This window comes from Micromonospora sp. NPDC049662, assembly GCF_040675055.1.
GTDB lineage: Bacteria > Actinomycetota > Actinomycetes > Mycobacteriales > Micromonosporaceae > Micromonospora.
This window is the reverse complement of record NZ_JBFAOC010000013.1, coordinates 115,343-161,936: the sequence shown is the minus strand read 5'-3', so window position 1 is coordinate 161,936 and position 46,594 is coordinate 115,343. Positions and strand designations below refer to the sequence as shown.

At 70.2% G+C, this 46,594-nt stretch carries 41 protein-coding genes (1 of these 41 only partly in view); 8 read left to right on the top strand and 33 right to left on the bottom strand.

The window, feature by feature from the left end; translation table 11 throughout:
- Positions 1-142: 142 nt before the first annotated feature.
- The 3 genes from AB0J36_RS13485 to AB0J36_RS13475 form a co-directional block, all read right to left on the bottom strand.
- Positions 143-664 carry a DUF4188 domain-containing protein gene (locus AB0J36_RS13485; protein WP_357124906.1) on the bottom strand — a complete coding sequence of 174 codons (522 nt, stop codon included), beginning with the start codon at positions 662-664 and terminating at the stop codon, positions 143-145.
- 60 nt (positions 665-724) lie between these two features.
- Positions 725-1,909, bottom strand: coding sequence for an MFS transporter (locus AB0J36_RS13480; protein WP_357124910.1), 1,185 nt, complete (start codon positions 1,907-1,909; stop codon positions 725-727).
- Positions 1,910-2,168: 259 nt separating this feature from the next.
- A complete protein-coding gene (locus tag AB0J36_RS13475) occupies positions 2,169-2,966 on the bottom strand; it encodes an alpha/beta hydrolase (RefSeq protein ID WP_357124913.1) in 798 nt (265 codons plus the stop codon).
- Positions 2,967-3,109: 143 nt separating this feature from the next.
- On the opposite strand from AB0J36_RS13475, the gene AB0J36_RS13470 reads away from it, so the two are divergent.
- Positions 3,110-3,346: a 2TM domain-containing protein gene (locus tag AB0J36_RS13470; protein ID WP_357392453.1), complete on the top strand. Its 237-nt coding sequence runs from the start codon at positions 3,110-3,112 to the stop codon at positions 3,344-3,346.
- A gap of 355 nt (positions 3,347-3,701) precedes the next feature.
- Here AB0J36_RS13470 and AB0J36_RS13465 read toward each other — a convergent pair whose 3' ends face one another.
- The 10 genes from AB0J36_RS13465 to AB0J36_RS13420 form a co-directional block, all read right to left on the bottom strand.
- Positions 3,702-4,157, bottom strand: coding sequence for an alpha/beta fold hydrolase (locus AB0J36_RS13465; RefSeq protein WP_357392454.1), 456 nt, complete (start codon positions 4,155-4,157; stop codon positions 3,702-3,704).
- Positions 4,100-4,666 carry a DM13 domain-containing protein gene (locus tag AB0J36_RS13460; protein WP_357124921.1) on the bottom strand — a complete coding sequence of 189 codons (567 nt, stop codon included), beginning with the start codon at positions 4,664-4,666 and terminating at the stop codon, positions 4,100-4,102. The genes AB0J36_RS13465 and AB0J36_RS13460 overlap by 58 nt, the downstream gene beginning before the upstream one ends.
- Before the next feature lie 206 nt (positions 4,667-4,872).
- A complete protein-coding gene (locus AB0J36_RS13455) occupies positions 4,873-5,580 on the bottom strand; it encodes an SDR family oxidoreductase (protein ID WP_357124924.1) in 708 nt (235 codons plus the stop codon).
- 216 nt (positions 5,581-5,796) lie between these two features.
- A complete protein-coding gene (locus AB0J36_RS13450) occupies positions 5,797-6,228 on the bottom strand; it encodes an MFS transporter (protein WP_357392455.1) in 432 nt (143 codons plus the stop codon).
- The gene (locus AB0J36_RS13445) at positions 6,126-6,992 is read right to left on the bottom strand and encodes an MFS transporter (protein WP_357392456.1); all 867 of its coding nucleotides are present in this window, start codon (positions 6,990-6,992) and stop codon (positions 6,126-6,128) included. The genes AB0J36_RS13450 and AB0J36_RS13445 overlap by 103 nt, the downstream gene beginning before the upstream one ends.
- A gap of 201 nt (positions 6,993-7,193) precedes the next feature.
- Positions 7,194-8,447 (bottom strand): MFS transporter, encoded by a 1,254-nt coding sequence (locus tag AB0J36_RS13440; RefSeq protein WP_363660551.1) that lies wholly within the window; start codon positions 8,445-8,447, stop codon positions 7,194-7,196.
- Between the two features lie 272 nt (positions 8,448-8,719).
- Entirely contained in the window at positions 8,720-9,208 is a 489-nt protein-coding gene (locus AB0J36_RS13435; RefSeq protein ID WP_357392458.1) for a hypothetical protein, read from the bottom strand.
- 126 nt (positions 9,209-9,334) lie between these two features.
- Positions 9,335-9,847, bottom strand: coding sequence for a hypothetical protein (locus AB0J36_RS13430; protein ID WP_357124936.1), 513 nt, complete (start codon positions 9,845-9,847; stop codon positions 9,335-9,337).
- Positions 9,837-11,636, bottom strand: a complete 1,800-nt coding sequence (locus tag AB0J36_RS13425; RefSeq protein WP_363660550.1) for a RyR domain-containing protein — start codon at positions 11,634-11,636, stop codon at positions 9,837-9,839. The genes AB0J36_RS13430 and AB0J36_RS13425 overlap by 11 nt, the downstream gene beginning before the upstream one ends.
- A gap of 78 nt (positions 11,637-11,714) precedes the next feature.
- Complete coding sequence (locus AB0J36_RS13420) at positions 11,715-15,929, bottom strand: HEAT repeat domain-containing protein (protein ID WP_363660549.1); 4,215 nt, start codon at positions 15,927-15,929, stop codon at positions 11,715-11,717.
- 295 nt (positions 15,930-16,224) lie between these two features.
- Between AB0J36_RS13420 and AB0J36_RS13415 the strand changes: the two genes are divergently transcribed.
- The gene (locus tag AB0J36_RS13415; RefSeq protein ID WP_355047830.1) at positions 16,225-17,181 is read left to right on the top strand and encodes an SCO2521 family protein; all 957 of its coding nucleotides are present in this window, start codon (positions 16,225-16,227) and stop codon (positions 17,179-17,181) included.
- Between the two features lie 6 nt (positions 17,182-17,187).
- Here the strand turns inward: AB0J36_RS13415 and AB0J36_RS13410 are convergent, their stop codons facing one another.
- From AB0J36_RS13410 to AB0J36_RS13390, 5 genes are all read right to left on the bottom strand, one after another.
- Positions 17,188-18,144, bottom strand: a complete 957-nt coding sequence (locus tag AB0J36_RS13410; protein ID WP_363660548.1) for an SCO2522 family protein — start codon at positions 18,142-18,144, stop codon at positions 17,188-17,190.
- Between the two features lie 5 nt (positions 18,145-18,149).
- Positions 18,150-19,079 (bottom strand): SCO2523 family variant P-loop protein, encoded by a 930-nt coding sequence (locus AB0J36_RS13405; RefSeq protein ID WP_355047832.1) that lies wholly within the window; start codon positions 19,077-19,079, stop codon positions 18,150-18,152.
- Positions 19,080-20,915, bottom strand: coding sequence for an SCO2524 family protein (locus tag AB0J36_RS13400; RefSeq protein ID WP_355047833.1), 1,836 nt, complete (start codon positions 20,913-20,915; stop codon positions 19,080-19,082).
- 235 nt (positions 20,916-21,150) lie between these two features.
- Positions 21,151-21,942, bottom strand: a complete 792-nt coding sequence (locus AB0J36_RS13395; RefSeq protein WP_357392462.1) for an SCO2525 family SAM-dependent methyltransferase — start codon at positions 21,940-21,942, stop codon at positions 21,151-21,153.
- Positions 21,943-22,144: 202 nt separating this feature from the next.
- A complete protein-coding gene (locus AB0J36_RS13390) occupies positions 22,145-22,360 on the bottom strand; it encodes a DUF4253 domain-containing protein (RefSeq protein ID WP_363660547.1) in 216 nt (71 codons plus the stop codon).
- A gap of 244 nt (positions 22,361-22,604) precedes the next feature.
- On the opposite strand from AB0J36_RS13390, the gene AB0J36_RS13385 reads away from it, so the two are divergent.
- Entirely contained in the window at positions 22,605-23,786 is a 1,182-nt protein-coding gene (locus AB0J36_RS13385; RefSeq protein WP_363660546.1) for an FUSC family protein, read from the top strand.
- A gap of 204 nt (positions 23,787-23,990) precedes the next feature.
- On the opposite strand, the gene AB0J36_RS13380 is transcribed toward AB0J36_RS13385, so the two are convergent.
- The 4 genes from AB0J36_RS13380 to AB0J36_RS13365 form a co-directional block, all read right to left on the bottom strand.
- Complete coding sequence (locus tag AB0J36_RS13380) at positions 23,991-24,620, bottom strand: TMEM175 family protein (protein WP_363660545.1); 630 nt, start codon at positions 24,618-24,620, stop codon at positions 23,991-23,993.
- Positions 24,621-24,770: 150 nt separating this feature from the next.
- Positions 24,771-25,946 carry a zinc-dependent alcohol dehydrogenase gene (locus tag AB0J36_RS13375; protein WP_363660544.1) on the bottom strand — a complete coding sequence of 392 codons (1,176 nt, stop codon included), beginning with the start codon at positions 25,944-25,946 and terminating at the stop codon, positions 24,771-24,773.
- Positions 25,943-26,893: an SRPBCC family protein gene (locus AB0J36_RS13370; protein WP_363660543.1), complete on the bottom strand. Its 951-nt coding sequence runs from the start codon at positions 26,891-26,893 to the stop codon at positions 25,943-25,945. Before AB0J36_RS13370 ends, AB0J36_RS13375 begins: the two co-directional genes overlap by 4 nt.
- Before the next feature lie 378 nt (positions 26,894-27,271).
- Positions 27,272-27,853 (bottom strand): type 1 glutamine amidotransferase domain-containing protein, encoded by a 582-nt coding sequence (locus tag AB0J36_RS13365; RefSeq protein WP_363660542.1) that lies wholly within the window; start codon positions 27,851-27,853, stop codon positions 27,272-27,274.
- Positions 27,854-28,078: 225 nt separating this feature from the next.
- Between AB0J36_RS13365 and AB0J36_RS13360 the strand changes: the two genes are divergently transcribed.
- A complete protein-coding gene (locus tag AB0J36_RS13360; protein ID WP_363660541.1) occupies positions 28,079-28,921 on the top strand; it encodes an aldo/keto reductase in 843 nt (280 codons plus the stop codon).
- Between the two features lie 28 nt (positions 28,922-28,949).
- Here AB0J36_RS13360 and AB0J36_RS13355 read toward each other — a convergent pair whose 3' ends face one another.
- The 3 genes from AB0J36_RS13355 to AB0J36_RS13345 all read right to left on the bottom strand — a co-directional run bounded on the left by AB0J36_RS13355 (position 28,950) and on the right by AB0J36_RS13345 (position 32,165).
- Positions 28,950-30,080: a hypothetical protein gene (locus tag AB0J36_RS13355; protein WP_357392470.1), complete on the bottom strand. Its 1,131-nt coding sequence runs from the start codon at positions 30,078-30,080 to the stop codon at positions 28,950-28,952.
- A 274-nt stretch (positions 30,081-30,354) separates the two neighbouring features.
- Entirely contained in the window at positions 30,355-31,017 is a 663-nt protein-coding gene (locus tag AB0J36_RS13350) for a response regulator transcription factor (RefSeq protein WP_363660540.1), read from the bottom strand.
- A complete protein-coding gene (locus AB0J36_RS13345; protein ID WP_363660539.1) occupies positions 31,005-32,165 on the bottom strand; it encodes a histidine kinase in 1,161 nt (386 codons plus the stop codon). The genes AB0J36_RS13350 and AB0J36_RS13345 overlap by 13 nt, the downstream gene beginning before the upstream one ends.
- A gap of 131 nt (positions 32,166-32,296) precedes the next feature.
- Between AB0J36_RS13345 and AB0J36_RS13340 the strand changes: the two genes are divergently transcribed.
- The 4 genes from AB0J36_RS13340 to AB0J36_RS13325 all read left to right on the top strand — a co-directional run bounded on the left by AB0J36_RS13340 (position 32,297) and on the right by AB0J36_RS13325 (position 36,066).
- Positions 32,297-32,698 carry a DUF6069 family protein gene (locus AB0J36_RS13340; protein ID WP_363660538.1) on the top strand — a complete coding sequence of 134 codons (402 nt, stop codon included), beginning with the start codon at positions 32,297-32,299 and terminating at the stop codon, positions 32,696-32,698.
- Positions 32,695-33,159 (top strand): hypothetical protein, encoded by a 465-nt coding sequence (locus AB0J36_RS13335; RefSeq protein WP_357124971.1) that lies wholly within the window; start codon positions 32,695-32,697, stop codon positions 33,157-33,159. The genes AB0J36_RS13340 and AB0J36_RS13335 overlap by 4 nt, the downstream gene beginning before the upstream one ends.
- A gap of 148 nt (positions 33,160-33,307) precedes the next feature.
- Positions 33,308-34,861 (top strand): cellulose binding domain-containing protein, encoded by a 1,554-nt coding sequence (locus AB0J36_RS13330; RefSeq protein ID WP_363660537.1) that lies wholly within the window; start codon positions 33,308-33,310, stop codon positions 34,859-34,861.
- 182 nt (positions 34,862-35,043) lie between these two features.
- A complete protein-coding gene (locus AB0J36_RS13325) occupies positions 35,044-36,066 on the top strand; it encodes a hypothetical protein (RefSeq protein WP_363660536.1) in 1,023 nt (340 codons plus the stop codon).
- Between the two features lie 71 nt (positions 36,067-36,137).
- Here the strand turns inward: AB0J36_RS13325 and AB0J36_RS13320 are convergent, their stop codons facing one another.
- From AB0J36_RS13320 to AB0J36_RS13285, 8 genes are all read right to left on the bottom strand, one after another.
- Entirely contained in the window at positions 36,138-36,713 is a 576-nt protein-coding gene (locus tag AB0J36_RS13320) for a hypothetical protein (protein ID WP_363660535.1), read from the bottom strand.
- A gap of 82 nt (positions 36,714-36,795) precedes the next feature.
- Positions 36,796-37,719: an AEC family transporter gene (locus tag AB0J36_RS13315; RefSeq protein WP_363660534.1), complete on the bottom strand. Its 924-nt coding sequence runs from the start codon at positions 37,717-37,719 to the stop codon at positions 36,796-36,798.
- 7 nt (positions 37,720-37,726) lie between these two features.
- Positions 37,727-40,798, bottom strand: a complete 3,072-nt coding sequence (locus tag AB0J36_RS13310) for a hypothetical protein (protein ID WP_363660533.1) — start codon at positions 40,796-40,798, stop codon at positions 37,727-37,729.
- A 69-nt stretch (positions 40,799-40,867) separates the two neighbouring features.
- Positions 40,868-42,118 (bottom strand): iron-containing alcohol dehydrogenase, encoded by a 1,251-nt coding sequence (locus AB0J36_RS13305; RefSeq protein WP_363660532.1) that lies wholly within the window; start codon positions 42,116-42,118, stop codon positions 40,868-40,870.
- A gap of 63 nt (positions 42,119-42,181) precedes the next feature.
- On the bottom strand, positions 42,182-43,642 hold the full coding sequence (locus AB0J36_RS13300) for an NAD-dependent succinate-semialdehyde dehydrogenase (RefSeq protein ID WP_363660531.1): 1,461 nt from the start codon (positions 43,640-43,642) through the stop codon (positions 42,182-42,184).
- Positions 43,643-43,769: 127 nt separating this feature from the next.
- Positions 43,770-44,846, bottom strand: coding sequence for an ABC transporter ATP-binding protein (locus AB0J36_RS13295; protein ID WP_357392477.1), 1,077 nt, complete (start codon positions 44,844-44,846; stop codon positions 43,770-43,772).
- Complete coding sequence (locus AB0J36_RS13290; RefSeq protein WP_357124998.1) at positions 44,846-45,913, bottom strand: ABC transporter ATP-binding protein; 1,068 nt, start codon at positions 45,911-45,913, stop codon at positions 44,846-44,848. Before AB0J36_RS13290 ends, AB0J36_RS13295 begins: the two co-directional genes overlap by 1 nt.
- Positions 45,913-46,594, bottom strand: partial view of a carbohydrate ABC transporter permease gene (locus AB0J36_RS13285; protein ID WP_357173911.1) — the 3' portion only. The gene runs 230 nt beyond the window's last position; the window shows 682 of its 912 coding nt (coding positions 231-912); its start codon lies off the right edge, out of view; it ends in the stop codon at positions 45,913-45,915. Before AB0J36_RS13285 ends, AB0J36_RS13290 begins: the two co-directional genes overlap by 1 nt.

Below are 46,594 nucleotides of genomic sequence, written 5' to 3'. Positions count from 1 at the left end.
CGGGGGGTGCGCCCCCGCCCCGCGCTTCTCCGCGCCCCGCCCCCCCCCCCCCCCCGCCGGGGGCGCCCCCCCGCCCCTGGCCCACGGCAACACCGCGACGGGTCGATCGCCGAGGTGACGATCGATTGCGGAACGGTGTTGCCTACTGACCGGATCCCGCTGTGTAGAGCTCGTCTTCGCTGATGACCGGTGCGGCGTTGTCCTCGGGGCGTCCGACGCGTGCGGCCGAACTGAAGAGGGGACCGCGTGCGGGGTGTACGGGAGCGAAGGCGGCAAAGCCCTGCTCCTTCGGGATGTCGTCGTAGACCGCCTCCATCCCGCCACGGAGTAGGTAGGTCTCGTGCCAGAAGCCCGTACCGCCGCTGTCGCGCAGGAAGTTGCGCCACCAGATCCGGTGTGGTTCCGAACGGGCCCAGGACAACAGGGAGGGCAGGTCCCGCCAGTATTGCCGAATGCCGACGTGCATCGGGAACAGCGACCACAGCAGGGGCTCATGCCGAAGGAGACCCTCGGGGTTGTCGCTGGCGGATCGGCCGATCTGCGGGCCGTAACCCATCAGCGTCCGCAGGCCAAAGAGCCGGTTGACGCGCATGCCCAGATAGACGACCACCAGGTCCGGGTAGGGCGACAGGTCGACAGTTTGCCGATTCACACTCGTGTTCATCGTGAATCTCCTCGTTCTGAGTTCTAGTGGGCGGGGGCGAGGGCTGTTCGTCGTTGACGATCAGCCCGCGATGAAGCGCGCCGTCATCCATGGAGCTGGCCTGCGTCGGGCGACGGTCGTGACGTACAGGACCAGGCCGGTGGTGGTGAGGACGAAGCCGGCCCAGACGGTGGACAGGGTGCCCCAACCGGCGTCAAGGGTGATCGCGCCGCCGATCGCGCCGAGAGAGTTGGCCAGGTTGAGAGCGGCCAGGTTGAGGGCACCCATCAGCGTCGGGGCGTCGGGGCCGAAGCTGGTCAGCCGTACTTGGATGCTGGGGATCGCGTACATCATGGTCGCGCCGACGCCGAACAGGCACGGCAGCAGAACCTCGAGGCTGCTGCCGGCGACGCCGATCAGCACGAGGAGTGCCAGAGCGCCGCCGTAGCCCCAGGTCAGACCGCGATCTGCCGAGCGGTCGGCGACGCGGCCGCCGAGATGGTTGCCGACCGCCATGCCGAGGCCGAAGACGGCCAGTGCGAGCGGAATGACTGAGGCGTCCCGCCCTACGGCGTCGGTGACGAATGGGCCGATGAACGTGTAAACGGCAAAGATGCTGGAGATGCCGAGCGCCGCGACGACGACCATCAGCCATACGTTCGGTCGACGCAACGCCCGCAACTCGCTGGCGACCGAACTGCCGCGCAGTTCGTCGGTGCGCGGCAGCCAGGCAACGAGGGCGGCGCCAGCGAGCAGACCCACGGCGACAACGGTCCAGTACATGACACGCCAGCCCGCGTTCTGACCAATGAGAGTGCCCAGGGGGGACCCGGCGATGGTGGCGATGGTCAGGCCTCCCATCACGGTGGCGAATGCCCTGCCGCCCCTTCCCGGTCCGTAGACGTAGGCGGCGACCACAGCTCCCGCGCCGAAGAACGCACCCTGCACGCTCCCGGCGATGAATCGGAAGATGACGAGTGACGTGATGTCAGGAGCCAGCGCGGAGAGCCCGTTGCCGACCAGGAACAGTCCGATCAGGCCGATCAGTAGTCGGCGCCTGTTCGTTCGTGCGGCGAGCAGGATGATCGTCGGAGAACCGATCACCACTCCGAGGGCGTACGCGGTGATCGCATACGTCGCCACCGGAATAGACACGTCCAGGTCGGACGCGAAGAGCTGGATGATGCCGTTGCTACCGAACTCGCCGGTACCGATCGCGAAGGTGCCCAGCGCCAGCGCCAGCAACGTCAGCTTCGGATGTCTCACGGGTGGTGTGGTCGAGGCGCGCCGGTTCTCCGCGGCGGCACACTGACCCTCAAATGCCTGCTGGTGCATCGCGTTCCTCCGCAGATTCACTCGTGTGAGCGGGGTTCGGGCACGCCCGTAGGCCGGTGGTCGACGCAGATCCGGGGAAATACCGAGGTGACCTTCCCGTCGCGCCTGACCAGGGCCCCGAGCTGGTGGACTACCCCCAGCCCGGCCCTGGCCGGTCGAGGGCCGGCCTCCAGCCCTCTCTTGCGCCTCGTCAGCGCGCGGCGCGCTTGATGAGTTCGGCCGCGGCGAAGGGCTGCGAGATCATGGCGACGTGCGACGCGTTGACCTCCCGGACCTGCGCGCCGGCCCGCTCTGCCATGAACCGCTGCGCCTCGGCAGGCAGCACCTGGTCGTTGCGGGCAACGAGGTACCAGGAAGGAATGTTCTTCCAGGCCGGTACGCCCGACGGCTCCCCGAGAGTGCGCGCGTCGGCAGGCCGCTGCCCGGTCCACATCAGCTCGGCGGTCGCCTTCGGCACGTCAGCGGCGAACACCTCCCGGAAGAACTGCCGTTTGATGTACCCGTCGACGAGGCCGGCCTCGTAGGGCCGAAAGTCCAGCGCCGCCTCATTGAGCTTGCTTCCCGGGTACTTCGTCTGTAGACCCAGCAGCGTCTCGCCCTGATCGGGCGCGAACGCGGCCACGTAGGCCAACGCCTTCACATTCGGGTTGCCGGTCGCCGCGTTCGTGGCGACGATCCCCCCGTACGAGTGGGCGGCGAGCACGATCGGGCCGCTCAGAGTGGCGAGGACGCTCGCCAGGTACGCGGAGTCGGAGGCCACGCTGCGCAGCGGGTTCGCCGGAGCGATGACCGGGTATCCGTCGCGGATGAGGCGAGTGGCGACGTCGTTCCAGCCGGAGGCATCGGCAAAGGCGCCGTGCACGAGTACCACCGTGGGCTTCGGCTGATTGGCGGGTCGCGGGTGGGCCTGTGCGGCGGGTGCCCCGAGCGCAGCCCCGGCGGCGGCCGCGGCGGCACCGGCCAGCAGTGTTCGGCGGGTTGTCGTCATTGATATGAGCCTTTCAGTAGTCGTTTCCGGAAGAGATTCCGGTTGAACCTAAAAGGCGTTGCTTGACGGACACTGAACGGGAATGCAGCTCGACTGCCGGGCGATTTCCGTGTTCGTCAAGTCGTTCGGCCTAGTCTGCGGCCATGACATTCTCGAAGAGCGAAACCGCTGCCAAATGGGCCTTGGCGATCCACTTCGTCTGGTACGTGGTCGCCAACCTCGCCCAAATCGTGGTCTGGTGGTTCGTCACCCCGGACCAATTCTTCTGGCCGGTCTGGTCGATCGTCGCCTGGAGCATCGGGCTGGCGTTCCACTTCTGGGCGGTGCGGAGATTCCTGTCCACTTCGCACAACTCCTGGCAACTGCGCCCGGGGCGCTGACGGCGCCATTCCTCTCGGAGTTCGTCCGTGATCCATTCACGGTCGGGGCGCTCGCGCCGAGCAGTTCGGGGCCGGCACGGGTCACCAGGGGACTTCCCGAGCGGCGAAGAATCCGCCGATGGGACCGTCCGGACCGATCTGGGCCATCCGTACGGTGTTCTCCGAGCCCTGCGGGGCGGGCCTCTGCGCACCGAGCCGTTCCCGCCTCGGTCCGGGGATCTCCTGGACCACCGTCAATTACGACGTATGGCCGGGCGGCGGTCGGTCCTGATTGCGCTTCCCACCTCAGGCCGCGGCGCTTCGCCGTCGATCCGGAAGCTCACCGCGGCCTGAGCGGGCAATGGGTGGGCCGTGATCAGCCGAGCCCGGCCGATCCGATGGCGGCGGCGAGGTCGTCCGGGTGCGAGAGCATCGGCGAGTGTGCGGAGTCCAGCTCGATCACCTGGGTCGGGGACGTCGAGACGGCGTCGATCTCGGCGATCAGCCGTCGTTGCGGCGCCGGCGGAACGGCGTTCTCCTTGGTGCAGACCACGTACGTCTTGGGTACCGAGCCGTAGCGCTCGCGGGTCACGACCGGGGCATCGGCCGCGATGCCGACCGGCGCGGCCGGGGCGAGCAGGTCGATGGCGGAATCGGCGGTGGCCGCGTCGACGTCGCCGTATAACGCCTCCCGTACGGCCCGACCGATCTCGACGCGGATGTCGATCGCGGAGCGGGGGCATCGTTCCGGGCTCAGGACGCAGACGCGTCCAGCTATGACGGGACGGCGGCAAGTTCCGCGGCGCCGAACGAGACGGCGAAGCGCTTGCACCAGATGCTGACGCTGCGGAACTCCGCCGGGTCGACTCCGGCGGCCAGCCGGTACACCTGATCGCCCTGGTTGCCCTTGAGTTTGCCCAGTTCCGCGTACCGACCGTCGTCGAACACCCGCCAGCCGGCGGTGCCTGCGCGAACCCGCTGATCGGACAACCACACCCGTAGGTCAGGGCCGTCGCTGGTGTCCAGCCCGTCGATCTCCAGCTGGTGACTGCCGTCCGGGTTGCGGACCATCCGGACCGTGCCGCTGGTGTCGTGCTCGTGGGTGATGAAGGTTCCCTCTGCGAGAACGATCGGTGCGGCCGGGACGTCCGCGGCGTCGGATGAGGACCGAGACGGCTGCGCGGACTGAGACGGCTGCGGGACGGTGGAGAGGGGCTCCGCCACGACCGTGTCGGTGAACAACCGCCACGGTTGGAACCAGTAGAGCGCTCCTGCGGCACCGATGCCGAGCACGGCAACGACGATCCAGGCGACAGGAGCGCGGAGAAGACGGCGAGTCACGGTTCAAGTCAAGCCGCCGGACCTCATCGTGACCAGGCAGGGCCGGATTACCGATCGCTTACGGCACGTGCGGGGCGATCCGGCCGAAGATGTGGGCCGTTGCGGCGTCACGGATACGGGGGCCGGCTCCACCGGAGGCCGGCCCCCGTATCGGGCGTACGCCCCTGACCAGGTCGTCTACTCCGGCCTGCGTGACGCTGCGATAGTCACGCAAAGAGGTTGCCGGCGAGGTCGGCGTAGAAGAGGGCGGGGTCGCGGGAGAGCGAGGCCTTGACGTTGGCGGTGGGCTTGTCGGCGATGACTTCGATCTTGCCCGCCTCCAGCCCGTCGAGGGCCTGGGTGACCACCTCGTGGGGCGCGAGCTTGGGGATGTCGATGCCGGCCATCATGTCCGTGTCGGCGATCGCCAGCGCCAGGGCGGTGACCAGAGTCTTCTGGTCGGCCAACTCGAGTCGGATGCCGTTCGTCAGGGACCACTCCGCGGCCTTCGAGGCGGCGTAGCCGTTGCTGCCGGGGGAGAAGGTGTACCAGCTCAACGCGGAGATGACGTTGAGAATGGCGCCACCGGCCAGCCTCGGCGCGAACGCGCGGGTGACGTTGAGGGTTCCCCAGAAGTTGGTGTCGAAGTCTTTGCGGATGTTCTCCGTCGAGGGCCCGAGCAGCGGGGCGTCCGTGGAGGTGCCGGCGTTGTTGATGAGGATGTCGAGGTCGCCCACCTGGGCCGCCGCGGCCTCGATGGACGCCGGATCCGTGATGTCCATCTGGAGGGCGATGGCACCGGGAATGTCGATGCTTTCCACGCGCCGGGCGGTCGCATAGACGGTGGCGCCGCGGGCGAGGAGTGCCTCGGCGAACGCCTTGCCGAGGCCGCGGTTGGCGCCGGTCACGAGAGCTGTTGAGCCGTTGATTTCCATACCAACACGCTAGAACCTCACGTTGACGTTAGAGGCAAATGCTGCGAGGTTAATCACGGCCGCCCGTGTCCGCAGGAGGCAGCCCCCGGCTCAGGGCGACCCGCACAGCGACTGATGAAGCCCGACGGGTCGCCGCGCTCCACCCGTACCGTCCATCTCCCCACGGCCAGGACGTGGTTGCCTCCGCTGGTCCGGATAGCCTGGCCGGCTTCCTCCTCACCGCGGTGCGTGCGGGCTGGTGGCGTACCGACGCGGCCCCTCGGTGGCCTGCTGCCGATGAACGTCGCGGGCGATCAGCGGCTCGACCAGTGCGAGCAGCAGAGCAGCGGCGGCGACCAGCCCACCCACCAGTGCGGTGTCGGCGATGCCGGGTCCGGACAGCAGGGCTCCGCCGAGGAGCGCCCCGCCGGCGATACCGACGTTGAAGGCAGCGGAGTTCCCGGCCGACGCCAGGTCTGAACTGCCGGGAGCCACCTCCAGCACCCGGTTCTGTAGGGCCGGGGTCAGCGCGCCGAGCGCGAAGCCGGACAGGGCGAGCATCACGGCTACAGCCGGTGGCCAGCCGGAGAACAGGTACAGGCCGACCAGCGAGACCACGAGAGCGAGGAGCGAGCCCACCATGGTCCCCCGTTGACTGCGGTCGACCACGGCACCGGCGACCGCGATGCCACCAAAGTTGACCAGGCCGCGCAGCAGCAGCAGGGGGGGCCGATCGCCGCTGCGGGAAAGCCACTCACTTCGGTGAGGAACGGGGCGGTGTAGGTGAACGCGGTGAACAGTCCGGTAATGGACAGGGCGGTGGTCGCGACCAGGATCCAGTAGCGCGGGACGCTCGGCGCGGTGCCGGTCGCGGCGTGTGCGGCTCCGACCGGTGTCGTTGGCATCAGGACGGCGACCAGCCCGAGCGCGAGCAGGCCGAAGCCGGCCAGTGCCACGAAGGTCCAGCGCCAGCCCGCCTGCTGGCCCAGCCAGGTCCCTGCCGGCACGCCGAGCATCGGTGCGAGAGCCGAGCCGCCGAAGACCGTCGACATGGCCCGGCCGCGTACCCGCTGCGGAAAGAGGCTGGCCGCCGCCGGTCCGACCACCGCCCAGAACACCGATTGACTGAGCGCCACGACGACCCGCGCCGCCAGCAACATCACATAGTCCACCGCCACCGCCGACAGCAGGGTCGCCACCACGAAGACACCCAGTAGCACGGATATCAGCAGCCGTCGCGGTACGCGGCGAGTGACGTACGCCAGCGGCACGGAGACGATCGCGACGGTCAACCCGTAGCCGGTCACCAGCATCCCGGCGTCGGCGAGCGACACCCCGAGCTCCTCCGAGATCAAGGGGAGGAGGCCGACGGGCATCGTCTCCATCGCGACGTAGCAGAACGCCCCCACGGCGAGCGCAACGAGTGCCGCCACCGCCGTCCGCCGGTCTGTCGAGGGGTCGGCCTCGGTCGTCGGTTGACTGATGTGATCACTCCTTCGCCAGATGCGCCGCGTCCATGTCGAGCAGGCGACGTCGCGGATGCGTCGGTCGGGCTCGTCCAGCACGGTGGTTGACGAGCGCCTCGAAAGACCAGTGGGCGACCACCGGGTGCTCCCACCGATGCCGGCGTTGCGTCACTGGTTTTCCGGGTCCGTCGGGCGTCGACGCGGCGCGCGGAGTACCGCGGCGCCCAGGAGCCCGCCGAGCGCGTGGCAAAGGCTCACCCCGCCCAGCAGGACAGCCACGCCGGCACCGGCCGCCCCGCCGGCCAACGCGGATCCGATGGCGCCGGACGCGCTCTTCAGGCCGGCACCGACGGTGAACACCTGGGTGTGCAGCTCGGGCGGCGCCTCCCGGCCACGCACCACCAGCAGGGAACAGAACATCAGGCCGTTGACCAGGCCGCTGATCGCGAAGGCAGGCAGGTAGACGGCAGGGGTGGTGTGGAACGCGGCGGCTGCGGCGAACGGGACGGCAGTCGCGAGGAGACAGACGAGGATGACGTTCTCGGGCAGCCACGAGCGCAGTGGGAAGTACACATACAGCAGTGATCCGGCCAGCGCGCCCAGCGCGATGAGGGACAGGATGACACCGGTCAGCGAGGTGCTGTGGACGCGCTGCGCCATCAGCGCGGCGGTCACCGGTAGCGCGCCGGCGCCCAGCTGCCCGAGGCAGCTGCCCAGCGTGACCGAGCCGAGGGCCGGCCGCCTGATGATGACCTTGGCGGCGGCGAGGAAGTCGGCCCCGCGCAGGTGATACCTCTCCGAGCGCTCGCGTCGCGCCACCGGCAGCGACCACAGCAGCAACGAGGCGGCGGCGGCCGAGCCGGCGAGGCAGAATACCGCGATCCGGCCGCCGAACGCGCCGGCCAACACCGCCGCCGCCGACGGTCCGACGATGCCCGCCAGGCCGTACAGGGTCGAATCGACGCCGTACGCGCTGCGCAGGCGCCCGGGGACGAGCTCGTTGAGCAGGCTGGTGAGCCCGCCGCTGAGCAACGGGCCGACGCAACCGGCAGCCAGTGCGGCGGCGACGGCCACCCATCGGGGAGACGAGCCGGTGGCCACCGCGGTCAGTGCGAGCGCTGTGGCGTACACCAGAAGCGCACCGCTGTAGAACACCTTGCGCCGGGAGGTGGCGTCGGCCACCGCGCCGACCAGCGGCGCCGCGACCACGTGCGGGACCATGAGCGCAGCGACCAGCAGGCCGCCGAACCCGGCGCTCCGCGTGGTCTCGACGGCGAGCAGGACGAGCCCCACGCGGGCACCCTCGTCGGCCAGCCGGGCGAGTGAGGCGAGCAGCGAATATCGGACCAGATTGCTCCGCTCGCCGCCGGTATCGCGCTGGTCCGCGCCGGCATCGGTGAGCGTCATCCCCTCTCGGGCCACCGTCGCTGCTCCTCCCGCTACGCCATCTGCTGGGACTTACCCCCCAGCCGCCGTTCCGACCCACGGTCCCACCGCACCGTTGAGGGGCATCTCGAACGCCCTTCGGAAACAGGCCATAGCACTGCGCCGGCAGTTGGTTAGGCCCGCCGTTCGTCGCGTGGGCCTCCGTGGGTTGTTCAGCGGCCGCTGATGCGGGTGCCGGAGGTCGCATCACATGCGAATCGGCGGTGACCGTCCGAGTGGGGGTCACCGCCGATCGGTAGTCGAACCGGTCAGGCGGCGGAGCAGGCGGAGTCCAACTCCTTGAGGGCTGCTTCCAGAGCCTTCTTGCTGGGCTTGGCGTCGGCGGACTTGTTGTACGCGTCGCTCAGGGCCATCATCTCGTTCTGGATCTTCTCGGAGGCGGTGGTGACCACGTCGTTGGCGCCTATCGTGTGCGCCAGGATCGCGACCGAGCCGGCGACCCACTGGGCGCTGACCGCGAAGTGCCCGGCCGGCGGGCCGATCTTCTCGGCCTTGGCGATCTTGGTGGCGTTGTCCTTGATGTCCTTGTTGATGTCGGCGCAGGCCTGCACCGTGGCCGCGTCGTTGGCCGCACTGCTGGCTGCGGTGGTGGCCGGACCGCCGGTCGGGGCGGCGCTCGAGGCCGCCGGAGATGGCGCGGTCGCGGTGCTCTCGGATTCGGGCTGCGGATCGCAGCCGGACATCGCGAACGCCGCCCCGACGGCCAGGCCAGTCAGGACGAGTCGAGTTCGGTTCATCGATGTTTCCCCCGTGATCTTCATGATCGGCGCACGCTACCAGCCGCAGTCGATCGGGTGGGACCAGTTATCGGGCCAACGGCGGCTCTAGCCGGTGCGTCGTCGATCGACAGCAGGACCGGCTCGTCAACCCTCGATGGGCGTTCGACGGGCGCCGACGGGCCAGAGAACCGTGGTCGGGACGCCGTGGCGCCGCGCCCACTCGATGGTCCGGTCCGTCGACGCGGGGTGCAGGCCAGGTCTGCCGTCCCACACCGCCACGAGTCGCTGCACCCGTCGGACCAGTTCCCGGTTGGCGACCACGTACGCTGCGGTGTCCGAGCGGTCGTGTCCGGTGTGGACGACCGCGACCGCCCGGTCGAGCAGCTCGTCGAAGACCAGCCGATTCTCCGGCCTGATGACCGCGAGCCGGTAGTCGAGGGCCGGAAGGATCACCTCGTAGGTGCCGCCCAGGTCGAGGATCGTGCGCGCGAAGACCTGGTCCGCGCCGGCCGCCAAGCAGGTCACGCCGTGTACCGGCCGGTCGCTGATCCGGCCCAGCTCGACGCGGAGCGCGGCGGCGACGAGCAGTTCGGTGTCGCGGGTCAGGTTGATGTGCCCGGTCACGCCGACGCGGACCGGGTCGAGGTCAGGCGGCATCCGTCGGGCCTGTCCGCTGAGTGGGCACCGGGGGTGCCAACCGGATCAGCTCGAACCCGCTGTCGGACAGCACGTCAGGCAGTGCCCGGACCCCCTCGCGATTCTGCTCCCGTACGTGGGACGGCAGCTCGTCCCACGGCCGCAGGGCGGGGTGCCGTCGCTGGGCGTCGTCGCGCGGGTCGCCGTACGTCCAACCGTCCCCGCGCCGTTCCCGGCACCACCGCTCGTGCTCCAGGCGGGCGAGTTCCTCGATCCCGTCGTCGATGGCCTGCCCGGCGGCCGAGGCGTCAACGGTGCCGCCGTGCCGGGGCGCCACGACGCAACCGAGATCCAACAGCTTGGCGGCGATGTCCTGGACGTAGGCCCGGTTGGCCCGCCGCAACGACTCGGGTAGTCGTGACCAGTCCACCATCGCCGAGGCGTCGCCGAGTCGTATCCCGGCGCGCTGCTGGGCCTGGACGTACCGTTCGTGGATCAGCCGGGCCAACCGCTCGGTGAGATCTTCGGCGATCAGCCGGGCGTCGCAGGCGTGGGCGAGCACCGGATAGAGGCGGAGCTTGCCGTGCACCTCGTCGAGCAGGTCGTGCCGGGAGTCGCCGTGAAAAGCCGCGGCGAGCGCCGCCTGCCGGTAGACGGGCACGAACACGGCACTCTCGGCGCCCTGCCACAGGGCCGGCGTGTCCAGCACGAACTGCAGGCCGTTGATCTCGTCCGGCGCGCACACGTAGATGCGGTCGTAGCGGTCGCGGCCGAGACCGACGACGCCGTCGAGATCCAGGTCGTACGCGGTCATCTGGCAGACGGTGGCCAGGAACGGGTAACGCGAGGACGCCAGCGCGATCTCGGAACCGGCATCCGGTGCCACGACGTCCACCCGCAGGGGTGGCGCGGCGTGGCCCCCGGGGGTGTCGGCGCGGAACGCACGCCAGTGCCGGGCGGTCTCCACCAGGAGCGCCCGGCGGAAGGTGCCGGTGCCCGCGATCAGGATCCTCGTTGGTCGGACTCCCGCGCCGGGCAGCGGGTGGTGTCGGTGCAGCGCGCGTGCGGCGACGTCGTCGACGTGGAAGTAGTCCAGCCGCAGCCGGCTGGAACCGGCGGCGCCGAGCCGTCGGGCCTGCAGGGACAGACACATCTCCGCGTCGTGAACCAGAATGTAGACCCGCGGTGGTTGTCGTCGTTCCTGGATGAGCCGGTTGGCGGTGTTGGCGATCGCGTGGTTGCGGTCGTCGTCCTCGCTGCAGGCGTAGATGGTGTGGGCTCGGGGTAGTCCGGCGCCGCGCAGCACCTCGGGGCTGGTCGGGTCGCCGACCACGCCGAGGTACCGGCGCCGCCGGTACTCCAGCGGCCCGAACGGCTCGGAGCGCACCACCACCACACGTTCACCGTCGGCGAAGAGCCGGTCGGCGAGCATGTGGGCGAACTGGGAGTCGCCGCAGACCAGGACGTGACCACGTGCCCGCCGGGCGCGCAGGCGGCGACTCTCGGCGGCCAACAGCAGCCGGCTGGCCTCGGCCACGGCGAGGAGCGTGAACAGCGGGGCGGCGAACCGGGCGACCTGCAGCTGCCACGGGTAGGGGCCGGCGTTCTGGAAGGGTTCGGCGCCGAAGACGAAGAGTTGCAGGTCGTAGTAGAGCACGTCGTACGGATCGTGGGCGACGTCCGGACGGGCTTGGAGCAGGCGCTCGAAGCCGACATAGCCGAGGACGAGGGCAGCCAGCCCGATCAAGCCGAAGAGGACTCGCAGACTCCAGCCGGTCGGGCGGGACGAGCCGGCGACCGGATCCGTCATGAGTCCATGGTATTTGACGAGGTCGATCGGGCTGTCGCTCGACGCGCACGCGGGTGTGCACCGACGGCCCCGGTTCGGCTACGGAAAGTCGTCGGGTCGGGTGTCGGGCAGCGTGGCCAGCAGTTGCCCGGCCAGCCGCCGCACGGCGCCGTCGTCCTCCTGATGCGCGAGCCGTACGAGCACCTCCCGGGTCCGGGTGTCCCCGTCGTAGTGCCGGGTCAACGCGAGCAGCGCGGTCCGGCGGATCTCCCAGTCATCGTCGTCGGCCAGCCGCAGCAACAGGTCCCGTACCCCCGTGCGACCGGCGAGACTGGCACCCAGCTGCTCCACGGCCCGGCGGCGAACCTCCAGCGCCGGATCGTCGCGGACCAGCCCGACCAGCAGCACCTGCACCTCCGGGTCGGTGCCGAAGTGCTCGCCGAGGGCGGCGGCGATGCGGGCGCGGATCGCCGGGTCCTGGTCCGACAGGCGGCGCATGAGCCGCAGCGTCACCGCCATGGATGCCGAACCCTGCTGGGTCAGACAGCGTACGGCCGCGTCGAACACGGTCGGGTCGGTGTCGGACTCGACGCATTCCAGCAGCACGTCGGTCACCAGTTCCGGGCTTCCGTACGCACAGAGGGTTTGTACGGCGGCCAACCGGATGCCGACGTAGCTGTCTCGGCGGGCCCGCCGGCACAGGGTCTCGATGAGGCCCGGGGCGTTGCCGTGGCGGGCGAGCGCCTGGGCGGCGGCGCACAGCACGTTCGGGTCGGGGTCCCGACTGACCTGCTCGGCAAGGCACTCCCGCACCTCAAGGTCCGGCGGGTCGGCGAGGCGGGCCAGGCTACGGGTGACCCGTAGCCGGACGATCGGGTCCCGCTCCTGGGAGGCGCGGCTGATGAGCAGATCCCGGGTCGCGTGGCCGAACAGCGGTCGCCCGGTGAGCAGTTCGACCGCGGCGAGCCGGACGCTCGCGGTCGGATCGCGTCGAGCGCTCTCCAGCAGCAGCTCCCCGGTGCGGTGGTCGGGGAAGGCCTCGGCCAGCGCGCGCACCGCGGCGAGGCGTACCGTCGCGTCCTCGTCGACGTGAGCAGAGCGGGCCACCACTGTCCACCCGGTGTCGTCGGCGCGGTCCCGGTCGATCAGAGCGGAGACCGCGGCGGCCCGTACGGAGGATTCCTCGTCCTGCTCGATCTGGTCGATCAGCCGCGCCCGGCAGCGCCCCTCCGGATCGGGTACGAGCGCCAACCGCTGTACGGCGACCGCGCGGACCCGGGCGGACGCGTCCGAGCAGGCCAGCTTCAGCAACAGCTCGGTGTCCTCTGGACCGGGTCGCTCCGGCAGCAGCCCGGTCAGCATGCAGCGTCGGACCTCGTCCGGGGAGTCGCCGGTGATCCGCCGCAACGCCGTGGCTCGTGCGGTCTCGGCGTACTCCGGCAGAGCCAGCAGACGCTTCAGCACGCACTGCACCACACCGGGATCGGTGTCGGTCGCCAGCAGGTGCTGCATCGTCTCGGGTGCGTCCGGCAGGTCGGCGCAGCGCGTGCTGAGCACTCCCGCGGCGGCTCGCCGTACCGCGACGGCCGGGTCCCCGGTGGCCCTGGCCAACACCTGACGCACGTCGTCGGAGAGTTCGGACCGGGTGCCGAGCGACTGCACGGCCAGCGCCCGCACCGCGAGATCGGGAGAGTTGGCGAGGTCGCCCAGCACGTCCACGAAATCGGGGCCGGTGCCGAGGTGGGCGACCAGTGCGCGTACGGCGGCCTGCCGTACCGCGGTGGAGACCTCGGCCTGCGCCTGGGCGAGCAGGATGTCCCGGCATCGGCCACTGTTACCGCCGGTGGCCTCGATGCGGCCGGCGGCCTCGGCCAGCCCGGCGACCAACGTGAGGCGCGCCTGCCGTTCGCGGCCCTGCCCCAGCTCCCGGACGAGCAGGTCCTCCATCTGCTCGTCGGCGGTGGACAGCACCGCCGCGATCCTGGTGGCGAAGGGAGAGCCGGATCGCCAACTGGTCCGGACCCCGCGGCGGCGGTACCAGTGCAGGAAGACCTCCCGGCCGGGCCAACCCGGGCCGAGAGTCCGGATGGAGGACAGCAGATCCTGCTCGGTGAGATCCACCAGGTTCGGGTCGTCGGCGGAGATGCCATGCTCGATGAGACGCACGACCTGGCGCAGCAGGGCGTCGCCCGCACCGGCCAGTTCGGCGGGCTGCGGCGCCTCGGCCACGCACTGCGCCGCCAGCACCAGGTTCCACGGCGGCCCGGTCAGGTTCAGCGGCGGCCACAGTTGGGTGGCCTCGGTGGCGAGTAGGGTGACCAGCTCGTTGGCGACCCGGGCGGGCAGGGCGCCGGCGACCAGTCGAAGCACCTCCCGCCACGACGGCTCGGCCCAGCGCCCGCGAAACAACGAACGCAGATGATCGAGGCCCGCGGCGGACGGATCGCGCTCGTATCTGTCCACGATCTCTTCGGCACAGAAGAACTCCAGGAACGCGCGGTGCACGAACCCGAACAGTCGTAGGCCGTAACGCTCCAGGATGAAGCTTCGCTGCCGCAATTTTTCGATCATCGAGTAGGCCATGGCGAGCGCCCGCTCATTCTCGAAACCGTATAACTCGACGAGGTTGTCGCGGAAGATGCGCGCCAATTCGTCGGACTCAATGTAGTTGCCGGCGGGGCCGGACTCGCGGAACTGCATCCAGTACGCCAGGCGACGCAGCAGCCGACGCTTCGCCTGTAGGTCGAGCGACGGCACGTCGCCGTGGCTCTCGCGCAGTTGCTTGGTCACATCCCATTCCGAGATCAGTACGTCGGTCACGTGCGCGTAGAGCCGGCGTCGGTTGCGCGGCAGCGGGTGACCCCGCCCGACGATCGCCATGAGCATCAGCAGCAGGGGGTTACCGGCGATCTCGCGCATCGCCCGGGAACTGCTCACCACGTCGAGGATCTGCCGCCGCTGCCGCTCCGCCTCCGCAGCCGACGTGGGCATCACGTAGCGGTACCAGTTGTCCAGAAACCGCGCGATCTGCTCGTCGTCGAGATCCTCCAGAGTGAAGTGGTCGAAGCCCGCGTTGGCGAACGTGTGCCGCTGGTAGCCGGCCGCCCGCGACGTGACCACGGTCAGCACCCCGGGGTATTCGTTGGCGAACGTGGCGATCTGCGCAGCCACCTCTTCCCGCTGCGCCGGGTCGAAGACCTCGTCCAGGCCGTCGAAGAGGAACAGCGCCTGGCCGCCCTGGCGCAGGTACGCCTCCAGCACGTCCTGGTCGATACCGGCCAGCCCCTGCTGGTGGCGGTGGCCGACGTAGTCGAGCAAACCGTCGCACCGGCCGTCCCCGTGATGGGTGGCGTAGGAGCGCAGCTCGACCAGGACGGGTAGGTACCGGTCCAGCGCACTCAGTCGAGGCTCGACGCAGACCCCGGCCAGCGTCAGCGCCAGGTACCGCGCGGCCGCGGACTTGCCGGAGCCGGGGTCGCCCAGCAGCACGATCGTGCGTCGCCCCGGGTCGGACACCACGTCGAACAACGACAGCTCGTCCTTTGCCGCGTACTCCTCCCAGAGCCGCTCCACCTCCTCCGGGTTCACCACCCCGGGCAGCCCGCCGACGTCGCCGCCCGGCGTGGACCCGGCCCAACGCCACCACGCCAGCGGCATCTCGGGTCGCGCGTCCTCGTGGACGCGGGGCTCCACGAACACGTTGGGTAGCCCGACGGTGAGGTAGCCGATGGTGGGACGCGGTGAGACGGCGTCCACCGAGACGGCGTGGTATCGCAGCGACAACTGCTTGTAGTACTGATTGCGCACCACCGTCGGCAGATGAGTGTCCGGGTCGGCCGGCTCGCGCGCCGGGGATCTGCCACTGCGTACGTCGGCCAGTGCGGCGGTCACCTTGGCGGTGAGGTCGTCCACGCCGGAGAAGAAGGCGCAGAGGTGGCGCTCCTTGAGCTCACGGCGCAACGCGACGATCTGCTGCCAGTCGGCATCGCGGTCGATCATGTCGACCGGCCAGGGTGTGTCCTCCGCGAGCAGGAAGACCAGGCACGGCTTTCCCGCCGCGAGCGCCTCCCGGTACTCCAACTCGGTGATGGAGGACTCCTGGCCCGGCGGTCGGAACCCGTACCGCCAGGCGAACAGCCCCACGTAGAGGTCGCACCGGCGCACGTCGGCGAGGCAGCGTTCCAGCGGCGGCCGGATGTCGGCGCCGTACGCCTCCATGGCCACGTCGTCGATCTCCAGACGGCGAGCCACGGCGTGCACGGCAGCGCGGTATTCCAGCAAGTCCTTTTGGGTGGCCGAAATGTAGACCTTCATGAACGGCAAACTCCAGGGGGTGGCTGGCGACCGCATCATCGAAAATATCAGTCGTTGTCACGTCCGTCCGACCCGCGAACACTCCGAACGCCCGCCGTGCATGGGATTCCCGCCGACCCCGGGCCTATGATGGCCACCAACGGAAACGAATCCGGCGGTCGAATCGCGTACTCGTGGAGTTGCGGTTGTCCGATGCGGATCCGGGTCAGTGCCGGTCGCGAGGGGTGTACGTCAATCAGCATGAGCCGCGTACGCGGGACGAACGCGGGTCGGTGGCAGCGTCGCGGAGGAAGCCATGCTCACGGTCGGTGAGGTGCACACCAGTCTTCTGCAGCACAGTACGGCGTTGGCCCAGGAGCAGAGCGCCGACGTGCTCAGCCTGATCGAGGGCGAGGCCGTGCTGACCTCCCGGCGTCCATCGCTGTACGCGGTGTCACCCGATGTTCGCACCGGTGTCGACTGCTGGCTCCCGAGCGCCAGAAAGCGCCAGTTACGTGGGGTGGGCGCGGTTCTCACCCGGGCCATCATCACCGGCGGCCGGATCGTGCAGGCCTCCTCGGTCATCCACGTCGTCGCCGGGCAACGCCGTCGGCCGTGGTCGCACTACCTGGCCAACCCCGGCGTCCTCGAGACGGTCGGCAAGCTGGACGTCGCCGACCTGAGCGCGGGCTTCCTGCACGGCAACAACGCCGACGTGCTGAACCTGGAGGCGATCACCGGCAGGGTGCTCGACGGTGTGCAGATGTCCGACCTGTTGGACCGGCGCCCGCCCCTGCGCACCGCCCGCACACGGTTGCGCTGGACCGCGCAGACGGACGAGCGTCCCAACCGGGACGTCTCGGCGGTGGTCACCGTGGACTCACCCACCCTGCGTACGGTCGAACTCGTGCTCGCCCCGCAGGACGTGCCGGCGGCCGTGGCGGGGCTCTGCGAAGACCTCGCGTTGCACGACTGGCTGCTGACCATCCTGTCCTCGCTGGTGGAGTCCGCGGTCACCCGATCGGCCTCCGGGCAGGAGCATGTCGAGCGGCTGCGTCCGGTGCTGGAGCACCTGCTGCACCTGTGGCTGCCGGGCGCGCGGGTGCACCCGCGACTGCGGCCGATCTGGGACCAGTTGGAGCAGGTACCCGGCTTCAGCCGTCAGTGGAACTCGTCGGTCAACTGGATCCGGGACCAGATCAGCGTGAGCAACATGGCTCTGCTTCGCGACCTGGCCGGCCGGATGGCCGTCGACGAGCCGTGCGGGCGCTGAGCACACTCAGTCGCTGATGAACACGTAGCTCAGCCGGTCGACCAGTTCACTGGGTAGCTGCAGGCCCTCGCCGCCGGCCCGTTTGGCGACCTGCTGCGCGACCACCTGCGGCACCGCCACCTGGCCGAGGATGGTCCGTACGGCCAGCTCCACCGGCAGGTACTCGGTGCCCATCAGGGTCAGCGTGCGATACGCGCAGAACGGCGCGGCCGTCGGGTTGAGCTGGACGATCGCCGGCAGTTCGTCCCAGTCCGTCGGCAGCTCGCCGGCGAGCTGGCGCGGCTGCGTCATCGTCTCGCCCCGATGCCGTAGCACGCCGAGTCGGGTCATCTGCCAGACCGAGGCGAGCAGGGCGCAGGCCCACACCCGGGCGTTCGGCTCGTCGGACCAGAGCTCGATGTCGACGAAGATGGAGTGCCGGGGATCGCCGGACTGCAACGGCGGAGACCACGGACGTGGCAGGGTCATCGCCGGCGCGTCGACGTGCCCGGGGGACCGCTTACCGTTGGACAGCCAGCCCGACTCGCTCAACGGGGGACGACTCCCGGTGGTGCCCCGAGGGGGTTCCACCACCAGTGTGTCGACCACCAACCGGGCCAGCTCGGCGCCGTCGTGCCGGGCGAAACTGGACTCCCGGGCCACGTAGTCCAAGGTCAGGCCGTGCTCCGCCGCGGCGCTCTGCACCTGCGGAATCACCTCGCGGGGGGTGCCGAAGCGGTGGAAGTAGTCGTCCAACATGAAGCAGGTGCTGATCCGCGGCTCCCGGGATGCGGGCAGCCCGCGTCGGGCCAGCGCCGGGATCGCGGCCGACCAGTCCGCGATCCGCTCGAACTTGCGCCTCAGCTCCGCACACCCGTCGCCGAAGTCCTCCGCGTAGAAATGCCCCAGCTCCACGGACAGATGCGAGTACGCCACGCTCTCTGTACGACGCACCGCAGCTGCCTCCTGGAACCTGACATCCATGCCGATCACGCGGTGTCCCATGCCGTCTCGTCGAAAAGCTTCTCAGTCAGGTCAACGAAGGCGTCCACCGTCTTGACGTTGGCAATTTTGGATTGCACGTCGTGGTCGGAGATCAGCTGCTCCCGCCACTGCAGCAGAGGATCCAGCGGCACCACGCCGAGAAGTGTCGTACGTCCGACACCCCGTCGTCGGGCCAGCTCCGACAGCTCCGCGTCGCACTTGCGCAGGAAGGCCTGCTGGGCGAGGCCGAGATGGCCGACCTCGGGGCCACGTGAGTCGATCACCGCCGTCCGGATGAAGCGCAGCGACTCCCGTAGCCTCTCCGGCTCGTGGCCGTACTCCTTGCCCATGGCCACGATCCCACCCGCCTCGAAGGCCAGGTCCGCCGCCGCGGTGACGTGCTGGGGAGTCCACCGGTGGAAGACCAGCCAGCGTACGGCGACCTTGCGCAGGGTCGAGGTCGCGGTCGCGGCCAGCGCGATCTGACTGGCGTACGACCGGCCGGCGCTGAGGTCCACCAGGGTCAGGTCGAACTCCTCCTCCAGTCGGAGGAAGAGCTCGGCGCAGCGCTTGGCGATGTCGTTGGTGAAACCGAACTCGCTGCCGTTGCGTTGCCCCGGCAGGAGCACCAGCGGACCGGACCCGATGGGCCGCTGACGCAGGCTGGCACGTTCGGAGGTGCCCCACACGTCCAACTGCTCCGGAGACGGGATCTCCCCGCGCAGATATCGGTGCAGGCCGCCACCGTTGGGCCCGGCGCCCTCCACACCGTTGACGGCCTGGGGTATCTGGAACGTGATGCCGGCGGTCGGCGAGCCGAAGTCGTAATCCAGGTAGCAGGTGGGGTGACCGGACAACGCGCTGCGATAGGCGATGTTCGCCGCGGTCACCGACCGGCCGGTGCCGCCCTTGTGCGACGTGACGAAGACCAGCATTCAGATCCCCTCGCTGGCCTTCTGCTGCCCGGTGGCGACGTCGTTGAGGAGCAGCAGAAGCGTGTTCACCAGCGCCGCCGCCGTGCCGGGCCGCTCGTCGACCAGCAACTGTGCCCGGCCGAGGCTGGCTCGGATGCTGCGCATGCTGCGCTGCATCGCCTCACCGTCGAAGGTGCCGCGCATCAACTCCCGGTCGAACAGGTATTCGGCCTCGTCGATGAGATCCTGTGCGTAGTCGGCCAGCCGGCCGGCTCGTGGGAACGGTCGCTCCCACAGCAGCTGACCGGAGGTGACCAGCGCCTGCGCCACCCGCACGGTCAGATACCAGGAGGGCGCGTTCGGCTTCGGCGCCAGGCCGGGGAAGGCGCCACTGGCGTGGTCCCACAGCCCCTGGTGCCGGCCGTCCGGGATGCGCCGCAGCAGCAGGTGATCCCACACCTCGTCGGCCAGCTCGAGTAGTTCACTGCGCTGACGGGCGTTGCTCAGCAGACCGGCGACGGCGGCCGCCCGCTGTAGCAGCACCACGGAGAACTCGTTGACGTTCCACGTCATGATCGGCTTCGACGTGTCGTCGTTCAGGGTCACCTGCTTGCCGGGCGCGTGCACGAACAGCGCCGGCTCGCCGGGTGACGCCCGCCGGGTGATCCGCGCGCGCTGCGCCAGCTCCACCAGTACCGAGGCGATCCGCCCGAGCTCCTCGTCACCGCCGCGCCCGACGGCGAGCAGACCCTTCACGGCGAGCGACGTCGTCTGGAGCGTGTAGTAGTCGGTCCGGTCACCATCGGTCGTCCGCCAGGGAATGTCCTCGATGGGCCACCGTCGTCGGTTGCCGAAGGTCGCCACCGTCGCCCAGTACGTCCGGGTGAGCTCCCAGCGAAGTTGCAGCGCCCGGGACAGCCGCTGCTGCTCCTCGTTGAGCAATCCGAGCAGCCGGGTGCGTTCGGAGTTCAGGTCCTCGATGGCGTCCATCGCGATCACGGTGAAGTAGAGGTAGGGGGCGTTCTCCGCGGAGCCCGCACGCTGTCGGCCGATCGGCTCGGTGGTCGGGACCTCCTCGGTCCCGGAGATGAGCCCCCACGACCAGCCGCACTCGAACAGCATCTCGCTGTTGTCCAGGTCCTCCGTCACCCGACCCGAACCGATGACCACGCTACGCAGGCTCGCCATGGTGTCCCGCAACTGCTCGCGCAGCGCGGCCACCAGCTCGCGGCGAGGTAGCTCGTCCTGATTGACCATGTCGCACAGGCGAATGCCGTACTCGTCGGTGGAGGTGAAGACGAAGGTGCTGAAGCTGCGGAGCAGGCCGACCATCGCCGCCGTGAGGCGCGCGCTCGCCATGGCCTCCAGTTCGTCCAGTTGCGCCAACAGGTCACGCCGCTGGGTGGACCCCCGGTAGACCTTGACGAAACCGATCGTCGCCAACGTGAGGGTGACCGACACCGCGAACGAGTCGACGATGTCCTGGGAACGCTGCTCCTCGGTGAGCTCCGGACCACCCTCCAGCGGGGTGAGGTAACTGCCGCCGCCGAAGATCGGAGTGCCGGCGTCGTCGGTGTACCGCCGGAAATAGTCGATCATCACGCTGACCAGCCGGCGGGGAATCTCGATCGCGCCGCCGAGCGGGCTGAGCGCCTCGATCACCTCTTCGTCGGCGCGGTCCGGGTCGTCAAGTGACAGCACGGGGACCTTGGCCGCGGGGAGCAACAGGGTCAGTAGTTGCTCCGCGTCGCTGATCGAGTTGGTACCACTTCGGCCGCCCCAGTGCCATTCACCGTTCGCCCAGCAACTGCGAACCGTAGCCCGCCAGATGTCGAGGATCTCCTGGCGAGGCTGCATCCGCATGATCCACCGCCGTCTGTTGTAGTCGTCGACTTGAAACCGCTGCTATAGCCGTGCCCACGATGATCCACGGTGCCGTACAACGTCATGGTAGCGGGCCAGTCGAGTGGCACTTGAAAGGCTTCGATGGCCGCGTGTCGGCAATCCGGCCAATCGGACGCGGGGGGAATGCCCCGCCGCCCCGCTGCGCCGACAGCACGAGGTCGGCGCATTCCGCCGGTACGCATGGGCGCTATCCGCGGGTCCGGCCGGTGGCCAGCAGCATGCCCACGTATCCGTCCCGCAGCGGCGGCTTGGGCCGTACCTCGTGGACGTCCAGGTCGTCCGCGCCGGCCGCGATGGTGGCCACCACGTCGGCGCGCTGCAGGGCCACGGCCGGGAACCTCCGCCGACCGACGTCGTATCCGACCGATCCGAGCATGACCGTCACGGCGAAGGGCGACCTGGGCCGCAGCGCGTCCAGAAACCGACCGATCGCGTGCTCGGCCTCGGCCTGGTCCGCCGAGATGGAGCAGGCCACGAAGAACATCGTCCCGGCGCTCCAGGCGTGCCTCGGCAGGGTGAAGACGCTGGCCCGCACCACCCGGCCCACCTGTGCCAGTCGTCGACGCGGATCCGTCAGGGCCGCGTACGCCGGGTGCTCCGTGCACACCTGCCAGTACGGGTCCCAGAGCTCGTCGTAGCTGTCGACCTGCGTACGCAGCCAGTTCACGTTCGCCGTCGACCATTCACACAGGTCGACGGCCTTCGCGAACGGGAGGAGCGACAGCGCCGGGTACAGGTTCGCCCCCGACCCCACGTCGACGCACCGCGCGTCGGAGAGCTTCGCCTCGCCGAAGAAGTCTCGGATGCGGCACAGGATCTCCCGATCGTCAGGCCGCAGATCCGCGTAGTTGTGCCGGACATACGCCTGCGGGTCGAAGCTGTCCCACTCGACGTCGGAATTGACCGGCCTCGGCGACTGAATCGGCGAACGTGGCGTCGACTCGCCGCAACCGCCCCCAGTCGCCGGGGTCAACGCCATGGACGGGCCTCCATCGGGTCGGCGGATCACATTGGTCGTTGAAGCGGCGCTCAGTACACAGCCCATTATGTATCGATGGTGGTGCGCGCTCACAAGTGCAGGAAGCCCGCCGTCCGCCCGAAGTGACGACGACAGGACGGTGGTCCGGTGCCATGCCGGCCGCGCGATGAAGGCCGGCACGTGCGGGCAGCAGCCTTCGCCATCAGTCCCACCAGAAACTCCAGCAGTTCACGCCCATGACTGATTCGGCGTACGTGCGGAAGGTGTCGGTGTTGCTCTGCCAGATGTTGTCCGGGCAGAAGGCGAAGTGTTCGGCGGTCACCCGCCCGCCAGCACTCGGCGAGGAACGCGTCGCTGTCGTGCTGCTCGGCGGTGCTGATCTGGTCGTACTCGGCGTCGACGCAGAACGGGTCGTCATCGCGGTCAGCGTCGAGTACGAGCAGAGGCCACAGTCTCGTTGGTGATCCCGCACCGAAACCCGTGGCGAACGGCATGTGGTTGGAGGGGCCCGACGCATCCTCCTAGGATGCTTTGCGGGTGGTGTCTAACTCCGCACTGGGCCCGTGGCCCGTTCGGTCGACTGGAGCTGCGGTACGGGACACGAGCGAGCCAGCTGGCACTTGTCGCTGACTTGTTTGTCGCTGCTTCGGGTAGTTACCCGCATGAGTGGTGCCCAGGAGCGTTCGCCCGATCCGCACTCCGGTGTCGACGCCGTGGCGAGCGAGGTGCGGCAGGCGGCAGAGCAGGCTCGCCAGCGTGGGCGTCGGGGGTGGCGGGTGCGGCTGCACCTGACGCACGTCATCCTGGTGATCACGGTCCAGGCGGCGTTGGCCGCAGCGTTGTCCTGGTTCATCGGACACGACCTGTTGGGTATTCCTGCGCCGGTGTTCGCTCCGTCCGCGGCGGTCGGAACGATCGTCGCGGCAATCGGCCAGCGGGTCCGACGAACCGTCCAGTCGCTGGTCGGCGTGGTACTCGGAATCCTCATCGGGGACGGTCTGCTCTATACCGTCGGTCCGGGACCGGTGCAGATCGGTTTAGCGGTGGGTATCGCGATCGCGATCGCGCTGGTGCTCTCCGGTGGCAGCGGTGCGATCGTGGCCCAGGCCGGCGCTTCCGCCGTCGTGGTCACGACCCTGTCGCCGGTGGATCCCAATCTCGAGTGGCCTAGAATCCTGGATGCCCTCATCGGTGGGGCGGTGGGGCTGCTGGTGGTCACACTGCTGTTCCCGGTCAACCCGATGCGCGTTCTCGACCGGGCGGCCACGCCGATCGTCCAGCTGACCAGCGCGGAACTACGGACCATCGCGACCGCGTTGAACGAACGTGACGCCGAGCAGGCCATCGCGTCCCTGCAGCGCCTGCGGGCCTCGGGACCGGATCTCGCGCGCTTGTCACAGGCGCTCGACGGGGCGAGGGAGGTGGTGAGTCTGGCACCGGTGAGATGGCACCGGCGAGACGACGTGGAACAGTTTGCCCACTTCGCCGAGCATGCCCAGCGGGTGATCGGCGACGCACAGGATCTGGCGCGTACCTCGGCGACCGTCTTGCAGTACGACGAGGCGGTTCCGTCCGAGCTGACCACGACACTCAGGCAACTCGCCGACGCCAACGAGCGCCTGCGGGCCGAACGCGTGTCGGGACGTGAACCGCGGCTGGCGCGAGCGACGGCCCTGGCGGCCATGCACAGCGCCCGTCGGGCCGTCGATGGTGCCACCGGCCGGTTCAGTCAGACCCTGGTCACCCAGACGCGGGTCGTGGCGAGTGACCTGCTCCGCGCCAGCGGTCTCGATCCGGAGACAGCCAACCGGCTCACGCGGGAACGTTTCGGCGAGAGCCCCTGAGGCGGCGGAGGGCATGACGCACCTGCCTGCCCAGGTGGCCGGCCTCCTCACCTTCGCTCGTCGTACTCATCCCCGGGCTGCCGCACTCCTCGGGCTGTGACGACCGGCGGCGTTGCGGTCTTGTGGGCCCGGACACCAGGCCGCGTAGGTCCTCGGCGAGTACCCGCCGCTGTCGGGGTGAAACGGCGGCTCGTCCGTCCGCCCTCAGGTCGGTGGCCGAGGACGGCGGGTCATACCCCGGGTCAGGCGCGACTGGTACAGGCCGGCGCTGGTGATGGCGTAGAAGACGGGCAGAAGGAGAAAGACGGCCAGGCCGATCAGGGGAGCAACCAGGTAGCCGACCAGTCCCGCGAGGACGTACAGGACGACCCCGGTGAGGGCACGGACTCGCTCGACACGAAAGAAGTCGTCCTTGACCTGATCCTTCAGCAGGTCGGGGTTCCGGGCCAGGTAGTGGTAGAACGCCAGCCACGTCGCGCACAGCAACGCGCCGATCAGCGCGTAGAAGGCGACAGCCACGCGCTGGTCGGCGTTGTTGTGTTCCTGCAGCGCATCTGACACGACGATGGTCGGAAATGGCAGCAGCGCCGTGCTGAACAGCACGAACAGGTTCACGAAGTGCAGGCCGCGATCGGCCTGTTGAATGCGGTTGAACGCCGCCTTGTGGTTGAGCCAGACAACGGCCACATAGGAGTAGGACGCCAGGTACGCGACGTACGAGGGCCACTGGTCGAGCAGGCCACGCAGGAGGCGGCCAGGGGGAACGTCCGGTACCCGAAGGTCCAGGACCAACAACGTGATGATGATGGCGAATATGGCGTCGCTGAACGCCACCGCGCGGCTGGTGTCTGACCGGGTGCCTAGGTCTGCGTCTGGCCCACTCACCAACTGCGGCTACCCGCGGTCCTTCGGGGCAAACGGCCGGACATCCGGACGTCGCATCCGGCCACCGGGCGCGTCGCGGTGGCCGGATGCGGGTGGTCGTCAGGGTTTGAGAACGACCTTCTCGCAGTTGTCCTGCTTGTTCTTGAAAATCTCGAAGCCGCGTTCTGCCTGGTCGAGCGGCAGGGTGTGGGTGATGACCCGGGTGGGGTCGATCTCCCCCCGTTCGATGCGCTGCAGCAGCGGTTTCATGTAGCGCTGCACGTGGCATTGACCGGTACGCAGGGTCAGCGCCCGATTCATCCACGCCCCAGCCGGGAACTTGTCGAGGAAGCCGCCGTACACGCCGATGACCGACACGATGCCGCCGCTGCGGCAGGACAGGATCGCCTGGCGCAGCGCGTGCGGGCGTTCGGTCTCCGACCGGACCGCCTGCTTAACCCGGTCGTACGCGTTCACGTGCGTGGCACCGTGGGTGGATTCCATGCCGACCGCGTCGATGCACTTGTCCGGCCCACGTCCGCCGGTCAGCTCCAACAGCCGGGACCGCACGTCCACCTCCTCGAAGTTCACCGGCGTGTGGCCTGCCCGCTCGGCCATCTGCAGCCGGTACGGCTCCTTGTCGAGGGCGATGACCTTCGCGGCGCCGAGCGCACGGGCGCTGTCCATCGCGAACTGCCCGACCGGGCCGGCGCCCCACACGGCGACGACGTCGGTGGGCTGGATGTCGCACATGTCGGCGCCCATGTAGCCGGTGGGCAGGATGTCGGACAGGAACAGCACCTGTTCGTCGGTGAGGTCGGACTCGATCTTCAGGGGGCCGACGTCGGCGAACGGCACCCTCGCGTACTGCGCCTGACCGCCGGCGAACCCGCCGGTCAAATGGGAGTAGCCGAAGATCCCGGCGACCGGGTGGCCGAACATCTTCTCGGCGATCCCGGCGTTGGGGTTGGAGTTCTCGCAGCAGGAGTACAGCTCGGCGGCGCAGGCGCCGCACGCGCCGCACGCGATCGGGAACGGCACCACGACCCGATCGCCGACGCGCAGCCGGCCTGGGTCGACGCCCCGGCCGACCTCGATCACCTCGCCCATGAACTCGTGGCCCATGACGTCGCCGTCCTGCATCGTGGGCACGTACCCATCGAGCAGGTGCAGGTCCGAGCCGCAGATGGCGGTGGAGGTGATCCGTACGATGGCGTCCCGGTCGTTCAGGATCTTCGGGTCTGGCACGTCACGGACCTTGACCTTGTTGCGGCCGGCCCAGGTGTTCGCCCTCACTCGCCTGCCCCCTTCGCGAACTCGGAATCCGACAGCGGCTGCGCCGGACGCTGCGGGAACTCCTTGCGGGCCCGCTTGCCCCACGGGGCACCCTCGGACCGGACCACCTGCCCGGTCTCCAGCACCTGCTTGAGCCGGCGCAGGTCGTCGTCGAGCTGCTGGTGCGGTTCCTCACCGAAGTACCTGGCGACCGCCTTGCCGACCGCGCCGCCCGGGATGTCGTACGACATGACGACGTGCACCTCGGTGCTGACTCCATCCGGGGCGGGTACGAACCGGACCGTGCCGGCGTTCGGCACGTCGGCGTTCCCGGTGGACCGCCACGCGATCTTCTCGCCGGGCGCCTCGTCGATGATCTCCGCGTCCCACTCGACGTTCTTGCCGAAGGGCGCGCTGGCGGACCAGTGGCTCGTACGGTCGCCGGTGGCCTGGATCTTCTCGAGGTGTGCCATGAACGTCGGGAGGTTGTCCAGGTCACGCCAGAACGCGTAGACCGTGGGCGCAGGTTTGCGGATGGTTGTCGTGGCTGTCAGCTCCATGGATCCTCCTTCGCGTGAGCCTCGTACCGCTGGCGCCGAACCGGTCTTCCTGGCACGGGTGGCCTGCACTGCGGTCAGCAGGTCCACCACAGTGATCCCGACGATGGCGCCAGTGACACCGACGAGGCGACGCCGGCGGTGCCCGCTGCGGTGGGCGATGGCCACCCCGAGAGACGCCAGGTCCATCGCGTCGCCCGCGACCCGGGTCCACGCCCAGATGCCCTTGCGCCGGCTCGCCAGGAGGCCGGCCGCGTGGACCAACTCCCGCGCCCCGACAAGCGGCACCACCGCCCGGGATGTCGAGGAGTCGTCCACCCCGCTGATCCGGCGCACCGTGTCCGGTGCCGCGAGCTGTGCCACACCCAGACCGAGACTGATCCAGCCGAGCCGGCGTCCTCGCCGTCGCACGTCTTCCTGCCTGGCCTGGGCAGCCTCTCGGGTTGCTAGTTGAGTCACGGGTAGCCTCCGTATCCGGTCGCAGCCCGGCCGAGCCATTCCGGCTCATGCAAGTCCGGGACGAGACCCGTAGAGGCCCGAATACCCCTCGGAAACCACCTCAATCCGTGCATCGGTCGCGGAACGGAGGTGATCCCTGTCCCGCTGCTCAGCACGGCGTACCGGCCGCGACCGCCAGCAGCGGTACGGCCACGTCGTCGACCCCGGTCAAGCGCCCGTATCCGGATGGGGGTCCACGGGCTTCACCGCGGCGGCGCTTCGACCGGCGAAGCGCCGCCGCGGTGCGGGCTCAGGTCGGGTCCTGATCCTCCGGACTCCGAGCTCGCCGGGTCAGGCCGTCGCCATCTTGCGGACGTTCTCGCCCTGGGCGAACACCTCGACCATCTTGGCGCAGAAGGCCGGCAGGTCATTGGGGTTGCGGCTGGTGACCAGGCCGTTGTCGACCTGTACCTGTTGGTCGACCCAGTTTCCGCCCGCGTTGCGGATGTCGGTTCGCAGACTGGGGAAGGAGGTGACGGTCCGACCGTTGACCATGCCGGTCTCGACCAACGACCAGGGGCCGTGGCAGATCGCCGCCACCGGCTTCTGTTGCTGGAAGAACGCCCGGACGAAGTCCATGGCCTGCGGGTTCATCCGGAGCCGGTCGGGGTTGACCGTCCCGCCCGGCAGCAGCAGGGCGTCGTAGTCGGCCGCATTGGCCTCGTTGACGGTCCGGTCCACCCGATAGCGGTTGGCCGGGTCGATGTCCTGGTTCATCGACTGGATCTCGCCGGAGTTCAAGGAGATCAGGTGGACCTCGGCACCCGCCTGCTCGGCGGCGGCCCGGGACTGGGTGTACTCCACGTCCTCCACCCCGTCGGCGGCGAGGCAAGCGACTCGTTTGCCGGTCAGTGGCTGCTGGCTCTGCGCCATCTTGGGTGGCCTCTCCCTCGTGGCGCCGCCCCGTCGGCGGCGCATCGTTGCGCTCGCGGTCGCCTTCCCGGTGTGGGAACCGGGAAACAGCGCCGATCGCCGATCGAGGGCGGACGGGGTGACCCGCTCGCCGATCAGACAGAGCGCGGACGAAGGGCGGGACTGCTTCCTGCCGATGCGGGTAACGGACTGAACCACTGGCGCCGAGGACCCGGAAAGGCCGACATGACTCTCCCTACCGCCTCCCTCCCACTGCCGTCGGGCCAGACCATGCCCGTGCTCGGCCAGGGCACGTGGTACCTGGGTGAACGCCCGGAGCGACGCGGGGCGGAAATATCCGCACTGCGCACTGGCCTGGACCTGGGCATGACCTTGATCGACACCGCGGAGATGTACGGCGACGGTGCTTCCGAGGAGCTTGTCGGCGAGGCCGTTGTCGGACGACGCGATGACGTGTTCCTGGTCGACAAGGTGCTGCCGTCGAACGCGAGCCGGCAGGGGACCGTGCAGGCCTGCCGCCGCAGCCTGCAGCGACTCGGCGTCGACCACATCGACCTCTATCTGCTGCACTGGCGCGGCAGCCATCCACTCACCGAGACGATCGAAGCGTTCGCCGAACTCGTCGAAGCCGGCGACATCGGGCAGTGGGGCGTGAGTAACTTCGACCTCTCCGACATGACCGAGCTACTCGACGCGGGTGGGAACGACTGCGCGACCAACCAGATCCTCTACAACCTGACCCGGCGAGGTCCTGAGTACGACCTGCTGCCGTGGCTACGTGAACACCGGATCCCGGTGATGGCGTACTCCCCGATCGAGCAGGGGCGGGTACTCGGCCACGACCGGGTCGCGGAGGTCGCCGCCCGGCACGGGGCGACGCCCGCCCAGGTCGCGTTGGCCTGGGTGCTGAGGCAGGAGATGGTCGCGGCCATTCCCCGATCGTCCAACTCGGAACACACCCGGGAGAATGCGGAAGCGCGCGACCTGCACCTGACCGAGGAAGACATCAGGGCACTCGACGTGGCGTTCCCGCCACCTGCTGGCCCGCAGCCGTTGGAGATGTTGTAGGGCCGGTCGGCTGATTCTGCCGGCGCGACTATCTTCCGGTGTGGGACCGCTCCCCGCCCTTCTCGTCCCGCCAGCCGCCGGGTTGGGGGTGATAGCCGTAGGCGGCAGCTCGTACCGTCTGCTCGTTCTCCAGCCCCGAGCCGATGGCGCCGCCGACAGTGGCCAGTGAGCTGGTGATCCAGGCGAGCGCCAGATAATCACCGGCATTCACCGGGCGCTGCAGAACCTGTTCCAGCACGGATGTGTCGATCAACAGCGCCCCGACGAGCACCGTACCCACGAACAGCACCACGTAGGACACCGTGGTGGCCAGAGTGAGAGTGAGGACCGTACCCAGGTTGAAGAGCCGTGCCAGCTCAACCGGCGTCTCGCGGCTCGGTCTCTCCCACAGGTCGTGCGCAACGATCAACCAGGCCACCAACGCGGTCAACCCGAGCACCATGATCACCGTGAGCCGGAGTCCGCCGAGGGCATCGCCCATCTGCCAGATGGTGTCCGTGGTGAGCGCGAACGCAGCCGTGCCGAACGCGCCGACCAGCAATTTGGACAGGCCCAGCAGTGCACGTCCAGGTCGGTTGGCTCGGACCATGCCGGTCAACAGGCGAACTCGGCCGATCAGCCCCGAGGCGAGGTAACGCCGCTCGCCGGAGTCGGCCCCGCCGATCACTCGATGGACGGCGGGAACACGCCGTTTCGTCTCTGCCGGTGCCCGCTCGGCCGGCGGTATCCGGTGGTCGGAGGCGTCGGCCAGCAGCCGGCCCACGAGATCCGGAACGGCTGCGCGGACCGAGTGCATCTGACGCAGTCCCAGCGCGGGCAGGGAGATGACCCCGATGTGACGTTGGCCGGACGTCTGCGCGACCAGGGGCGCCCGCTCGGCATGCAGTGGCAGGTCGGTCAGGCAGATGGCGACGTCCCACTGGTCGTCCGCGCGCCGCCTAGCAAGATCATCGAGCAGCGCTTCCGCGCCGCCGTCGCGGCGCGGCACCACCTCCCCCCAACCCTCCCGGACGGTCCACCGCACGTCCGCGCTCACCCGCTCGGTGAGCCCTCTGGCCAGCTCCGAAGTGAGCCGCGCGGCGACCCGGGCGGGGTGATCCGGTGGGGTTGCTACCAGTCCCACGACGATCTCCGGGCCCTGTCGTTCGCTCTGGGTCACCGCTGCTCCTCACCGGTGGTCGGGCTCGGCGCCGACGGCGAGTGCCGGGGGCGTTGAGGCGTCGTCACGGCAGATCCCTTGCCGACTGACATGGTGGTGGAGCCAGGCCGCCGAGGGCGGCGCCCCGACGATTCGTACCGCGTCGACACGACGCCTGCTCGAACCGGACGGCCCGCCCACGCAGCCTAGAAGACCATGCCGAAGGGTGCAGCGGATTCGCTGGGTTGAGTCGTCCCGAAGCCGGCCGCCACCCTGCCTCCGCCGACGAGGTGGGTCACAGGAGCCGGCCGTCGTGGGCGAGCAGGGCGATCTGGGTACGGCTCTCAAGATCCAGCTTGGTCAGGATGTGCGAGACGTGGGCCTTCACCGTCGTCACGCTCATCAGCAGCTCGCCGGCGATCTCGGCGTTGGAGCGGCCTCGCGCGATGGCCAGCACGACGTCGCGTTCCCGGGGTGTGAGCAGGGCCAATCGGTTGTTCGCCCGATCGTACGACTCGGCGTCGGAGGCGACCCGCTGCATGAGGCGGCGGGTCACGCCCGGAGACAGCATCGGGTTGCCGGCGGCCACCGCGCGTACCGCTTGGCTGATCTGCTCGGGCGGGGTGTCCTTGAGGAGGAAGCCGCTCGCGCCGGCACGCAGGGCTCGTAGCACGTGCTCGTCGGTGTCGAAGGTGGTGAGCACGATGATCTCGGGTGGTCGGTGGCGGCGGCGCAGGCGCTCGGTGGCGGTGATGCCGTTGACGCCGGGCATCCTGATGTCCATCAGCACCACGTCGGGCAGGTGCCGGTCCACCGCGGTGATCGCCGTGGCGCCGTCGGCCGCCTCGCCCACGACGGCGATCCCGTCCGCGCCGTCGAGCATCAGCGTGAGCATTCCCCGTACGAGAGGATCGTCGTCGACGATGATGACCCGGATCGGCGGGGTCACGTCGGCCATGGCAGCCACGCGGTGAGGTGGAACCGGCCTGCGGCGTCGACGTGGTGGGCGACGCGACCGCCGGTGAGCGCGGCGCGTTCGGCGAGGCCGATCAGGCCGGTGCCGGCGCTGTCGGTGGCACCGCTGTCCGGTGTGGTCGGGTTGCTCACGGCGATGCTCAGTCCGGAGCCGGGCGCGCCGCCGAGCACCAGGCGGACCGGCTGCCCGGCGGCGTGCTTGCGGGCGTTCGTCAGTGCCTCCTGTGCGATCCGGTAGGCGGTGCGGCCCACCGGCGGCGGAATCTCGGCCGGTGGGCCGAGCGGGTCGTGGACCTCGATCTGTTGCCCGGCGGCCCGCGCCTCGTCGACCAGGCGGGGCAGGTCGGCGAGGGTCTGTCCGGGTGGCGCGTCGGTCGGCGCATCGGTGTCGTCGTTGCGCAGCAGGGTGATGACCTCGCGTAGCTCGTCGAGGGCGTGGTGCGCGCTCGCTCGGATCACCCCCGCGGCGGCGCTGAGCCGCTCGGGCGGCGCGTCCGGCCGGTACTCCATCGCACCGGCGGCAGCCGCCAGCAGGGACAACCGGTGGGCCAGCACATCGTGCATCTCCCGCGCGATTCGGCTGCGCTCCGCCGCGCGTGCCTCGCCAACCCGCCGTTCCTGCTCCTGCTCGGCCCGCCGGGCCCGCTCCCGCAGCGCCGCCAGCAACGCGTGCCGGGCCTGTGCCCAGGTGCCCCAGCCGAGCAGGGCGGCGTACGCGACCGACATCAGCACCAGCCGCCAGCCGTACGGCAGGCTGGGCGCCGGCCGCCAGAACGCCTGCACCGCCTCGCCCGCCACGCCGACCGCCGCCACCACCGCCGCCTGCCGAAACGGTCGGTTGCGGGCGGTGAAGAGCACCGCGAAGCTGGCCACCGGCGTGGCTACCGCAGACAGCGCGACGAGCAGACCGGCCAGCACGCCACCGACCCGCGGGTGGCGCAGGACCACCGGAACGAGGGCCAGGGCGGTCACCGCCAGCGCGACATCGAGGACGGCCAGACCGTCCGAGCTGGATCGGGTTGCCGACCAGAGCATGGTCGCGACGAGGACACCGACCGCCAGGGTCGTCACGCCGGCCGGGACGGAACGCCACGTCCTCGGCCGCCCGACCTCGCACGCCGCGGCATCCACATCGCGCAGGCTACTGGGCTCGCCACGCGCCGGACCACCTCCTTTGGTAGTACGCCGGGTCACCGGAGGACGTACCCGTCGTGGCGTCTGGACCGACGTGTCCGGCCCGGCCCGGTCCGCAGACTCAGGCCATGACGAACAACCCTCTCCTTCGACGAGCCGCGGTGGCGGCCGGTGCGGTCGTAGTGGCGGTGGCCGAGTTCGCGCTCCTGCGCTCGGTGGCCGGCGTCGACCTGGCGGTCCGCTCCGGAGGCGCTACCCGGCCGGTCACGATGGGCGCGGTCATCGGGGCGACCACGGTCGCGGCACTGGCGGGCTGGGCGCTGCTCGCGGCGCTGCACCGCTTCACCAACCGCGCCCACGTCTGGTGGACCTCGGTCGCGGTCGTGGTTCTGCTGCTCTCGCTCGTGGTCGGCCCACCCAGTGGTGTCGGCGGGGGAGCGAAGGCGGCCCTCGCGCTGCTGCACCTGAGCGTCGGCCTCATCCTCATCCTCGGCCTGTCCCGGCCGCGTCCGCAAGGGGCGACGCGATGACCGCGTTGACCGTACGCAAACAGGACGGGGCCTTCGTCCTCGACTCCGGTGCGACCGGGCCGCGTGCCTCGCTGCGTACCGGCTGGACCTGGCGGTGCGGCGAGATCCGCACCGGCACCGGCCGCTGGACGGTCGAACCGACCGGCCGCCGACGCACCGGTTTCACCGCCCAGGGTCAGCACGGCGTGCCGGTGCGGCTCGACCCGGACCGGTCGCACGTGCCAGGGCCCGGCGGGGTGACCCGCTGGAAGGCCGGTCATGGCGGAGGTGAGCTGGTCCGCGACGGGAACCGCATCGTCGTGCGCCTCCCCGGCCCACTGGGCGGGCCGATCCGCGTCGACGTCACTGGCGAGTGGGCCGAGGTGGAGCTGGTGGTGCTCACCGCCTGCTTCGCACTGATGAGTCGACGGCGGAGGCGCACCCTGATCATGATGGCGGCCGCCAGTGGGGGGAGTGGGTGACGGGGCCGAGCGCCGTCACGGCTACCGGGAAGCGGACCGATGGTTTCAGTTCGCGTAGTCCGGCCACCCCTGGACATCTTCAGTTAACAAACCTAATAATTAGCCTCCCGTCGATATCCCTCGGCCGGGCACCCCTCGAGAGGACCGGATGGCGCGCAGATTACGTACACCGTTGCTGGCTGCCCTGGCAGCCCTGGTCTCCGCCGCCGCGGCGACCCTGACCTTCGCTTACCCGGCCCTGGCCGCCGGCCCGACGGCGGTCTTCAGCAAGACGTCCGACTGGGGTACCGGCTGGGAGGGTCGCTACACCATCACCAACGGCGGGTCGAGCACGATGACCGGCTGGCAGGTGGCCTTCACCCTGCCGACCGGCACCACCCTCGGCTCGTACTGGGACGCCACCGTCAGCAGCATCGGGCAGCGGCACACCTTCACCAACCGCTCGTGGAACGGCGCCCTGGCCCCCGGCGCGTCGGCGTCGTTCGGCTTCCTGGCCACCGGCTCCGGCTCGCCCGTCGACTGCACACTCAACGGTGCCGCGTGCGGTGGTGGCGCACCCCCCACCACGACACCGCCGACCACCGCACCCCCGACCACGACACCGCCGACCACCGCGCCACCCACGACACCGCCGCCGACCACCACACCGCCCACGAGCCCGCCGCCGAACACGGGGTTGCCGAAGCACGCGCTGATCGGCTACCTGCACGCCAGCTTCGCCAACGGCGCCGGATACCTGCGGATGGCCGACGTGCCCGACGACTGGGACATCGTCAACCTCGCCTTCGGCGAACCCACCTCCGTCACCTCCGGCGACATCCGCTTCCAACTCTGCCCGGTTGCCGAGTGCCCCAGTGTGGAGACCGAGGCCCAGTTCACGGCGGCGATCCGCGCCAAGCAGCAGCAGGGCAAGAAGGTGCTGCTGTCCATCGGCGGTCAGAACGGGCAGGTGCAGCTCACCACGACCGCCGCCCGTGACACGTTCGTCCGCTCGGTGTCGGCGATCATCGACCGGTACGGCCTCAACGGCCTGGACATCGACTTCGAGGGCCACTCCCTCTACCTCAACACCGGCGACACCGACTTCCGCAACCCGACCACCCCGGTCGTGGTGAACCTGATCTCGGCGATCCGCGAGCTCCAACAGCGCAACGGAAGCGGCTTCGTGCTCACGATGGCCCCGGAGACGTTCTTCGTGCAGCTCGGCTACCAGTTCTACGGCTCCGGCCCCTGGGGTGGCCAGGATCCCAGGGCCGGGTCGTACCTGCCGGTGATCTACGCGCTGCGGGACATCCTCACCGTCCTGCACGTCCAGGACTACAACTCCGGTCCCATCGTCGGGCTCGATGGTCAGTACCACACCATGGGCAGCGCCGACTTCCACATCGCGATGACCGACATGCTGCTGGCCGGCTTCCCCGTGGCCGGCAACGCCAACGCGGTCTTCCCCGCACTGCGCGAGGACCAGGTCGCGTTCGGCGCGCCCTCCTCTACCAGCGCCGGCAACGGCTACCTCGCCCCGGCGGGCGTGCAGCAGGCGGTGACCTGCCTGGTCCGAGGCCAGAACTGCGGCGCGTACACCCCGCGCAGCGGAACCAACCCCAACTTCCGAGGGCTCATGACCTGGTCGATCAACTGGGACCGTTACTACTCCTGGGAATTCCGGCTGAACCACGGCCCGTTCCTCAAGGCGCTGCCCTGACCGCGAGACGGGTGCAGCCAGCCGGGATCAGGATCGCGGCCCGGTCGATCCGGACCGGGCCGCGACCTGGCACAGCAACCCCGAACCGGCCGCCTGCACAGCTGCCGGCGGAGCACTTCCGGTGGCGACGTCGGCGTGCTTTGGTGTGAGCACATCACCACCGCGCGTCGCTGGAGGCAGAGATGACCCGGGTTGTTGGTAAAGGTTTCCTGGCCGGTCTGACCGCTGGCGTCCTCATCGCAACGCTCGGCCTGCCCGGCGTCGCCACGGCCGGGCCGCGGGCGCGAACCGTGTCGGCCTGCACGCTACGACCACTGCCCCTACCAGCGGACCTGAATGGCGACGCTCGGGTGGTCGACCCGACCGGTCGATTCATCGCCGGCACCGGCTATCGGATCGATGGCGAGGATCGGCAGCCGCTGCTGCTGCTCTGGGCCACGCGGCCCGGGGTGTGGAACCAGCCCCGCCTCACCGTCGTCGACGTTCCAGCGACGCCGCAGGTCGAGAGCATCAACCGGTACGGTGTCGCCGTCGGCAGTGCCTACGTCGGCGACGTCTACCGCCCCTGGCGCTATGTGCAGGGGCGGCTGGAGTGGCTACCCGTCCCGCCAGTGGTCGCCAACGTCTCGGCGCAGAGCATCAACTCGCGCGGTGACATCGTCGGCAGCGGCGCCGTCGAGGAGACCGAGACGGCTCTGCCGCTGCTCTGGCCCGCCGACCGGCCGGGCACTGTCGAGGTGATCGACGCCCCGTCCAACTCTGGCACGACGGAGATCTTCGACGACGGCACCATCGTCGGCGGCACCCCCGTATTCGGCTGGGTACGCCATCCCGACGGGACGACCGATCGACTCACCGTGCCCGGCGCCCGGTGGGCGTGGGTCTACGCGGCCCGGGGCAACTGGGCGGTTGGCCGCTTCGGCACCGGCAGCGAGGACGAGGAGAGCACCCTGGTGCGCTGGGATCTGCGCACCGGCGTGGCCGCCGCCGTGCACCCGGCGCTGGTGTCGCCGCAGGGCGTCAACAGTCAGGGCACGGTGCTCGGCGACCCGGCCGTCGATCACGACGGCCGGCTCGTCACCCTGCCCGGCGCCATCCCGGGCGTCCAAATCATCATCGGCTGGGGAATCGCCGACGATGGCCTCGTCGTCGGGTCGGTCAACGGCGGCACCCGACTGCTCCCGGCGCGCTGGACCGACTGCTGACATGGTCGCCGCCGCGACCTGTGTACCGACCGGAGGCCGACCCTTCCCAAGAGGGCCGGCCTCCGATCGCGTCAAGCCGCGGCCACCCGGTGCCGCGCGGCGTTCGCCAGGCCGTTCAACGTGGTCAGGTCAGCCGCACCCAGGTACGAGTCCGACATCATGACCACCACCACGTAGTGGCCGACCGCGGCGGCGACATAGCCGACGTAGCGGTCGCCTTCGTCGTAGGTGCCGAGGAACAGCACCGAGTCCGGCCCGAGGTGGTCCTCGGCGACCGGGTCGAAGCCCTCCTCGTCGCCACCCACCCCGCACCGGGCGAGCTGCGCCTTCAGTTCGGTGAGGTACGCGTGTGCGCCATCGCCGCCGTACCGGGCGACGTTCTCGTAGATCCGGAAGCGGGTACCCAGATCGGCCGCCTGGGTGCGGCTCACGACGGGCCCGGGCACGGGCGTGTCCGCGCACGGCTGGGGTAGCAGCGGCCACACGAGCCCGTCCTCCACCGGCCCCGGCACGGCTCCGCCGAGATCGTCCGGCTGCAACATGACCCGGTCAGGGATTCCCCGTGGCCGCTGCTGCGCCGCCGCCGGCCCGCTCACCGAGACCAGCCCCAGGATCATGGCCGTCATCACCATCAGTGTCCTTCGCATGCGAACCATCCTGCGCATCGTCGGCGAGCGATGGATCGGCCGGCATACTCAGCCCCTCCTGGGTACACGTACCCCCCCAGGCCTATCCGAGCAGCGTCGCCGTCGCGGCCAGCGTGCCCAGCGACAGGGTCGTGGTCACGACGACCGCCCGGTTGGCGATGGTCTCGCCGACGCCGTACTCCTGGCCGAAGATGAACGTGTTCTGCGCTGTCGGCAGGCCCGCGCACACCACCACGGCGAGCAACTGCGGCGCGGACAGGTGCAGGGCCAGCCCGGCCACGTACGCGATCACCGGCTGCGCGACGAGCTTCAGCGTGGCGAGCACGGCCAGCTCGGCCAGGTCGGCCGGCTCTGCCCGCGCCCCCGCCGGGCGGTGCAGCGACGCGCCGAGCGCGATCAGGGCGGCCGGAACCGCTGCGCCCGCCAGCAGGGCGAGCGACGCGTCGGCTGCCGACGGCAGGTGCAGGTCGGCAGCCGAGCACGCCACACCGAGCAGCGACGCCAGGATCACCGGGTTGCGTACCGGTAGGGAGGCGATACGGCGGACCCGCACCCGCCCGGCCGGGTCGCTGTGCCGGTCCAGGGCGATCAGGACCACGGGCGTCACCACCAGCACCTGTAGCAGTACCACCGCCGCCAGGAACGACACGTTGCCGAGCACCTGTGTCGCGATCGGAATGCCGAGGTTCGCCGAGTTCACGTAGCCGGCGGCCATGCCCCAGATCGGCCGTTCGCCGGGCAGACGACCGAACAGCCGACTCGCGCCGACCCAGCCGAAGCCGACGACCGCGGCAGTGCTCATCCCGAAGGCGAGCAGCGAGCGGCCGGCGAACCCGGAGAGTGGCATTCGGGACAGGGCCAGGAACAGGGCGGACGGCATCGCGAGGTGGAACACGAACCGGCCGAGCACCGTCACCACCGCCTCGCCCAGCAGGCCCCGGCGACAGGCCCCGTAGCCGACCGCGGTGAGGATCCAGATCGGTACGAACGCCGATACCAGGCTCATCCGAGCGTTACTCGCGGCCGAGGGACAGGAGCAGACCGACGGCGACCAGGGCGATCCCGGCGGTGGCGGTGTATGCCGGAAGCTGGGCCGGGATGCCGAGGTAGACGGTGATGCCGAGGATGCGGGACAGGCCCCAGGGCAGCAGCGCGAGTTGGTCGTTCCACACCGTCAGCGCGCGTTCCAGGCCCACCGCCGAGACCAGGGCGGACAGTGCGCCCAGCGGCACGCCCACGGCGGTGAGGGTCAGTCCGACCGCGCTTGCGCGACGCAGGCCGTAGCGGTCCCGCAGGACCACCGCCGTGACCACGAACAGCCAGCAGAACGCCGCGAACGCGACGGTGACGTACGCCGCGCGCAGGCCCGGCGCGGTCCAGAAGGCGAACCAGTAGCCGCCGGGTCCGCGCGGGGCGAGCGCCGCCAGGAGAAGGACGCTGCGCAGCAGCGCGACACCGCCGAGCGCGGCCCACAGGTGGAACGGATCCCGACGGCCGACGACGAGGCGTACGACGAGGGCGAACAGCGCCCATCCACCGAGGGTGACCAGCAGGTGTGCCGGCGCGGCGAACCAGGTCAACACGAGCCGGCTGGCCACCAGGACCACGGCCGGGACCAGCCACACCATCAGCCGGTCCGCTCGAGTGCGGGGTGTCGGCAGCGCGGCGACCCGCCACGGCCGGAGCGCGCCGAGCAGCAATCCGCGCGCGGCGGCCGCGCCGAACCCGCGCCCGCGCAGGCCGAGCAGCAGCACCAGCAGGATCGACGCGAGCAGCGCCCGGGCCGCCCAGGCCATCGCCGGGTCCCGGTCGGCGCGGCGTGCGCCGAGGTCGGCGGCGGTGAAGTTGTACGCCGGCAGGTCCAGGTCGGCGTGGTAGCGCTGCCGGTGCGCGTCGCGCGCATCCTGGTACGCGGCCGCTGCCCGCCGCCAGTCGTGACGGGCGGCGGGTGCGCCCGTGTCCAGCCACTGCGCGTGCCGCAGCACCATGGTCCGGTACGCGCTCAGCGTCTCGAACAGGTCGACCTGGTAGTCGAGCGTCGCGGTGAAGCGTCCGCGCAGTTCGGCGTCCCGCCAGGTCGCCGGGTCGGTCGCGGCCACCAGGTCGCGCATGCGCCGGGCCAGCGCGACGGCCTGCGTACCCTCCTGGATCGCCTCGTCGACGCGGCTGCCGGTCACCGCGTAGATGCTGTCCTGAGCTGCGGAGTCGCCGGTCGGGATGTCCCACTCGAAGATCCACATCATGGGCGGCGGTTCCAGCCCGAGCGCCCGTACCGAGCGGTCGGCGTACGGACCGATGTAGAGGCCCCTGGTGACCGCCGGGCGGGACAGCGCCATGGCCTGCCCGATCGCGGCGACGGTGCCCGGGTCGGCGGAGAACGTGCGGTACGCCCAGTCCGCCGTCACCTGCGCCGGGTCGGCCTGCGGATCCCAGGCCAGGCGGCCGACGGCGTACGTGTTGAGGTCGTAGAGCTGCCAGAACCCGGCGCGCAGGTACAGCGACATGGGTCCGGCGCGCAGCGGTCCGCCGTCCTGGGTCCAGTTCCAGACGCCCTCGACGTTTGCGTTGGCGGCGAGGAACGCGCGCAGCGCCTGGCGGTGCAGCGGGCCGAGGTCGTTGGGCAGCGAGCCGAACCCCTCGAACTCGCGCCGGGCCTGGAACTCCACGATCCGGCGGTGCCCGCCGCCCAGCAGCGTGGTGTTCAGCGGCAGGTGGCTGTAGAAGTCGCCGAGGGTGTACTTGGTGGAGACGATCAGGTGCGGGTCGTCGAGCCCGCCGAGGACCTGCGCGTACGACTCCGGGTTGGTGTGCAGGTCGCCGACCGCGCCGACGCCCACCGTCCAGGTCCGGAAGATGATCTCCTTTCCGGCCGGGCCCGCCGTGTCCAGCAGCGCCCGCAGCATCGCGCGTACGGACGCTTCCGTGGTGACCGCGAGCCGGGACGAGTAGTCCCAGCCGGTTCCGGCGTACACCTCGCCGCCCTCGCCGATGCGGACCATGAGGCCGTCGACGAACGGCATGCTCTCGAACAGTTCGGCCAGGCCGGCCTGGTAGACCGCCCACAGCCGTGGGTCGGCCACGTCGAGGCCGCCGACGGTCCGCGTCAGGTACGCCTCCACCGGGGGCGACACCGCGAGCATGTCGGTCAGCAGGAAGACCTTCATCCCCATGTCCTCGGCGTACCGGAAGACGGGCCCGAACGCCGTGACCATCGCCCGCGCCCGGTCGACGTGCGGGTCGCCGGGCGGATAGACCGCGCGTCCGTCGCCGACCGTGGCGAACGTGACGTACTCCAGGAAGCCGGGCACGACGATCCCGTTGTAGCCCTGCGCCACCGAGTGGTCGACGAGCTGGCGGAACTGCGCGTCGATGCGGGCCACCGCGGCGGCGTCCACCCACGGCGCTCGGGGCAGCACCGCCGACGCGACCACGTCGGTGTTCAGGCCGTAGTCGTCGCCGGCCGCGAAGGCGGCCGGGTCGGGCTCGCGGCCCACCGAACCGGCGTCGGTCAGCCGCAGGCCGAGCCGGGGGGTGACCACCCGGCCGGTGTCCGCCGGGGGGAGCGCCTCCACTCCGGAGCGGATCCGGTCGGCCAGCTGGTACATCCCGGCTGCCACGCCCGCGACATCACCGCCCTGGACGGCCAACTCGGTGCCACGCACGTCGAGCCGGTACGACTCGGGCGTCCCACCGAGCGCGGCCAGCACGCCCGCCCGCAGCGTGCGTACCGCGGACAGGTCGGGGGGCCCGCCGCCCGCCGTACCGGTGCCCGGCGCGGTGGTCGCGGACCCGGCCGGGGCGAGCACCGGCCGGGGCCGGCCGCGGAAGACGACCGCGTCGGCGACGGCGGTCGCGGCCTTGGTGAGCCGGGGATTGTCGGGTACGACGAGGGACGTCAACGGCGGGACCGGCGCGGGCGTCCGCGCCGGCGCCGCGACCGCCTCCTCGCCCGGCACGGCGGCGGGGGAGTGGCTCAGCCCCAGCGTGTCGCCGACCGCCCAGGCCGTGGCCGCGCCGAGCGCCACCACGATCGCCACGGCGACGAGCAGCGGGTACGGCCTGCGAGGCTGGGCAACGTGAGCCACGCTCGCATGGTAGTGGTCGCACCGGCCATCGTCCTCGACGCGCGGAAGCCGGCGGCGAGCGTCGTCGGGCTACCCGTTGCCGGCACCATCTCCGCTCGGAGTCAGGACGTGTCGGGTCCGGTCCCCGGTCCAGGCCGCTTCGAGGATCGCGGTCAGGCTGGCGGTGTCGGTCGGGCCCGGGTGGTTCTGGATGAGGCGGGTGACGCCGGTGGCCATCTCCGCGAAACGTGGCAGGTCGGCGCGGGCCACGCCGATGTCCGCCAGGGTGCGGGGGATGCCGATGTCGGCGAGGAGACCGTCGAGCCAGGTGAGGAACGCGTCCGCGGCCTCGGCATCGGAGGCGTCGGCCACGTCGAGCCCGCACACCCCGGCGAGGATCGCCAACCGGTCCTCCACGGCATCCCGGGCCGCGTCCAACGCGTACGGCAGGAGCAGTCCGACGCCCAGGCCGTGCGGGGTGTGCGTGGCCGCGCCGATGGGGTACTGGAGGGCGTGCGGGGCCGCGTTGCCCGCGTGGGAGAAGGCGAGCCCGGCGAGCATCGACCCGTACGACATGTCCGCGCGCGCGTCCCGGTCGCCGCCGTTGCGGACCGCACGACGCAGGCTCCGGGCGATCCGCTCCGCGGCCAGGAGCGCGTAGTGGTCGGTGATCGGGTTACGGCCGAGGAACACCTGCTCCACCGGGTCGCGTGGTCCGTGGGCCCGGGGTCGCGCGGTGTAGCTCTCCACGGCGTGGCAGAACGCGTCGATGCCGGAGTGGGCGGTGACGGTCGCCGGGCAGGAATAGGTGAGTTCGGGGTCCACGATGGCGAAGTCGGGCACGATGTGGACGCTGGAGACCCCCACCTTCAGCTCGCGGTCCGGGTCGGTCAACACCGAGACGGGGGTGAGTTCGGAACCGGTCCCGGACGTGGTCGGGACCGCGACGAGGGGGAGGGTCGGCCCCGGCACCCTCGACTCGCCGTAGAAGTCGCGCGGCGTCCCCCCGTGGCGTCGGATGACGCCGACGATCTTGGCGAGGTCGATCACCGTGCCACCCCCGATGGCGAGGATCACGTCGGCCTCCATCTCGTTGGCGACCGCGACGGCCACGGCGACGTCGGCGAGTGGCACGTCCGACGTCGCGTCCGAGAACACCTCGACGACGTCGACCCGCTCCCGCACGGCGGCCACGATCTCGGCGACGCCCGGTTGGCCCAGGAGAACCTGGTCGGTCACCACGAGGACCCGCGATCCACTCTCGGCCACCACCCGGGGGATGTTCTGCGCGACCCCTTCGCCCACGATGAGCTGGCGTGGTCCGCGGACGGTCTCAAGCATGTCGGTGCCTCTTTCGGAACGTCGGCGGCGATGTGCGGGCGCAAGCTCGGGGCGGCGGGCCGGTCACGGCAGGTCGATCGCCGCGTAGGTGAGGTCGAGGTACTCGAGGATGCCCTCGTGCGACCCCTCCTTGCCGATGCCGGACTGCTTCACGCCCCCGAACGGAGCTGACGGGTCCGAGATCAGACCACGGTTGATGCCGACCATCCCCGTCTCCAGCCCCTCGGTGAACCTCAGCGCCCGCCGCAGGTCACGGGTGAAGACGTACCCGACCAGGCCGTGCTCGGTGTCGTTGGCCTTCGCCAGCACCTCGTCGTCGGACGTGAACGAGATGATCGGCGCAACCGGACCGAAGATCTCCGCCTGCAGCATCCGCGCGTCGTCGGGCACGTCGACGACCACGGTGGGCGGGTAGAAGTGGCCCGGCCCATCCGGACGCTTGCCGCCCACCAGCACCCGGGCGCCCCGATCCACCGCGTCGCCGACGAGCTCGTCGATCGCGGTGACCGAGGCCTCGTCGATCAACGCCCCGACGTCCACGCCGTCGTCCAGACCATGACCCACCGACAGCGCGCCCATCCGCTCGACGAAGCGCGCCGTGAACTCCTCGCGCACCGGCTCCTCGACGTAGATCCGGTTGGCCGCGATGCAGGACTCCCCGATGTTGCGCATCTTGGCCACCATGGCGCCGTCGACGGCGACGTCCAGGTCGGCGTCCGCACACACGATCAGGGCCGCGTTGCCGCCAAGTTCCATCGAGGTACGCAGCACGTTGTCCGCAGCCTGCCGGAGCAGCACGCGTCCGACCTCGGTCGACCCGGTGAACGACAGCTTGCGGGTCCGGTTGTCGGCCAGCAGCGCCGAGACCACCGCGCCGGAACGCTTGGTGGTCACCACGTTGACGACGCCCGGCGGTACGCCCACCTCTTCCATGAGGCGGGCCAGGAACAGCATGGTGAGCGGCGTCTGGCCCGCGGGCTTGGTGATCGTCGTACAGCCGGCGGCCAGCGCAGGAGCGATCTTGCGGGCGCCCATGGCCAACGGGAAGTTCCAGGGCGTCACGAAGACACACGGTCCGACCGGCTTCGGCACGGTGAGGATGCGGTATCCGCCGGCGGGGGCGGCGCTGTAGCGACCCTCGACGCGGACCGCCTCCTCGGCGAACCACCGGAAGAACTCCGCGCCGTAGGACACCTCCGCCCGAGCCTCGGCGAGTGGCTTGCCCATCTCGAGCGTGATCAGCCGGGCGACCTCCTCGGACCGCTCGACCAGTGCCCGGTACGTCGCGGTCAACAACTCCGACCGTTTCCGTGGTGGGGTCGCCGCCCACCCCGGCATCGCCGTGCTCGCCGCCTCCAGGGCGGCGAGCCCGTCGACGACGTCGGCGTCCGCCACCTCGGCGATGGTCTTGCCGGTGGCCGGGTCCTCGACGGCGAAGGTGGCCCCGTTCGTGGCGTCGCGCCAGGCGTCGCCGATCCGGAGCCGCCGGTGCTCGGGGGCCAGGACGGTCATCGGGTCACTCATTGCGTCGCCTCCTGTGATCTTCGTGGTGCTGTGCGGAGTGCCCCAGCGATCGCGCCGTGCGGGTGGACGGACGGGTCACCCGCCCTCGTCGGGGCGAGGGCGAAGGTGTCTCGGTCTGTCCGGCGCGTTACCGCCCCGCCTCGGACAGCGACAGCCCGGTGTCCGCGTCGAACAGGTGCGCACGGTCCAGGTCGACCGTGACCGACAGCCGTTCGCCCGGCGTACCGGTGATGGTGGGTCGTGCCTTGACCTTGAGGATCTCGGTCCCCACCCGGACGTCGACCACCGTGCGGTCGCCGAGCGGCTCGAGCCCGTAGAGCTCTCCCGACAACGACGCGTCCCCGCGCTGCTCGACGGACAGGTCCTCCGCGCGTACGCCCAGCAGCAGCGCACGACCGTCCTCCGCAGTGGTCCAGTGGGGCCGAGGTAACGTCCAGCCGTCCGCACCGACCAGACGATCCCCCTCGGCGCGGCAGGCGAGCAGACTGATCGGCGGGCTCCCGACGAACCCCGCCACCCACTGGTTGGCGGGACGCTCGTACACCTCGGTCGGTGTCCCGACCTGCTGCACGGTCCCCTCCTTGAGGACCGCGACCGCATCGGCCATGGACAGGGCCTCGACCTGGTCGTTGGTCACGTAGACGAAGGTCGCGCCGAGGCTCCGGTGGATACGGGTGAGCTCGGTGCGCATCTCGACGCGGAGCTTGAGGTCGAGGTTCGTCAGCGGCTCGTCCATGAGGAACGCCCGGGGGCTGCGGACCAGCGCCCGAGCCAGCGCGACCCGCTGCATCTCACCGCCGGACAACTGGGCGGGACGACGCTTCAGCAGACGTTCGATGTGCAGCAGCTTCGACATCTGCTCGACGGCGGCCGCGATCTCGCTCGACGAACGGCGGCGTGCCCGCAGCGGTGAGGCGATGTTCTCGTACGCCGTGTGTCGCGGGTAGAGGGCGTAGTTCTGGAAGACCATGGCCAGGTCCCGCTCGGCCGGCGCGTCACCGGTCGCGTCCCTCCCGTCCAGGTGCACCGAACCCGCGTCGAGCTTCTCCAGGCCGGCGATCGCCCGCAGGGTCGTCGTCTTACCCGCCCCGGAGGGCCCGAGCACGACGAAGAACGAGCCGTCCGGCACGTCGAGCGTCACCCCGTCCAGGGCCTGGACCTTGCCGAAGGACTTGCGCAGCCCGTGCGCTGCCACGGTTCCCATCAGGCCACCAGCTCTTCCGTGCGCACGTCGTAGACCGCCGGGGTTCCGCCGGTGTGCCGCAGCCCGACCTTCGCGTCGGGGGCGAAACGAATGGTCGGTGGCATCCGAACCCGTACGTCGCGCTCGCCGCCGTGGTCGACCACGTAGATGATTTCGTCGCCCAACCACTCCGCCGAGACCACTCGGGCCGGGATCGTGCCTTCCGTCCCTGGCGCGGTGACTTCCAGCGCCTCCGGCCGGACGCCGGCCACCAGGCGACGATCGCGCGGCAGGCCTGACGGTGGTGTGAGGACCAGTCCGCCCTGACTGTGCAGCATGCCGTCGACCACCTCCACGTCGACCAGGTTCATCGGCGGGGAGCCGATGAACGCGGCGCAGAAGAGACTCGCCGGGCGGTCGTAGACCTCCAGCGGCGTGCCGATCTGCTCCACGCGGCCCTTGTTGAGGATGGCGATCCGGTGACCGAGCGACATCGCCTCGACCTGGTCGTGGGTGACGTAGACCATCGTCGCCCCCAGCTCCCCCTGCAGGTGCTTGATCTCCGTGCGCATGTCCGCCCTCAACTCGGCGTCCAGATTGGTGAGAGGTTCGTCCATGAGGAACGCGCGCGGTCGTCGCACCAGGGCGCGCGCGAGCGCGACGCGCTGCTGCTCCCCGCCGGACAGTTGGCGCGGTCGCCGGTCCAGAAGGGCACCGAGCCGCATCAGCCGGGCGGCCTCCTCGACCCGCGCGTGCACCTCCTGCTTGGGCAGTCCCTCGGCCCGCAGGGGGAACGCCAGGTTGTCGCGGGTTCGCAGATGCGGGTAGAGGGCGTAGAACTGGAACACCATGGCGATGTCGCGCTCGGCGGGCGGCAGATCATTGACCAGCGTGTCACCGATGCGGATGTCGCCGGACGTCTGCCTCTCCAGGCCGGCGATGGCCCGCAGCGTGGTCGTCTTGCCGCAGCCCGACGGGCCGAGCATCACGAACAGCTCGCCGTGGCCGATGGACAGGTCCACCTGTTCGACCGCGACCGTGCCGTCCGGGTAGCGCTTGTGCAGCGCGGTTACCTCGATACCCGCCATCAGCGTCGCACCGCCCCGAGCGTCACACCGGCGATGAGGTGCCTGCGCACCAGGTAGGCGAAGATGAGCACCGGTAGGGCGAACACCACGGAGGCGGCTGCCACGAGACCCCAGTCGGTGGTGGTGCCGCCGATCAGGCCGGCGATGGCGGGTGGGGCCGTCCGGACGCTGTCGCTGGACGTGAGGAAGATGGCGAACACGAACTCGTTCCACGAGAAGATGAGCGCGAAGACCGCCGTCGCGGCGATGCCGGGTAAGAGCTGGGGAAGTGTGTATCGCCAGAACGCCTGTAGCCGGGTGTAGCCGTCGAGCATGGCGGCGTCCTCGTACTCCGCGGGCACCTCGTCGACGAACCCCTTCATCATCCAGATCGTGAACGGCACGTTGAACGCGGCGTAGATGAGGATCAGGCCGATCTTGTTGTCGATGAGTCCGACCTGGCGGTACATGAGGAAGATCGGGATCACCACCACCACGGGCGGCATGAAGCGGGTGGACAGGATGAAGAACAGTTGGTCCTTCTTGGCCTTCACGGCGAATCGTGAGTAGGCCCAGGCCGCCGGGACTCCCAGCACGGTGGCCAGCACCGTGGAGGCGCCGGCGACCAAGAAGGAGTTGAGGAAGCTGACGGACACGGGCGTACGGCCGTCGCCCTGGGCGACGAACACGTCCTTGTAGTGC

Coding starts and splice junctions, on each gene's coding strand:
- AB0J36_RS13415 (WP_355047830.1), top strand. CDS start 16,225: ATGCTCACGGTCGGTGAGGTGCACACCAGTCTTCTGCAGCACAGTACG.
- AB0J36_RS13405 (WP_355047832.1), bottom strand. CDS start 19,079: ATGCTGGTCTTCGTCACGTCGCACAAGGGCGGCACCGGCCGGTCGGTG.
- AB0J36_RS13305 (WP_363660532.1), bottom strand. CDS start 42,118: ATGCTTGAGACCGTCCGCGGACCACGCCAGCTCATCGTGGGCGAAGGG.
- AB0J36_RS13300 (WP_363660531.1), bottom strand. CDS start 43,642: ATGAGTGACCCGATGACCGTCCTGGCCCCCGAGCACCGGCGGCTCCGG.
- AB0J36_RS13315 (WP_363660534.1), bottom strand. CDS start 37,719: ATGAGCCTGGTATCGGCGTTCGTACCGATCTGGATCCTCACCGCGGTC.
- AB0J36_RS13350 (WP_363660540.1), bottom strand. CDS start 31,017: ATGGCCGACGTGACCCCGCCGATCCGGGTCATCATCGTCGACGACGAT.
- AB0J36_RS13470 (WP_357392453.1), top strand. CDS start 3,110: ATGACATTCTCGAAGAGCGAAACCGCTGCCAAATGGGCCTTGGCGATC.
- AB0J36_RS13395 (WP_357392462.1), bottom strand. CDS start 21,942: ATGGCGTTGACCCCGGCGACTGGGGGCGGTTGCGGCGAGTCGACGCCA.
- AB0J36_RS13340 (WP_363660538.1), top strand. CDS start 32,297: ATGACGAACAACCCTCTCCTTCGACGAGCCGCGGTGGCGGCCGGTGCG.
- AB0J36_RS13295 (WP_357392477.1), bottom strand. CDS start 44,846: ATGGGAACCGTGGCAGCGCACGGGCTGCGCAAGTCCTTCGGCAAGGTC.
- AB0J36_RS13330 (WP_363660537.1), top strand. CDS start 33,308: ATGGCGCGCAGATTACGTACACCGTTGCTGGCTGCCCTGGCAGCCCTG.
- AB0J36_RS13430 (WP_357124936.1), bottom strand. CDS start 9,847: ATGCCGCCTGACCTCGACCCGGTCCGCGTCGGCGTGACCGGGCACATC.
- AB0J36_RS13335 (WP_357124971.1), top strand. CDS start 32,695: ATGACCGCGTTGACCGTACGCAAACAGGACGGGGCCTTCGTCCTCGAC.
- AB0J36_RS13425 (WP_363660550.1), bottom strand. CDS start 11,636: ATGACGGATCCGGTCGCCGGCTCGTCCCGCCCGACCGGCTGGAGTCTG.
- AB0J36_RS13435 (WP_357392458.1), bottom strand. CDS start 9,208: ATGAACCGAACTCGACTCGTCCTGACTGGCCTGGCCGTCGGGGCGGCG.
- AB0J36_RS13385 (WP_363660546.1), top strand. CDS start 22,605: ATGAGTGGTGCCCAGGAGCGTTCGCCCGATCCGCACTCCGGTGTCGAC.
- AB0J36_RS13360 (WP_363660541.1), top strand. CDS start 28,079: ATGACTCTCCCTACCGCCTCCCTCCCACTGCCGTCGGGCCAGACCATG.
- AB0J36_RS13320 (WP_363660535.1), bottom strand. CDS start 36,713: ATGCGAAGGACACTGATGGTGATGACGGCCATGATCCTGGGGCTGGTC.
- AB0J36_RS13290 (WP_357124998.1), bottom strand. CDS start 45,913: ATGGCGGGTATCGAGGTAACCGCGCTGCACAAGCGCTACCCGGACGGC.
- AB0J36_RS13485 (WP_357124906.1), bottom strand. CDS start 664: ATGAACACGAGTGTGAATCGGCAAACTGTCGACCTGTCGCCCTACCCG.
- AB0J36_RS13455 (WP_357124924.1), bottom strand. CDS start 5,580: ATGGAAATCAACGGCTCAACAGCTCTCGTGACCGGCGCCAACCGCGGC.
- AB0J36_RS13420 (WP_363660549.1), bottom strand. CDS start 15,929: ATGAAGGTCTACATTTCGGCCACCCAAAAGGACTTGCTGGAATACCGC.
- AB0J36_RS13475 (WP_357124913.1), bottom strand. CDS start 2,966: ATGACGACAACCCGCCGAACACTGCTGGCCGGTGCCGCCGCGGCCGCC.
- AB0J36_RS13365 (WP_363660542.1), bottom strand. CDS start 27,853: ATGGCGCAGAGCCAGCAGCCACTGACCGGCAAACGAGTCGCTTGCCTC.
- AB0J36_RS13325 (WP_363660536.1), top strand. CDS start 35,044: ATGACCCGGGTTGTTGGTAAAGGTTTCCTGGCCGGTCTGACCGCTGGC.
- AB0J36_RS13390 (WP_363660547.1), bottom strand. CDS start 22,360: ATGACGACCCGTTCTGCGTCGACGCCGAGTACGACCAGATCAGCACCG.
- AB0J36_RS13410 (WP_363660548.1), bottom strand. CDS start 18,144: ATGGATGTCAGGTTCCAGGAGGCAGCTGCGGTGCGTCGTACAGAGAGC.
- AB0J36_RS13400 (WP_355047833.1), bottom strand. CDS start 20,915: ATGCAGCCTCGCCAGGAGATCCTCGACATCTGGCGGGCTACGGTTCGC.